Origin of the sequence: Cryobacterium sp. Hh7, from assembly GCF_004403155.1 — a bacterium.
Taxonomy (GTDB): domain Bacteria; phylum Actinomycetota; class Actinomycetes; order Actinomycetales; family Microbacteriaceae; genus Cryobacterium; species Cryobacterium levicorallinum.
The window spans coordinates 1-57,671 of record NZ_SOHG01000004.1 but is presented as its reverse complement, the minus strand read 5'-3'; the positions used below and the strand labels follow the sequence as shown (position 1 = coordinate 57,671).

Annotated in this window: 46 protein-coding genes, 3 tRNA genes, 1 rRNA gene and 1 riboswitch (1 of these 51 running past the window's edge); of the genes, 19 read left to right on the top strand and 31 right to left on the bottom strand. The window is 65.1% G+C overall.

The features are described 5' to 3' along the window. The 3 genes from ftsH to tilS all read right to left on the bottom strand — a co-directional run. Positions 1-1,740 carry the 5' portion of an ATP-dependent zinc metalloprotease FtsH gene (gene ftsH, locus E3T43_RS00435; RefSeq protein WP_134470893.1) on the bottom strand. 270 nt of this gene lie to the left of the window's left edge, so the window shows 1,740 of its 2,010 coding nt (coding positions 1-1,740); it begins with the start codon at positions 1,738-1,740; its stop codon lies beyond the left edge, outside the window. Between the two features lie 82 nt (positions 1,741-1,822). Beyond that, positions 1,823-2,395 carry a hypoxanthine phosphoribosyltransferase gene (hpt, locus tag E3T43_RS00430; RefSeq protein ID WP_092451772.1) on the bottom strand — a complete coding sequence of 191 codons (573 nt, stop codon included), beginning with the start codon at positions 2,393-2,395 and terminating at the stop codon, positions 1,823-1,825. A 28-nt stretch (positions 2,396-2,423) separates the two neighbouring features. After that, on the bottom strand, positions 2,424-3,398 hold the full coding sequence (gene tilS / locus E3T43_RS00425) for a tRNA lysidine(34) synthetase TilS (protein WP_134470892.1): 975 nt from the start codon (positions 3,396-3,398) through the stop codon (positions 2,424-2,426). A gap of 45 nt (positions 3,399-3,443) precedes the next feature. Between tilS and ppa the strand changes: the two genes are divergently transcribed. Continuing rightward, complete coding sequence (gene ppa, locus E3T43_RS00420; protein WP_092106945.1) at positions 3,444-3,935, top strand: inorganic diphosphatase; 492 nt, start codon at positions 3,444-3,446, stop codon at positions 3,933-3,935. A 339-nt stretch (positions 3,936-4,274) separates the two neighbouring features. Here the strand turns inward: ppa and E3T43_RS00415 are convergent, their stop codons facing one another. Next, positions 4,275-5,726 (bottom strand): NlpC/P60 family protein, encoded by a 1,452-nt coding sequence (locus tag E3T43_RS00415; protein ID WP_134470891.1) that lies wholly within the window; start codon positions 5,724-5,726, stop codon positions 4,275-4,277. Continuing rightward, positions 5,719-7,068 carry a M23 family metallopeptidase gene (locus E3T43_RS00410; RefSeq protein ID WP_241978739.1) on the bottom strand — a complete coding sequence of 450 codons (1,350 nt, stop codon included), beginning with the start codon at positions 7,066-7,068 and terminating at the stop codon, positions 5,719-5,721. The genes E3T43_RS00415 and E3T43_RS00410 overlap by 8 nt, the downstream gene beginning before the upstream one ends. A gap of 255 nt (positions 7,069-7,323) precedes the next feature. Between E3T43_RS00410 and E3T43_RS00405 the strand changes: the two genes are divergently transcribed. From E3T43_RS00405 to E3T43_RS00370, 7 genes are all read left to right on the top strand, one after another. Beyond that, positions 7,324-7,396: transfer RNA gene (locus tag E3T43_RS00405), tRNA-Glu, on the top strand. Between the two features lie 99 nt (positions 7,397-7,495). After that, positions 7,496-7,569, top strand: a tRNA-Asp gene (locus E3T43_RS00400). A gap of 70 nt (positions 7,570-7,639) precedes the next feature. Beyond that, positions 7,640-7,715 (top strand) — tRNA-Phe (locus E3T43_RS00395). 344 nt (positions 7,716-8,059) lie between these two features. Beyond that, entirely contained in the window at positions 8,060-8,437 is a 378-nt protein-coding gene (locus tag E3T43_RS00390; protein ID WP_134470890.1) for a redoxin family protein, read from the top strand. 152 nt (positions 8,438-8,589) lie between these two features. Further along, the gene (locus E3T43_RS00385) at positions 8,590-9,096 is read left to right on the top strand and encodes an HAD domain-containing protein (RefSeq protein ID WP_134470889.1); all 507 of its coding nucleotides are present in this window, start codon (positions 8,590-8,592) and stop codon (positions 9,094-9,096) included. Continuing rightward, positions 9,093-9,764, top strand: a complete 672-nt coding sequence (locus E3T43_RS00380; protein WP_134470888.1) for a haloacid dehalogenase type II — start codon at positions 9,093-9,095, stop codon at positions 9,762-9,764. Before E3T43_RS00385 ends, E3T43_RS00380 begins: the two co-directional genes overlap by 4 nt. Before the next feature lie 372 nt (positions 9,765-10,136). Then, the gene (locus E3T43_RS00370; protein WP_134470887.1) at positions 10,137-12,035 is read left to right on the top strand and encodes a Na+/H+ antiporter; all 1,899 of its coding nucleotides are present in this window, start codon (positions 10,137-10,139) and stop codon (positions 12,033-12,035) included. Here the strand turns inward: E3T43_RS00370 and E3T43_RS00365 are convergent. Further along, entirely contained in the window at positions 12,032-12,406 is a 375-nt protein-coding gene (locus tag E3T43_RS00365; RefSeq protein ID WP_134443678.1) for a multidrug efflux SMR transporter, read from the bottom strand. The genes E3T43_RS00370 and E3T43_RS00365 overlap by 4 nt on opposite strands. An 11-nt stretch (positions 12,407-12,417) precedes the next feature. Next, a riboswitch (guanidine-III (ykkC-III) riboswitch) is annotated at positions 12,418-12,481 on the bottom strand. A gap of 90 nt (positions 12,482-12,571) precedes the next feature. Further along, positions 12,572-13,621: a dipeptidase gene (locus E3T43_RS00360; protein WP_134470886.1), complete on the bottom strand. Its 1,050-nt coding sequence runs from the start codon at positions 13,619-13,621 to the stop codon at positions 12,572-12,574. 471 nt (positions 13,622-14,092) lie between these two features. Here E3T43_RS00360 and E3T43_RS00355 point away from each other — a divergent pair, with 471 nt between their 5' ends. From E3T43_RS00355 to E3T43_RS00335, 5 genes are all read left to right on the top strand, one after another. Beyond that, positions 14,093-15,640, top strand: a complete 1,548-nt coding sequence (locus E3T43_RS00355; protein WP_134443680.1) for a sugar transferase — start codon at positions 14,093-14,095, stop codon at positions 15,638-15,640. A 1-nt stretch (position 15,641) separates the two neighbouring features. Further along, positions 15,642-16,895 carry a DUF1972 domain-containing protein gene (locus E3T43_RS00350; protein WP_134470885.1) on the top strand — a complete coding sequence of 418 codons (1,254 nt, stop codon included), beginning with the start codon at positions 15,642-15,644 and terminating at the stop codon, positions 16,893-16,895. Further along, on the top strand, positions 16,892-17,665 hold the full coding sequence (locus tag E3T43_RS00345; protein WP_134470884.1) for a CDP-alcohol phosphatidyltransferase family protein: 774 nt from the start codon (positions 16,892-16,894) through the stop codon (positions 17,663-17,665). Before E3T43_RS00350 ends, E3T43_RS00345 begins: the two co-directional genes overlap by 4 nt. A 149-nt stretch (positions 17,666-17,814) precedes the next feature. Then, positions 17,815-19,272, top strand: a complete 1,458-nt coding sequence (locus E3T43_RS00340; protein ID WP_134470883.1) for a polysaccharide biosynthesis tyrosine autokinase — start codon at positions 17,815-17,817, stop codon at positions 19,270-19,272. Continuing rightward, positions 19,272-20,276 carry a glycosyltransferase gene (locus E3T43_RS00335; RefSeq protein ID WP_134470882.1) on the top strand — a complete coding sequence of 335 codons (1,005 nt, stop codon included), beginning with the start codon at positions 19,272-19,274 and terminating at the stop codon, positions 20,274-20,276. Before E3T43_RS00340 ends, E3T43_RS00335 begins: the two co-directional genes overlap by 1 nt. A 25-nt stretch (positions 20,277-20,301) precedes the next feature. Here the strand turns inward: E3T43_RS00335 and E3T43_RS00330 are convergent, their stop codons facing one another. From E3T43_RS00330 to E3T43_RS00310, 5 genes are all read right to left on the bottom strand, one after another. Continuing rightward, the gene (locus E3T43_RS00330; RefSeq protein ID WP_134470881.1) at positions 20,302-21,378 is read right to left on the bottom strand and encodes a glycosyltransferase family 4 protein; all 1,077 of its coding nucleotides are present in this window, start codon (positions 21,376-21,378) and stop codon (positions 20,302-20,304) included. A 60-nt stretch (positions 21,379-21,438) separates the two neighbouring features. Next, positions 21,439-25,719, bottom strand: coding sequence for a LamG-like jellyroll fold domain-containing protein (locus E3T43_RS00325; RefSeq protein WP_241978738.1), 4,281 nt, complete (start codon positions 25,717-25,719; stop codon positions 21,439-21,441). A 116-nt stretch (positions 25,720-25,835) separates the two neighbouring features. Then, positions 25,836-26,783 carry a glycosyltransferase family 2 protein gene (locus tag E3T43_RS00320; protein WP_241978737.1) on the bottom strand — a complete coding sequence of 316 codons (948 nt, stop codon included), beginning with the start codon at positions 26,781-26,783 and terminating at the stop codon, positions 25,836-25,838. A gap of 99 nt (positions 26,784-26,882) precedes the next feature. Then, positions 26,883-30,179 (bottom strand): LamG-like jellyroll fold domain-containing protein, encoded by a 3,297-nt coding sequence (locus E3T43_RS00315; RefSeq protein WP_241978736.1) that lies wholly within the window; start codon positions 30,177-30,179, stop codon positions 26,883-26,885. 121 nt (positions 30,180-30,300) lie between these two features. After that, positions 30,301-31,014, bottom strand: coding sequence for a hypothetical protein (locus E3T43_RS00310; RefSeq protein ID WP_134470879.1), 714 nt, complete (start codon positions 31,012-31,014; stop codon positions 30,301-30,303). Positions 31,015-31,187: 173 nt separating this feature from the next. Between E3T43_RS00310 and E3T43_RS00305 the strand changes: the two genes are divergently transcribed. Then, positions 31,188-32,315: a glycosyltransferase family 4 protein gene (locus E3T43_RS00305; protein ID WP_134470878.1), complete on the top strand. Its 1,128-nt coding sequence runs from the start codon at positions 31,188-31,190 to the stop codon at positions 32,313-32,315. A gap of 16 nt (positions 32,316-32,331) precedes the next feature. Here the strand turns inward: E3T43_RS00305 and E3T43_RS00300 are convergent, their stop codons facing one another. After that, positions 32,332-34,197: a hypothetical protein gene (locus E3T43_RS00300; RefSeq protein WP_134470877.1), complete on the bottom strand. Its 1,866-nt coding sequence runs from the start codon at positions 34,195-34,197 to the stop codon at positions 32,332-32,334. 435 nt (positions 34,198-34,632) lie between these two features. On the opposite strand from E3T43_RS00300, the gene E3T43_RS00295 reads away from it, so the two are divergent. Continuing rightward, positions 34,633-35,091, top strand: a complete 459-nt coding sequence (locus E3T43_RS00295) for an adenylyltransferase/cytidyltransferase family protein (protein ID WP_092451823.1) — start codon at positions 34,633-34,635, stop codon at positions 35,089-35,091. A 99-nt stretch (positions 35,092-35,190) separates the two neighbouring features. Here the strand turns inward: E3T43_RS00295 and E3T43_RS00290 are convergent, their stop codons facing one another. Both E3T43_RS00290 and E3T43_RS00285 read right to left on the bottom strand, forming a co-directional pair. Further along, positions 35,191-36,252: an acyltransferase family protein gene (locus E3T43_RS00290; RefSeq protein WP_166791193.1), complete on the bottom strand. Its 1,062-nt coding sequence runs from the start codon at positions 36,250-36,252 to the stop codon at positions 35,191-35,193. Further along, positions 36,245-37,621 (bottom strand): hypothetical protein, encoded by a 1,377-nt coding sequence (locus E3T43_RS00285; protein ID WP_134470875.1) that lies wholly within the window; start codon positions 37,619-37,621, stop codon positions 36,245-36,247. Before E3T43_RS00285 ends, E3T43_RS00290 begins: the two co-directional genes overlap by 8 nt. Before the next feature lie 338 nt (positions 37,622-37,959). On the opposite strand from E3T43_RS00285, the gene E3T43_RS00280 reads away from it, so the two are divergent. Then, positions 37,960-39,237 (top strand): oligosaccharide flippase family protein, encoded by a 1,278-nt coding sequence (locus E3T43_RS00280; protein WP_166791192.1) that lies wholly within the window; start codon positions 37,960-37,962, stop codon positions 39,235-39,237. Positions 39,238-39,250: 13 nt separating this feature from the next. Here the strand turns inward: E3T43_RS00280 and pip are convergent, their stop codons facing one another. The 15 genes from pip to paaA all read right to left on the bottom strand — a co-directional run bounded on the left by pip (position 39,251) and on the right by paaA (position 54,707). Then, entirely contained in the window at positions 39,251-40,207 is a 957-nt protein-coding gene (gene pip / locus E3T43_RS00275; protein WP_134470873.1) for a prolyl aminopeptidase, read from the bottom strand. Between the two features lie 37 nt (positions 40,208-40,244). Then, entirely contained in the window at positions 40,245-40,925 is a 681-nt protein-coding gene (locus tag E3T43_RS00270; protein ID WP_134470872.1) for a response regulator transcription factor, read from the bottom strand. Further along, entirely contained in the window at positions 40,922-42,163 is a 1,242-nt protein-coding gene (locus E3T43_RS00265; protein WP_134470871.1) for a sensor histidine kinase, read from the bottom strand. Before E3T43_RS00265 ends, E3T43_RS00270 begins: the two co-directional genes overlap by 4 nt. A gap of 26 nt (positions 42,164-42,189) precedes the next feature. Then, positions 42,190-43,044 (bottom strand): ABC transporter permease subunit, encoded by an 855-nt coding sequence (locus tag E3T43_RS00260; protein ID WP_134470870.1) that lies wholly within the window; start codon positions 43,042-43,044, stop codon positions 42,190-42,192. Then, complete coding sequence (locus tag E3T43_RS00255) at positions 43,041-43,979, bottom strand: ABC transporter ATP-binding protein (protein WP_134470869.1); 939 nt, start codon at positions 43,977-43,979, stop codon at positions 43,041-43,043. Before E3T43_RS00255 ends, E3T43_RS00260 begins: the two co-directional genes overlap by 4 nt. Before the next feature lie 148 nt (positions 43,980-44,127). Then, the gene (locus E3T43_RS00250; RefSeq protein WP_134470912.1) at positions 44,128-46,236 is read right to left on the bottom strand and encodes an acyl-CoA dehydrogenase; all 2,109 of its coding nucleotides are present in this window, start codon (positions 46,234-46,236) and stop codon (positions 44,128-44,130) included. A 174-nt stretch (positions 46,237-46,410) separates the two neighbouring features. Continuing rightward, positions 46,411-48,495 carry a DNA helicase RecQ gene (recQ, locus tag E3T43_RS00245; protein ID WP_370449849.1) on the bottom strand — a complete coding sequence of 695 codons (2,085 nt, stop codon included), beginning with the start codon at positions 48,493-48,495 and terminating at the stop codon, positions 46,411-46,413. An 89-nt stretch (positions 48,496-48,584) separates the two neighbouring features. After that, entirely contained in the window at positions 48,585-49,220 is a 636-nt protein-coding gene (locus E3T43_RS00240) for a copper resistance CopC family protein (protein ID WP_166791191.1), read from the bottom strand. Positions 49,221-49,319: 99 nt separating this feature from the next. Further along, entirely contained in the window at positions 49,320-49,946 is a 627-nt protein-coding gene (locus E3T43_RS00235) for a hypothetical protein (RefSeq protein WP_134470867.1), read from the bottom strand. A 130-nt stretch (positions 49,947-50,076) separates the two neighbouring features. Beyond that, positions 50,077-50,850 carry an enoyl-CoA hydratase/isomerase family protein gene (locus E3T43_RS00230; protein ID WP_134470910.1) on the bottom strand — a complete coding sequence of 258 codons (774 nt, stop codon included), beginning with the start codon at positions 50,848-50,850 and terminating at the stop codon, positions 50,077-50,079. A 24-nt stretch (positions 50,851-50,874) separates the two neighbouring features. Continuing rightward, positions 50,875-52,020, bottom strand: coding sequence for a 1,2-phenylacetyl-CoA epoxidase subunit PaaE (gene paaE, locus E3T43_RS00225; RefSeq protein ID WP_134470866.1), 1,146 nt, complete (start codon positions 52,018-52,020; stop codon positions 50,875-50,877). Next, positions 52,020-52,565: a 1,2-phenylacetyl-CoA epoxidase subunit PaaD gene (gene paaD, locus E3T43_RS00220; protein ID WP_134470909.1), complete on the bottom strand. Its 546-nt coding sequence runs from the start codon at positions 52,563-52,565 to the stop codon at positions 52,020-52,022. Before paaD ends, paaE begins: the two co-directional genes overlap by 1 nt. Positions 52,566-52,573: 8 nt before the next feature. After that, the gene (gene paaC, locus E3T43_RS00215) at positions 52,574-53,422 is read right to left on the bottom strand and encodes a 1,2-phenylacetyl-CoA epoxidase subunit PaaC (protein WP_134470865.1); all 849 of its coding nucleotides are present in this window, start codon (positions 53,420-53,422) and stop codon (positions 52,574-52,576) included. Beyond that, a complete protein-coding gene (gene paaB, locus E3T43_RS00210; RefSeq protein ID WP_092106867.1) occupies positions 53,419-53,724 on the bottom strand; it encodes a 1,2-phenylacetyl-CoA epoxidase subunit PaaB in 306 nt (101 codons plus the stop codon). Before paaB ends, paaC begins: the two co-directional genes overlap by 4 nt. Further along, on the bottom strand, positions 53,721-54,707 hold the full coding sequence (paaA, locus tag E3T43_RS00205; RefSeq protein ID WP_370449851.1) for a 1,2-phenylacetyl-CoA epoxidase subunit PaaA: 987 nt from the start codon (positions 54,705-54,707) through the stop codon (positions 53,721-53,723). The genes paaB and paaA overlap by 4 nt, the downstream gene beginning before the upstream one ends. A 195-nt stretch (positions 54,708-54,902) precedes the next feature. Between paaA and paaI the strand changes: the two genes are divergently transcribed. The 3 genes from paaI to E3T43_RS00190 are packed head-to-tail and all read left to right on the top strand — an operon-like array spanning position 54,903 to position 57,309. Continuing rightward, on the top strand, positions 54,903-55,331 hold the full coding sequence (gene paaI / locus E3T43_RS00200; RefSeq protein WP_134470864.1) for a hydroxyphenylacetyl-CoA thioesterase PaaI: 429 nt from the start codon (positions 54,903-54,905) through the stop codon (positions 55,329-55,331). A 26-nt stretch (positions 55,332-55,357) separates the two neighbouring features. Then, positions 55,358-56,668 (top strand): phenylacetate--CoA ligase PaaK, encoded by a 1,311-nt coding sequence (gene paaK, locus E3T43_RS00195; RefSeq protein WP_370449850.1) that lies wholly within the window; start codon positions 55,358-55,360, stop codon positions 56,666-56,668. Positions 56,669-56,709: 41 nt separating this feature from the next. Further along, positions 56,710-57,309 (top strand): TetR/AcrR family transcriptional regulator, encoded by a 600-nt coding sequence (locus E3T43_RS00190; protein ID WP_134470862.1) that lies wholly within the window; start codon positions 56,710-56,712, stop codon positions 57,307-57,309. Between the two features lie 114 nt (positions 57,310-57,423). Here E3T43_RS00190 and rrf read toward each other — a convergent pair. Next, positions 57,424-57,540, bottom strand: a 5S ribosomal RNA gene (gene rrf, locus E3T43_RS00185). Positions 57,541-57,671: the final 131 nt, after the last annotated feature.

Below are 57,671 nucleotides of genomic sequence, written 5' to 3'. Positions count from 1 at the left end.
CAGGATCACGCGGTTCTTGATCAAAACCTCGTAGGCCTCGTCGTGGGCGTCCTCGAGCAGCTGGCGCACCTCGCGGTCGACGCTCTCGGCCACACGCTCCGAGTAGTCGCGCTGGTGGCCCATGTCGCGGCCGAGAAACACCTCACCGGAACCCTGGCCGAGCTTGAGCGGACCGACGACCGCGCTCATGCCGAACTCGGTGACCATCTTGCGGGCCGTCGCGGTGGCCTTCTCGATGTCGTTGGACGCGCCGCTGGTCGGGTCGTGAAAGATGATCTCCTCGGCGACACGGCCACCCATGGCGTAGGCCAGCTGGTCGAGCAGTTCGTTGCGGGTGACCGAGTAGCGGTCTTCAAGCGGCATGACCATCGTGTAGCCGAGGGCCCGTCCGCGCGGCAGAATTGTGATCTTGGTGACCGGGTCGGTGAAGTTCATGGCGGTCGCGACGAGGGCGTGGCCACCCTCGTGGTACGCCGTGATGAGCTTTTCCTTGTCGCGCATTACGCGGGTGCGGCGCTGGGGTCCGGCCATGACCCGGTCGACGGCCTCGTCCAGGGCCCGGTTGTCGATGAGCTGGGCGTTCGAGCGAGCGGTCAGCAGAGCGGCCTCGTTGAGCACATTTGCCAGGTCGGCGCCGGTGAAGCCGGGCGTTTTACGGGCGAGGACCTCGAGGTCAACACCCTCGGCCATCGGCTTGCCCTTGGAGTGCACCTCGAGGATGCGCTTGCGACCGAGCATGTCGGGCGCATCAACGCCGATCTGCCGGTCAAACCGGCCAGGACGAAGCAGGGCGGGGTCGAGAATGTCTGGTCGGTTGGTGGCGGCGATCAGAATGACGTTCGCCTTCACGTCGAAGCCGTCCATCTCGACCAGCAGCTGGTTCAGGGTCTGCTCGCGTTCGTCGTGGCCGCCGCCCATTCCGGCACCACGGTGACGACCAACGGCGTCGATCTCGTCGATGAAGATAATGGCCGGGGCGTTTTCCTTGGCCTGGCTGAACAGGTCACGCACGCGGCTGGCTCCGACGCCGACGAACATTTCCACGAAGTCAGAGCCGCTGATCGCGTAAAACGGCACGTTGGCCTCGCCGGCCACGGCCCGGGCCAGCAGCGTCTTTCCGGTCCCGGGAGGGCCATACAGCAGAACGCCCTTGGGGATGCGGGCTCCGACCGCCTGGAACTTGGCCGGCTCCTTGAGGAAGTCTTTGATCTCTTCGAGCTCTTCGATGGCTTCATCGGCGCCGGCGACGTCGGCGAAGGTGACCTGTGGGCTTTCCTTGGAGACGAGCTTGGCCTTGGACTTGCCAAACTTCATGACCTTGCTGCCACCGCCCTGCATCGAGATCATGAGCCAGAAGAAGGCACCGATCAGCAGCACGGGCAGCAGGAAGCTCAGCACGGAGAGCACCCAGTTGGGCTGCGGCACCTCGTCGGTGAAGCCGTCCTTCGGGTTTGCTGCGGTCACCGCGGTGATGATCTCTTCACCACGCGGAGCAACGTAATAGAACTGAACCTGGGTGCCGAGGTCGCCGCTGGCCTTGGTCAGCGTGAGGTCGACGCGTTGTTCGCCATCGACGATGGTCGCCTCGGCGACGTTGCCCGATTCAAGAAAGCTCAGGCCCTCTTGTGTGCTGACCTCACGAAATCCGGACATGGTGATGAGGCTTGACCCCACCCAGACGGCGATGACGGCGAGCACAATGTACAAAATGGGGCCGCGGAGTAGCTTCTTGACGTTCATGGTGACCTCAGGCTAGCGCGCGTTTACAAGGGAATGCCGTGTGTTCGCCCAAAGGAAAACTCGGGCGCAGAGCCGAACGCTGTTAGAGCGCGGCGGCCGCGACGGTGGAATACACGTGCGGGGCGAGAATTCCGACCGAGCGCAGGTTGCGGTACTTCTCGTCATAGTCGAGGCCATAACCGACCACGAACTTGTTCGGAATGTTGAATCCGACGTATTTCACGTCGATGTCGACGCGCGCGGCATCCGGTTTGCGCAGCAGGGCGCAGATTTCAATGGATGCCGGACCGCGCGTTTTCAGGTTCGCCAGCAGCCACGAGAGGGTCAGGCCGGAGTCGATGATGTCCTCGACGATGAGCACGTTGCGGCCGGACAGGTCGGTGTCGAGGTCCTTGAGAATGCGCACGACGCCGCTGGACTGCGTGCCGGAGCCGTAGGAGCTGACCGCCATCCAGTCCATCGTGATCGGGTGGCGCAGTTCGCGGGCCAGATCGGCCATGACCATGACGGCGCCCTTGAGCACGCCGACCAGCAGCAGATCGGTGCCGGCGTAGTCGGCTTCGATCTCGCGGCTCATCTCGGCCAGGCGATCGCGGATCTGCTCCTCGCTGATCAGGATCTCGGTGAGGTCGCCGTCAATGTCGCGAGGTTCCATATGAAAGGTGCAGTCCATTTCTTCAGATTTATGCTGGCACGGAAAAAATCAACACTCCGCCCTGCCGTACAACTCTAATACCCGGCAGGCTGAGTGCCCCCTGTCCATGCCAATCGGTCACGAGGGCCGCCACCGCGAGGGTCTGCCGTCGGTCGAGCCACACCCCACACACCTGCTCCACTCCCAATCGGATCACGCGCTGCCGCACCGCAGCCGGCTGGGCGGCGAGAGCGGCCGCGTCGATCGTGCCATGAGCCCAGTGCCTGCGCGCGACCGCGTCGGCAAGCTCATCGAGCGCGTCGGAATCCTCGCGCAGTGCCTGAGCGGTGCGGGCGAGCGCCACGGCGACGCCGGGACCGAGCTCGCTTTCCAGCAGCGGCAGCACGGTTTCGCGCGCCCGCACCCGGGCATAGCGCGGGTCGAAATTCTGCGGGTCGGTCCACGGCACGAGACCGGTATCCGCACAGAATTGCCGGGTCGCGGCGCGACGGATGCCCAGCAACGGTCGCAAAATCGGCCCGGTTTGCGCCGCCATTCCGCGCAGGCTGGTCGGCCCGGAGCCCCGGGCCAGCCCGAGCAGCACGGTTTCGGCCTGGTCGTCGAGGGTATGACCGAGCAGCACGCCGCTCGCCCCGGTCTGCTCGAGCGCCGTAGCGAACGCCGCATAGCGTGCGGTGCGGGCGGCCGCCTCCGGGCCGGTTCCGTCGCCGTCGACCGTCACGCTCCAGACGAGCACGGGGTCGAGGCCAAGCTGGCGGGCGGTCTCGGCGGCGGCGACTGCGACATCCGCTGAACCGGTTTGCAGATTGTGATCGACGATGACCGCGCCGGCACGGATACCCGCGCGCCCGGCCTCGAAGGCGGTCGCCGCGGCCAGCGCGAGCGAATCGGCGCCGCCGCTGAGGCCAACAAGCACGAGCCCCTCGGTCGGCAGCAACGCGCGCACGGCCCGGCGAATATCGGCGATGGCCGGGGTCAGACGCGGGCGGCGGGTGGATTCCATCCAGTAACGTTATCCGCAGACTTAGATCAAGGGAGAAACAACGCCATGGCCGAATACGACGCAGTTATCGAAATCCCCCGCGGGAGCCGCAATAAATACGAGGTGGACCACGAGACCGGCCGGGTCTATCTCGACCGCGTGCTGTACACGAGCTTTATGTACCCCACCGACTACGGCTACTTCGAGAACACCCTCGGCCTCGACGGTGACCCGGTCGACGTTCTCGTGCTGCTCGACTACCCGTTGTTCCCGGGCGTTGGCGTCTCCGTGCGTCCGGTCGGCGTGTTCAACATGACCGATGACGGCGGCTCAGACGCCAAGGTCATTGCCGTTCCGGCTGGCGACCCGCGCTGGGACCACATTCAGGATGTCCTCGACATTCCGGAGTACACCCGCAAGGAAATCGAGCACTTCTTCGAGCATTACAAGGACCTCGAGCCGAACAAGTGGGTCAAGACCGAGGGCTGGGGTGACGCCGCCGAAGCCAACCAGATCGTGGTTGACGGCATCGCGAAGCTGGCCGAAGAGGGCCACTAACCCGCAGGAGTTTCCTGAGGGGGCGCAAATCGACCTAAAATCGGTTTCGGTGGACGGTTTGCGCCCCCTCAGCGCGAAACAGCAGGCGGGCGCTACGAACAGGGGCTCCGGTCACCGGTTATCCGGCGGCAGGAGCCCCCTTTTTGGTGTCTGGCTCGGGGCACCCACCCGCAGCGGGCCCTCGTACTGCCAGTAACCCCCACTCGCGGGGGCTACATCAGAAAATCCGCCAAGTGCTGGTGCGGTCGTCGCGCTGGTCCGCTGGCCATCGCGCGATCCCGCGAAGATCTCCAGAATTAGCTACACGTCCGGCCTCATGCGGGGCCTGAGAGCTCCGCGCTACGCTGCGGGGCGCCCGACGTAGGGCGCAACAGCCCAGGACGACCAGATGCTGTGCACCCGCACGCGCGCCGAGGGGTTCGGAGCTTCGAGAATCTGCCCGCCGCCGACGTAAATCGCCACGTGGTAGTAATTGCCGGGGCTGCCCCAGAACAACAGGTCGCCCACCTGCACCTGCGCGAAGGAGACGAGCTTGCCCTGCCGTGCCATGGTGTTGTACTGGTCCGTGGCCGAGTGGGTGCCGATGTAGATGCCCACCGCGGCGTAGGCCGCCTTGGTCAGACCCGAGCAGTCCCAGGCGTCGGGGCCGGAACCGCCGAAAACGTACCGGTCGCCGAGCTGGTCGCTGGCGAAGGCGAGAGCGGTGTCGACGGCACTCGCATTCGGCGCCGGAACGGTCGTACCGCCGCCAGCCGGAGCGCTCGGAGCGCTCGGCACGCTCGGCACCACCGGAGTGACCACGCCAGACCCCGAACCGTTGCCGGAACCGGAACCGGACCCAGAATCCGAGCCGGAACCCCCAGCGGCCGCGGCGTCCTGCACCGCTGCGGCAGCGGCAGCGGCAGCGGCAGCGGCAGCATCCGCTATTGCAGCAGCGGACGCCTGAGCCTGCGCGAACGCTTTCGCTGCAGCGGCCGCTTCTTCGCCGACGTGAAAGCTGCGCTCAGCCTCGGCCGTGGTGTCCTTAAGCAGGGCGAGCTGCTCGAACAGCTCGCTCGACCGGCGTTGCTGAGTGTCGTAGGCTGCCTCGGCCGCCGCTGAGCTCGCAGCCGCCGCCTCAAAGGTGGTCTTGGACTCTGCGGTGAGGCGTTCGCGTTCGTCTGTGGCCGACGCCGCCTGGTCGCCGAGCGACTCGGCCGCGTTCTGGTCCTGGCGCGCTTCGGTGTAAATCTGCTCGGACTGCTCGCTGAGCTTGCTGGCTGTACCGAGCTGGCTGAGCAGGTCATCGGCGCTGTTGCCGCTCAGGAACAGGTTGAGTGAGAGACCGTTGCCGCCGGACTTGGCGAGGTGGGCCGCGATCAGGCCGGCCCGCATCTTCGACGTCGCAGCGGCAGCCTCTGCCGTTTTCGCCTGCGCGTTCAGGCTGGCTTCCCGCTCGGTGGCGGCAGCCAGGGAGTCCTGGGTGATGCGATATTCCTCGGCCGCCATCTGTGCGGTCGTCACGGCGGTCGCCGACTGGGCTGCCAAACCGTCCAGCAGCTCACCCAGCGTGGCAATTTCGGCCTGCTTGGTCGACTCGTTCTGCTTGGCCTTTTCGACGTCGTTCCAGCTCGGGTAGTCCGGCGCGGCAAACGCCGCACCGCCGGCCGCGGCAACGGATGCCGTCACGGCCGAGACCGCGCCGATCGCGACGGCCGAGAACAGGCGCTTCGATCGTGCGTGAACTCGTGCACGTGCAGTGGTGCTCGGTAACGCTGCGGTATTCCGTGCAGGTGTGCTGCTGTTAGCCAAGTGCTGCTCCCCGGTCGGCCATGAATGGAACGGGATTGATGCGGTTTCCACCAATCCAAACTTCGAAGTGCAGGTGGCAGCCGTTGGCGGCCCCGGTCTGTCCGGAGCTGGCGATGAGCTGCCCCGCCGATACCGACTGGCCGACACCCACGTTGTACCCGCCGTCGCGAATGTGGGCATAGCCCGTCGAGACGTTGTCGCCGTGGCTGATCTTCACGAAGTTACCGTAGGTGCCGAGGCGCCCGGCCCAGGTGACGATGCCGGCGTGGGCGGCGTAGATGGGCGCGCCGCAGCCGGTGCCGAGGTCTGTCGCGTAGTGAAAGCTTCCGCTGCACTGTCCGCCGTCGCCGCAAATGGTCGAGCGGGGGCCGTAGCCGCCGGTGATGCGTCCGCTGGCCGGAACGCCCCAGCCGGACATGCTCACGGTTCCGCCGGAGCCGCCGCTGGCGCGCGCTGCAGCCGCTGCAACCCGGGCAGCCTCGGCCTCGGCCGCCACCCGGATCGCTTCGAGGCGGGCGCGCTCGGCCACGCCAGCCTCGTAGCCGGCCGTCGTCGTGGCCTGGGCGTCGCGCATGAACTGCAGCTGCTGCTCGAGCTCGATGCCCTTGGCTTCGGATTCGGCGAGGGCATTGGCCGCCGCCTCGGCCGCGGTCTGGGCCGCAACGAGGGCGGCCTCGGCGGCGACGCGCAACACTTCGCGTTCCGTCTGGGCGACCTTGGCCTGGTCGCCGAGTGACTGGGCGTTATTCATGGCGGACTGCGCCTCGTCGTACACATCCGAACTGCGCTCCACCAGCTTGCTCATACTGCCGAGTTTTGCCAGCAGCAGGTCGGCGTCGGCGCCGTCCCCTCCGCCTTCCAGGAACAGGTTGACGCTCAGGTCCGTGCCGCCGGTGCGGTAGAGCTGGGCGGCGAGCTGGCCGGCCTGCTTGGTGGCGGCATCCGCTGTGGCCTTGCTGTCGTCTGCCTGCTTCTGGATGTCCTCGGCCCGACGGGTGGCATCGTCAAATTCTCGCTGCGCGTCTTCGAGTTCGGTGGCGCTCTTCTCGGCGGCGGCCTGGGTCTCCTGCACCTGCACCTGCAGGCCGGCGATGAGATTCTCGATCGCGGTCACCTGCGCGGCGGCGGCACTGGTGTTCGCCTTGGCGTTCTGCAGATCCTGCCACGAGGGGTAATCGACCGCCCGCGCCGGGGCGGCCGGGGCAACCAGCGTGACCAGAAGGGTCATGGCTGCGACGACGCTGGTCAGCGCCAGGCCGTGCCGCGGCCACCGACTGCCCGCTCGAAAACGGCTGGCCGGAGCGTTTCCGGAGCGGCGGATCACGGCTGTAGAACGAATCATTGTTTCCCAACGGGCTTTCCAGCTGCAGCTTGCGCCGCAGGAGACTCTTCAGAGTAACAAATTGAGCAGGTTTGGCCCAGTTTCAACGCCGAATCTAACTCGCGAAAAGGGCTGTGGCCCGCACATTTGTGGGCGCGGTGCGAATTGGCGTCACAAAATGGGCAGCTTTCAAGCGGATGCTGCGCGCGTCGATTTGGCCTTCGCCCCACAAGACCGTATGCTTACTCTTCGGCAGCCATGAACTTTATGGCTCACGGCCCCATCGTTTAGCGGCCTAGGACGGCGCCCTTTCACGGCGTTAACACGGGTTCGAATCCCGTTGGGGCTACGCAAACTGCACGTGCACACAGAGTAAGTGAAAAAGTAGTAAAGAAATAGAATAGTCTTACCAAGTGCCTCGCACACAGATTCACAATTTTCACCTCGAGGCCCTGTAGCGCAGTTGGTTAGCGCGCCGCCCTGTCACGGCGGAGGTCGCCGGTTCAAGTCCGGTCAGGGTCGCAAAGGAAATATAGCCCTTTCGAAAGGAAGGGCTTTTTTTCTTAGAAGACGCGTTTTGACGTATCTTTGGGGCCCTGTAGCTCAGTTGGTAGAGCGTTCGACTGAAAATCGAAAGGTCACCGGATCGACGCCGGTCGGGGCCACCACCGCCACTCCCTAGGAAACTCACTCGTGAGGGACTCGGGGAGTGGCCTTTTTTATGCCCGGTCCGAGTCCCGGGCAGCGCGCCCTCGACCTTGCGTCCGCGACAGTGCGTCCTCGACAGGGCGGGTGCGAGCTGCAGCTCACTCGAATCGTTGTCGTCGGGTGCCTGCGGCCCGGTGACCTTGGCGCCGGTTCGCGACGGCGAGATGGCCCTGAGCCAGAAACTGGTTCTGACTGCAGAAACGCTGTGCCGGCCCAGGCATGAGCTCACGGTCGACGGCGCCCCACTCGGGAAATTCCTCGGGCTGACTCCTTGACGGTGAGCACATCACGAAAAGTGAACCATATGACGGATGCCCTCCCGACGCCCACCGACGACGGTGGCGCCGATCACCTGATCGGATTGCACCTGCCTGACATCGCCCTTGCATCGACATCGGGCGGTGCGCGAAACGTGACCGGGCTCTCCGCGCAGAGCAGCGCTTACCAACGCGAGGCCGTCGAGCGGTTGCACCTGCCCTACCCGCTCCTCTCCGACGAGAATGGGCGATTGGCCGGGGCACTCAAACTCCCAACCTTCACGGTCGCAGGCTTGACACTTCTCAAGCGGATGACCCTCGTCGTCGACGGGCAGACCATCAGGCACGTGTTTTATCCCGTCTTCCCGGCGGACGCTCATGCAGAACAAGTCCGTGCCTGGCTGCGAGCAAATCCCGCGGACTAACGTCCCGAGACCAATCGCTGCCGGTCACCGTTTCAGGAAGCGCCCGCACTCGGAATCGAGCGGGACGGACCGTCCATTCACGAGGCAGCGCGCATCAGTTGCCGAAGCTGGCAGCACCGACATCATCCGAAAGGAACACCTAGGCTCAAATAATGACCATGCGCACCGTTCTTATCCTGCTCGACGTCGATGGGGTACTGAACCCGCGGGTCGTCGGCCAGCGGCTAGTGCTCGATGTGCCGCGCCAGGATCTCGTGCGGCGGCTCGCCGAGCTCGGATCCATCGTCTGGGCGACCACTTGGTCACCCACGCACACGTTTCACCTGACCCGGGACCTCGGCCTGGCAGCAGACACCGAGGGCATCGCCTTTCCGCGCAACCTGCACGCCGATCCGTCAGCTCCCGCACCGACGGCGAAGCTGCACTGGGTCGCCCGCTGGCTGGCCCGGCAGGAGCCGCAGCCCGACGCGGTGATCTGGATCGATGACATCCTGCGCCAGGATGCCGTCAGCTGGGCGGCCGCCGAGGCGCGACCCACGCTTCTGGTGCAGCCCGACATGAACATCGGACTCACCGCCGCGCACATCGACGACGTGCAGCGCTTCATCGCGTGCCTGGTGCCGACCGACACACCCACCAACCCACGGAGCGAGCCATGACCAGCACACCATCAGTGATCGTATTCGATGTCAACGAGACTCTCTCCGACATGTCCCCGCTGAGCGCCCGATTCGTGGAGATCGGAGCCCCGGCCGAACTGGCCCGAATCTGGTTCGCCGCGCTGCTGCGGGATGGCTTCGCCCTCGCCGCCGCGGGTGGAACTGCAAAATTCGCGACGATCGGTTCGGAGATTCTGCGCGGACTGCTCCGCGATGTGGCGCTCACCCGCAGTCTCGACGATGCCGTGACCCACATCATGAACGGCTTCGAATCGTTGAGCCTGCACCCGGACATCGCTGACGGAATCCGGACCCTGAAAAGCGCGGGCATGCGCCTCGTGACATTGTCCAACGGATCGGATCAGGTAGCCGAGTCCCTGCTGACCCGGGCCGGGCTGCGGAGCGACTTCGAGGCCGTACTCACGGTAGAAGACGCCCCAGCGTGGAAGCCGGTTCAGGCCGCCTACGACTATGCCGCGGCTGCGTGCGGGGTTACAACGGGCGACCTGGTGCTGGTGGCCGTGCACCCCTGGGACATCCACGGGGCGGTCAGGGCAGGCCTGGGCACCGCGTGGTTGAACCGCCCGGGCGAGGCCTACCCGAGCTACTTTGCGACACCGGACCACACGATCACCGCTTTGAGCGACCTCGCCCGTCAACTCAAATAGGGTGCGAATGTGGCCGCTGAACGTCGGTTTGCGTCCGTCTGCGTCCAAAATGGGCACGTGAGGACGATGACATTACCGAATACACATTTCCCGGTCGCCGACATCGTTCTCGGGCTGATGCGGGGAAAGTACTCAATTTCGGCGTCTCCAATCACAGTCCCGGGCAGGTTGAGTTGCTGAAGCATTCGGTGGCGCAACCGCTCATCGTCGATCAGGTGCAATTGAGCATTAGGCATGCGCCGCTAATCACCGCCGGCGTTTCGGCCGCGGAGTCTCATATCACCCTCACCAGGGGAGAATGGTACCGACTCTTCACTGCCACCGGACATATCTTGCCGCAGTCAGTCCCCTGCAACTCTTGGCGGTAAAAAAATGAATGTCGCACTCGGTCTTCTCACTCTCGTCGCCGTCGTCTGCGCGGCCAGTGCTCTCGCGAAGCGCCTGAACCTGTCCGTTCCACTGCTGCTGGTGGTCGTTGGAGTGATCGGCTCGTACCTGCCGTTCATTCCAGCGATCAAGCTGGATCCGGAACTGGTATTGGTGGGCATCCTTCCTCCATTGCTCTACGCGGCCGCCATTCGTACCTCCCTGGTCGAGTTCCGCACAAACCTGCGTTCTATCGCACTACTGTCGGTCGGCTACGTCGTTTTCGGAACCGTAGCCATCGGCCTCATCGTCTGGTGGCTGATCCCGGAGATTCCACTGGCTGCGGCGTTCGCCCTGGGCGCGGTGGTGGCTCCGCCGGACGCGGTAGCGGCGACCACGATTGCCCGTCGCGTTGGGCTTCCGCGCCGGGTGGTGAGTCTTTTGGAGGGCGAGTCGCTGGTCAACGATGCGACCGCACTGGTGCTCCTGCGCACGGCGATCGTTGCTATTGGCGGCAGCGTCACCGTCTGGCAGGTGGCGTCTGGCATCGCTTTGGCCGCCGGCGGAGGTGTCGTGATCGGACTGATCGCGGCGTTGCTCCTGTTGCAGATCCGAAAACGGGTGCGTAACGTCGCCATAAACACGTCCATGTCTCTCGCTGCCCCGTTCGTGGCGTATATCCCGGCGGAGGCGATCCATGCATCGGGCGTGTTGGCTGTCGTCGTGGCCGGCCTCGTGATCGGCACCAAGTCGCCAGCGATGCCCGGCGGCGCCTCCCGATTGAGCCAGCGCAGCAACTGGGCCACCGTCCAGTTTTTGCTCGAGAACTCCGTCTTTCTGCTGATCGGGTTACAGGTGCGCTCAATCATCGAGGCGACCTCCGGCGATTCGCTTGGCGCCGCGCGCATCTGGGGCACCTGTGCTGTCGTATTCATCGCGGTTCTCCTGTTGCGCCCGGTGTGGGTGTTCCCGGCAATTTATCTGCCTCGGCTAATACCCAAAATTTGCGCGGCTGACCCCGCACCACCCTGGCAGTTGCCCACCATCGTGTCTTGGGCGGGTATGCGCGGTGTGGTCACCCTGGCTGCCGTGTTCGCCCTGCCAGAAGACGTCGCACACCGCCCCGTCCTCGTTCTCGCGGCCCTGGGAGTCGTGGCGGGAACGCTGGTTGTGCAAGGCCTCACCTTGCCGTGGCTGGTACGGGCCCTGGGCGTGCACGGCCCAGATACCCATGCGGATGCGCTCAGCCAGGCCGCGCTGATGGACCAGGCCACCGCCGCGGGAATCGAAAACCTGCGCCAGCACACCCGGCCCGGCGATTCTCCGGAGGTGCTGGCCATGCTCGAACGCCGCACGCAGGAACGCAACAGGGCAGCATGGGAGCGCCTCGGGCGTTCGGAGCTCGCAGACCGCACTCCCAGCAAGCGCTACGTGCAGCTGAGGCTGGCCATGCTCGATGCGGAGCGCGCCAGGGTTCTCAAACTGCGCCGCACCGGCGATTACGCCCACGAGGTGATCAGTGAAGTGCTGGAGATGCTCGACGTGGAGGAATCCATGTTGGATTCCTCCACCGAGGGTGCGGATATCGACGCGCGTACCCCGGCCCGACCCGCCAATCGGCGCGACAACGGCGAAGCGCGCCTGGGCGCGGGCGGCTGCGAGCACCTACGGGCCGTGGGCGAGCAGTCAGTGCCGCAGGACCCGGAGTGTCAGGACTGTGTGCGCGAAGGCACCACCCCGGTACACCTTCGAATGTGCCTGGCCTGCGGAAACGTGGGGTGCTGCGATTCATCCGCGGGTCAGCACGCGACCAAGCATTTCCAACAGTCCGGCCACGCCATCATGTGCAGCGCCGAGCCGCGGGAATCATGGCGCTGGTGTTACGTTGACGAACTCCTCGGCTAGCGCGTGCTCGTCGACTCGTTGTAAGAACCGTCCCCGAGAGCTGCAGCGTTGGGCGGGGTGTCGACGAGTTTGAGGCCGACGATGCAGCCGATCAGGCCGAGCAGCAGCGCGATCTTCAGCCACGACACGCTCGCATCGCCGCTGATCATGGCCCAGACCACGGTGAGGGCCGCTCCGATGCCGACCCAGACGGCGTAGGCCGTTCCGATCGGAATCTCTCGCATCGCCCAGGCCAGACCGCCCATGCTGAGTGCGAGCGCACCGCCGAAGATAATCGTCGGCCACAACTTGCTGAAGCCCTCGGACTTGCCGAGCGCCGTCGCCCAGACAGCTTCCAGCACTCCGGACGCAATGAGTACGATCCATGACATGACTGCTACTCCTCGGCCAGTCTTGTCTTGTGCCGGGTACTGATCCGTCGTCCGGGGCCGCGTTTCGCGACCTCCCTCGACCATAGGCAGACCCACTGGGCAACGCCTGTGCACAGCCGCACGAAACTAGCGGATGCTGCAGCATCCGCTCACCGGCAGCAGCCGCTACGCGATAAACGCGCGATAGGCGGGGTCGTTCGCGCGCAGCACGCGCAGCACGTTCTGGTAGCCGAGTTTGGCCAGGTCAGCGTTGCTCCAACCGCGACGCGACAGCTCGGCGAACAGGTTCGGGTACTCCGAGACGTCGGCCAGACCAACCGGCATGTCGGGGCAGCCGTCGAAGTCGCCGCCGAGGCCGATGTGGTCGACGCCGGCCACCCGCCGGGCATGCTCAACATGGTCGGCAACGTGCGCGACCGTCACGAGCGGCTTGTCCCCCGCCGAGCCCTCGTCTTCCCAGCATCGGTAGTCGGCCGAGATAAACGCGGGCACGAAGGTGATCATCTGCACACCATTGTTGGCCTTGAGCTGGGTGAGAATCTGATCCGGCACGTTCCGCGGGTGGGGGTTGAGGGCAAAGCACGACGAGTGGCTGAAGAGGAGCGGCAGCTCGGTCGCGTCGAGCGCGTCCTGCATGGTCGCGGCCGAGACGTGCGAGAGGTCGATCATCATGCCGATGCGGTTCATCTCCGCGATGACTGCTCTACCTCGATCATTTATTCCGTCGTGGGTCACATCGCCCACTGCTGCGTCAGCCCACTCGGTCGAGGAATTCCAGGTCAGCGTCATATACCGCACACCCAGGCGGGCGTATTCGCGCAGCACGGCGAGTGAGTTGTTGATCTGATTGCCGCCTTCAACGCCCAGCAGCGACGCGATTCTTCCATTCAGCTGGGCGCGCTCGACGTCGTCGGCCGTGACGGCCCACTCGAAGTCGTCGGGATACGCCGCAATCAGGCGGTGAATGAAGTCGATCTGCTCGAGGGTTGCCTGGACCGAATCCGTCCCCTCCAGATCGGTGTGCACCCAAACCGACCAGAACTGGCCGTGTACGCCCCCGCGACGCAACTTGGGGACATCCGTTTGAAGCGCGCTGCGCCCGGAATCCTGCTCGGAATCGAGTCCGCTGACGGAATAGTCACGATGCGCGCGGCAGGCCCAGGCCAGATCGTTGTGCCCGTCAATGACAGGAAATCTCGTAAATCTTTCGGTCATATGAATTCTCCCCGGCAATGCGTTGGCTCCGATCAGCCTACGACCCGCGCCGTGCGGGTGCGCGGCCGCCGATAACGCCCAAGCGTGCCGCAATACCGCACGTTAATGAGACGCCAAGCCGTTCGTGGCGACACAAACATGGCCCGTGACGGACTTCCCCACCCGGCACGGGGAATCTGCCCCCAGTTAAGGTTACAGCGCGGCCGACTTGAATCGGGGTAGTCTCTGCCAGTAAGTTGCTGAGAAAGAATCAGCTTCACTGCCGCGCTCCACCGAGAGACAAGTGCCAGCATCGTCACCTTGTCGCTAAGACCACCTGTTCCTGTAAACCCGACTGCAGGGAATGCAACGTGACACACACCCCGACCCGTCGCTCCACCGTCAGCGCAACCTGCGCCAGTCCGGTACCGAGCGCACCCGATTGCCCCTATCTGGCCGCGCCCTGGCGTTCGATCACACCGGGAAGCACGCATGAGTGAACCCGACTCCCCCGCGCCACTCCCGGTAGGCGATTCCCTTCCTCGCGCGCCGAAGCTCCGTCTCGTCGACCAGGCCGCGTCAGCCACCCGCGACATCGCGCTCGACACCCCGTCGTCGGGACTCATCTGGGCGCGCCGCTACCGCACGAAGCTGCGACTGACCGATGCCACCGTCATCGTGCTGGCCGTGGCTGTTGCCCTGGTCTTTCGCTTCGGTGTGCGCGGTATTCCGGCCGTTCCCGGATCGTTCAGCGCCAATTACTGGCTGGTGTCCCTGCTGATCGTGGTGACCTGGCTCGTCGCTCTCGAGCTGTTCCATACCCGCGATTCGCGCGTGGTGGGTGTGGGAGCGCACGAGTACAAACAGGTGGTGAATGCGAGCGCCGTGACCTTCGGCATGCTCGCCATCGCCTTTCTCATCTTGCAGGTTGACATCGCACGCCTCTTTTTCATTCTCGCGCTGCCCCTCGGCGTCATCGCCCTGGTATTCGAACGGTGGTTGTGGCGCAAATGGCTGCTGCACCAGCGCACGTTCGGCCACTATCTCGCCCGGGTCATCGTGGTGGGAAACCGGGAGGACGTTGAGTATGTCGTCAGCCAGATCGACACCAAGTCCGGCGCCGCGTACTACATCGTCGGGGCCGCACTCGAAGAGAGCGACAGCGCTGAGATAGCCGCTGGCGACCGCCTGGTGCCGATCGTGTCCGATCTCGAACATGTCGCCGCGGCCGCATCGGCCATGGGCGTCGACACGGTCATCGTGGCCGGACAGCCCAGCGGTGGCAGCTCCTACATCCGCAACCTCGGCTGGGACCTCGAGGGCACGTCGGCCGAGCTCGTTCTCTCCAGCCGGCTAACGGATGTCGCTGGTCCCCGCATCCACTTTCGTCCCGTTGACGGCCTCCCGCTGATCCACGTCGAAATCCCCCGGTTCGAAGGGGGCCGTCATGCCCTCAAACGCACCCTGGACATCGTGACGACCGGACTCGCCATCGTGTTTCTGCTGCCCGTCCTGGCCGTGATCGCTGTGCTGATCAAGATCGACAGCCCCGGCCCTGTGCTGTTTCGCCAGGAGCGTTGCGGCCGCAATGGCCAGACCTTCCGCATGATCAAGTTCCGTTCCATGGTGGAGACGGCCGAAGACGACCTGGCTGGCCTCCTCGACCAGAACGAGGCCGCCGGGGTGCTGTTCAAGATTCGCAATGACCCCCGCATCACCAAGATCGGCCGGGTGCTGCGCAAGTACTCGCTCGACGAGCTGCCCCAGCTCTGGAACATCTTTGTGGGTGAAATGAGTCTGGTCGGCCCCCGTCCGCCGCTTCCGGAGGAAGTCCAGGGCTACGAGACCCACGTGCACCGACGCCTCTACATTAAGCCCGGCCTGACCGGCATGTGGCAGGTCAACGGACGGTCCAACCTTAGTTGGGAAGACAGCGTACGGCTCGACCTGTACTACGTCGAGAACTGGTCGCTGGCCGGTGATCTGATGATCATCTGGCGCACCTTCAAGACCGTCATTCAACCAGTAGGGGCTTATTGACATGACCGCGGGGACCGAACTCACTGCGCCCGACAGCCAACGACGCCTGCACATCGCAATGATCGGCACCCGCGGAGTACCCGCCACCTACGGTGGTTTTGAAACGGCCGTCGAGGAGATCGGCCGGCGGATGGTCGACCGCGGCCACGACGTAACCGTCTACTGCCGCCACACGATGGAGCCGGCACCGAAAGAATATCTCGGCATGACGCTGGTTGACCTGCCGGCCCTGCGGCACAAGATTCTCGAAACCCTCAGCCACACCGGGCTCTCGGTGCTGCACGCGACCACCCATCGCCGCCCCGATGTCGCGTTCGTCTTCAACGCCGCCAATGCACCGTTCGTCCCTCTGTTGCGCCTGCGCGGAATTCCCAGCGTTGTGCACGTGGACGGACTCGAGTGGAAGCGCGACAAGTGGGGCCCAACCGGCCGCCGCTATTATCGGTGGGCCGAAGAGGTAGCGGTTCGTGAAGCGGATGCCCTGATCGCCGACGCGCAGGGAATCGTCGACTACTACCAGGATGAGTTCGAGGTGCCCACCGAGCTGATCTCCTACGGCACCAAGATTCTTTCGGACACCCCGTGCGACCGGCTCGCCGAACTCGGCCTCCGCCCCGGCGGCTACCACCTCGTCGTCGCTCGGTTCGAGCCGGAGAACCATGTCGATGTAATCGTCGAAGGCTACCGGGCCAGCGGCGCCCTGCTTCCGCTCGTGGTGGTCGGCTCTGCACCGTACGCGGTCGATCACATCAATCGCATTGCCGACCTGGCCGCCTCCGATTCGCGTATCCGCATGATCGGAAGCGTCTGGGACCAGGGCCAGCTCGACCAGCTGTACGCGCACGCGCGCACCTACCTACACGGCCATTCCGTCGGCGGAACCAACCCCTCGCTGCTGCGGGCGATGGGCGCCGGCACCAAGGTCATCGCCTGGGATGTCGTCTTCAACCGGGAGGTGCTCGGCACCCACGGTGCCTACTTCAGCCGGGCGGACTCGCTCGGCGCACTGATCGAAGACTCCGAGCTCAGCCCCGATCGCACCGCCGAGGTCGGAACCGCGCTGCAGGAGCGGGCGGCGAAGTTATACAACTGGGACAGTGTCACGGCGAGCTACGAGGGCCTTGCCCGCCGTGTGGCCGCCGGCTACAGCACGCACCATCAGAGCAGCGGCCGTGCCGAGGAGTCAACCTGGAGCCTGCCCGAGACCATGAGCCGGCAACCGTCAACCGCACCGTCCAGGGGAATCACACTATGACCAGCACGCCAGCCCCGACCGCGCAGCCAACGGAAGGCTATTTCGACACCGTGCGCCGGTTGTCCTCCGCCCAGAAATCCGCCACCCGCGGTGCGCCGGCCTACTCGGTCTACGTGAACCGACGAGTCGGCCGTTACATCGCGGCCGGCGCCTATCGGATGGGGCTCAGCCCCAATAATGTGACGGCGATCAGCGCCGGCTTCACGTTCTGCGCCATCGGACTGCTCGCGATCGGCGAGCCGAGCTGGCTGCTCGGCATCACCGTGTGGCTGCTGCTGGCCGTCGGCTACGCCTTCGACTCGGCCGACGGCCAGGTCGCACGATTGCGTGGTGGTGGCTCAGCCTCCGGCGAATGGCTTGACCATGTCATCGACGCCATCAAGATCTCCACGCTCCACCTGGCCGTGCTGATCACCGCGTTCACGCATTTTGCCCTCACTGATCCGGCCTTGCTGCTGGTTCCGATCGGGTTCACCGCGGTGGCGGCCGTATCGTTCTTCGCGATGATCCTGAACGACCTGCTCAAGGCCAAGCATGCTCCCCTGGCTCCGCCATCGACCGCTCGCCGCACGGTGTTGCGCTCGCTCCTGGGGTTGCCGACCGATTACGGTGTGCTCTGCCTCGCGTTTGTGCTGCTCGGCGCTCCCCCGCTGTTCTTCGGGGTGTACGCCGTGCTCTTTGTCGCTAACGCACTGTATCTGGCGCTCGCTTTGGCCAAGTGGTTTCGGGACATGACCGCGCTGGGCGGCGTCGGAGCGACCCGGCCGTAGCTGGGCATCCGCTTGTATCTGGACCGAGTATTCCAGCGCCCCTGAACTATTCGGCGACGTACCTCCTACTGGGGGATGTGCTGCGGCCTGACGAATGTGAGTTTTGATCAGCTTGATTGTAGTGTGGGCGCAACTGAACGGAGAATGCTGTGGAACCGATCGACTATTTGAGAACCATCACGAGGCGATGGCTGATCATCCTTATTGTCGGGCTGCTGGGCGGTGCGGCAGCGTGGGGGTATGCGGCGAGCCTGCCCCCGCAGTTCCAAGCCACCAACAGTGTTTTCGTCACGAGCGATCGCGGTGAGACCACCAGCGAACTCCTGCAGACCTCCACCTTCACGCAGAATCTCGTACAGTCCTATGCGCAGCTCGCGACGACGCCGACCGTTCTCGGCCCGGTGATCACCCGATTGGGGCTGGATACGACCACCCAGAGCCTCGCCGCCCAGGTGTCCGCCGTCACGCCGCTCAATACCGTATTCATCAATATCACCTCCACCAGCACGTCAGCGGAGCAGGCCGTCGAGCTGGCCGACGCCGTTTCGCTGTCGCTCGCCACGACGGTGGAGAGCCTGGCACCCAAGGGCCCCGACAATTTGCCGTCGATCTCGGTGAAGACCGTGTCGCCCGCGCAACTCCCCGGTGCACCGTTTTCGCCCAATACCAGGCTCATCGTGCTCACCGGTCTGCTGCTCGGCCTCATGGTCGGCGTGCTCTATGCCCTGGCCCGGGAGGTTCTCGATACCCGGGTGAGCACGCAGAAGGACCTCGACCGGGTCTCATCGGACCCGCTGCTCGGCATGGTCGGGCGTAAGCGGCGCTCCGACCCCGCGGGCCTGGCCATGCGGGTCATGCCCCACAGCGCGCTGGCCGAGGCCTACCGCCGGGTACGCGCCAATCTCGAATTCATCGACGTTGACAGCCCGCCGCGCAGTACAGTCGTCACCTCCGCCGTCGCTCGCGACGGAAAATCCACGACCGCCATCAACCTTGCGCTGGCCATGGCCGAGCGCTCCGCGAAGGTGCTGCTGATCGACGCCGACCTGCGACGCCCGTCTATCGCCGAGCTGTGTGACCTCGAGGGCGACGTCGGCCTCACCACAATTTTGCTCGGCGACGTCGGACCCGAAGATGCCATCGTGCGCTGGTCCGATGGGCTCGATGTACTGCCGTCCGGCGCCGTCCCGCCTAACCCCGGGCGACTGCTCGGTTCGGCCGCGATGAAAACGCTGATGAAGCGCCTGCTCGAAGACTATGACTTCATCGTCGTCGACTCCCCTCCGCTGCTTCCGGCGACCGACGCCCTCGGGCTATCTCACCTCACCGACGGCGCCATCGTTGTGGCTCGCTACAAAACGACCACCCGTCAGCAGCTCACGACCACCCTCGAGTCCCTCGAAGCGGTCAACGCCCGCATTCTCGGCATCGTACTGAACCAGGTGCGCGAACATCGCGCCGAGGTCTACTATGGACCGCTCGCACCCGTGAAGGGGGTGTCCGCACCAATGACCGGACCGGTCAACCGAGTCACGGCCACCCGAGCGCCCAAAGCCGCGTTCGATGACTCCGGCCGCCGAGACTCGGAATCGGCGCGGACCAAGTAGTGCGCGTCCTCCAGTCGTTTCCGGAGGGCCGCGCCACGACCAACCCCTACCTCGTTCAACTCGACCGGGGGCTGCGGGAGCACGTGCAGGTTGACGGATTCTCCTGGTGGCGTGCGTTGACGGCACCATACGACGTGTTCCATGTGCACTGGCCGGAGATTCTGCTGCAGGGGCGCACCCCGGCGCGCGCTCTGGCTCGGCGCCTGCTGTTCGCACTTCTGCTGACGCGACTGCGTCTGCGCCACACGGCCGTGGTTCGTACGCTGCACAACCTGCGCAGCCACGAAGAGAAGTCACCGACCGAGCGGCGCCTGCTGCAAGCGTTCGACCGCCAAACCACCCTGTGGATCCGGCTCAACGCGTTCACTCCGCTTCCGGCGGGCGCGCTCGAACGCACGCTTGCCCACGGCGATTACCGCGAGTGGTATGCCGGTCACACCTGCCCCGCGACAGTTCCCGGTCGCCTGCTCTATTTCGGCCTGATTCGCCCCTATAAGGGCATCGACACACTGATCGAGTGCTTCACGGCGATAACGGATGCTGCGGAATCGTCCGCAACGCTGCGGATCGTCGGTCAGCCCCACACGCCAGAGCTGGCCCGAGCGCTGGTGGCTCTTGCGGCTGGAGACCCACGCATCGAATTCAGCCCGGGCTACGCGAGCGACGAGACGCTCGCCCACGAGATCGGCGCGGCCGAGCTGGTCGTCCTCCCCTACCAGGAGATGCACAATTCTGGCGCCGCGCTGTTGGCCTTGTCTCTCGGCCGCCCCGTTTTGGTGCCGCGGAACGCTGTCACCGAGGCGCTGGCGAACGAGGTGGGCGGCGACTGGGTGTTGGTCTACCCCGACACACTCTCGCCCGGGGACCTCACCGACGCGCTCGCCGCCGCTCGGTTCTCGCGCCACACGGCCCGTCCTGATCTTTCGGCCCGCACCTGGGAGACCGGCGTGGCCGGGCACTTGGAGGCGTACGAGTGCGCGGTGCGCGCCGTTCGAGCGCGCTGAGCGTCCATCCACCGAGCTGGCTTTTCTAGCGCGCCCCGACGAACATCCAGGCGTCGGCGGCCAGGCGCCCGTCGACCGCCGGCAGGTCGGCCGTGCCAGTTCCTACCCGCTTCTGCAGGGCGTGCAGGACCGCGTTCGCCAGCGCCGGAACCCCCGCCCCGGGGGCGACGACGTCGTGGCCGTGCTCGGTGAGCCAGTCCGCGAGGCCAGTCTCCGACGTTGTGACGATATTGCACCCGTGGGCCAGTCCCTCAACTATGGGCAGGCCAATTTGCTCGCGCCACGTTGCCGTTGGCTGAGACGGCAGGGCGAGCACTCGCGCGCGCCGCAGGTGAGCATGAATTTCACTGCGCGGCGGGTCGATGATGACCTCAATCGTCGGGTCTTGCTCGGCCGCTTGACGGGCCCGGTCTTCGAGGGCCCCCTTGCCGATGATGGTCAGCCGCGCTGCGGGAATGAGAGCGGTGACGCTCGGCCAGGCCGCAAGCAGTTCAGGAAAGCCCTTCCGGGCCACGAGGGCTCCGAGAAAAACAACGCGCGGCTCGCCACGGCCGGAATCGACCGGGCAGGCACACGGGGCGGGCAAAGCCGGGATGACGATGCTCGTGGTTCCGGCCGACGGCCGACGCAGGGCGCTGCCGTAGGTAATTCTCGCGGCATCCGTACCGAAGGCGATGCGATCGGTGTGCCGCCAGACAAACCGCGACAGGCGGCTGTTGGCGAAACGCCGCAGTCGACCCTCCTCGCCGACCGGGCGGACCAGAGGATTTGAGTTTTCCATGGCGTAGCTGACGATCGTCGCGCGCGGGCCACCGAGCAGCGACCGCGCTCGCAGGCCGCTGATGGCCAGCGCACTGCCCCACACGCTTGAGAGCATAAGCGGTTCGTTGATTTCGAGGGTGGTCACCTTCGACCGGGCCAGTAGCCAGGCGGCGCGCACCGGACCGGCCTGCACGACGGTGAGCCCCTCCACCAGGGATTCGTGAAAGTCGTATCGTTTCGCCCGATAGAGAATGGCCGCCTCCGGCAACACATGGGCACGCTCAAGATAAGCGCTGCGCAGGGTTCGGTACAACCTCGCCCGTGTGGTTACGATCCGCATCCGGCGCGGTCCCTTTCCTGCTCAGTTCCTGTCATCGAAATAGCGCCTTGCCTGGACAAATTACTGGGGCGTCACAGCGATCAGGTCATCGAAGGTCGCCGTCATCGGGCTCACGGTGGCCGAGCCACTGACGTAGAACGCCACCCCGATCGAACCGGCCTGCTGCAGGGCGGCCGTTGAATCCGTCGCACTGACCTGCCAGGTATCAGGGGCAGGCTCACCGAGCTTCCACGCCATCGCCTTGAGCGTGGTCGGTACGGTGCCGGTGACTTGCACCCGCAGCTGCAGCTGATCGCCCGCCGCGTAGCTGAGGCCGGGGATGGTCAAGGACTTGAGGCTCGTCGCATAGTGCAGGATCTGCACCTGCACCGCCCCGGAGGCCAACAGCTTAACGCGGGCCCGATAGTCGTCCGTACCAACCCGACGCCCGATCGCCGTGAGGTAGACGCCGCCGCCGGTCACTGCCTGCTGCACGCCCGTTGTCACGGTCAGATCGGTTTCAGTGGATGACACCGTGCTCAAATAGCCGTTGAGCATCCTGCCTGGCACGGCACGGAGTGTGGCCACGCCGTCACCGACCGAGTAGTTTGCTGCTGATCCGGTCGTAGTCCATGACCCGCCGAGGTCCGCTGCGCCGAAGCCGGTGCTCATGGCTCGGCTGAAGGCATCCGCTGCGAACGCTGTCGCCGGCGCTGGCGCCGGGTCGGTGACCACAACGCTGCGGGAAGCGCTCGCCGTTGCACCGGCATCGTCGGTGACGGTGAGCACGATTTCATAGGTGCCGGCTCCCGCGTAGCCGTGGGTTGCCGTTGCCACGGCGGCAGATTCGGTCGCGCCGTCTCCCCAGGCCCAGGTGTAGCCCGCGATCGTGCCGTCCGCGTCAGTCGAACCGACGCCGTCGACAGCGACCGCAAGATCGGTGGCCGTCGCCGTGAAGGCCGCAACCGGAGGCGCATTCTCCGGGGCTGGCGGCGGGGCGGCGGTGACCGTGACCGACTCGGTGACGGCCGAGGTGGCCCCGGCATCGTCGGTCACGGTCAAGGTGACCTCGTATATTCCCGACTCGGCATACGTGTGGCTCGCCTGGACGGCGGTGCCGGTGGCGCCATCGCCGAACGTCCACGCATAGCTCGCAATCTGTCCGTCGGAATCCGACGCCGACGCCGCGTCAACCTGCAGGGCCAGGTCGTCGACCGAGGAGACGAAGGCTGCTGTCGGTGGCAGGTTGGCCGTGCTTCCTCCCGATCCGAGCGTGAAGTGCTGGCCGATGACCCCTGGCGCCAGGGCGGTGGAATAAACCGCCACCTCGTCGAGGGTACCGGCGAGCGCCGGGCTGCTCGAGCCCCAGGTGGGGTCGCTGCCAATGCGCCAGTATCCCGAGTAGGCCTGCGCCGCCGGTTGCGGATTCGTACCCACCAGTGCGCCGTCGACGTAGAGCTCCATGCCGGCGGGAGACTGCACGGCGACCACGTGGTGACTCACGCCATCGTTGTAGGAGGCGGCTGAGGTGACCGTGTTTGCTTTGCCGGTCCAGGTTCCGAAGACGAGACGCCCGTCATCCTGCAGGTAGACGTGACGGTCATAGTTGGTCGACAGCCCGGTCTGGCGGTTGCCGAAGCCGATGATTTTTCCACCCTGCGTCGTGGTCGTGTTGAACCAGGCCTCGAGCGAGTACGTCGTCGGATTCACGAATTGCGTGTCGCTGCTGACCGTTCCGCCGTTGAAGGTGGCGGCGGTATTGCTCGCCCCGGCGATCAGTGCGTCCGCACCCTTCGTGACGGCTCCGGAGTACGTTCCGGAATTGCCCAACAGGCCGGCATCGAGGGCGCTCGTTCCGGCAGCTTCGCCGAGCCGCCAGTACAGGTCGGGTTCAGCACCGTACACGGCGGCACCGTAGGCGTCGGCGGGGGCGGCCGGTACCGGTGAGGTGCGGCCGGATGCGACGTAGTGGTCGAGCACCTGCTGCCGGCTCAGCGGGCCGCTGTACAGCGCGACCTCGTCGATATCGGCCGCAATGTACCCGCTCGTCGGCTGGCTGGTCCAGCTGCTGAGGGTATCTCCGCCGATTCGCCAGAATCCCTGGTAGACCTGCCCGGTCGTCACGTCGGAGCGATGGGCCGCGCGCGTGCCGTCGACGTACAGCGTCATGCCCGCCGGGCTGAGGCTGGCCACAATGTGATGCCATTGCCCATCGTTATAGCTGTCACTCGTATTAATGGTGCGAAGCGCGCTGGGGTAGGCGCCGAACCAGATCTTGCCGCCGTTGTCCATATAGACGTGGCGGTCGTACCCGGCCGAGCTGCCGGTGGCCTTGTCACCAAATCCGACGATTTTACCGCCTCGGGTGGTTGTGGTTTTCACCCACGCCTCGACACTGAAGTTGTTCGACGATTCTTCCGCCGTTGCGGTCGAGGCCAGCCCGTTTGCCGTTCCGTCGAAGCGAGAGGCGGCCTGCTCAGCAATGGCGCCTGAGACATCTCTGGTCACGCCCGACCGCACTGCCAGGTCGGCTCCGCCGGTCCAGTCGAAGGCCGTTGCGCCCTCCGGCTCACCCAGTGGCCAGTAAGACCGCGGTGAGTCACCCAAAACGGATGCCGCGTAGTCACTCAGCCCCGCTCCCTCGGCAACCGTGACCGAGGCCACGGCACCGGTGCGACTGTTGCCGAATGGGTCGGTCACGCGGATGCGATAATCGTAGCTTTGTCCCGGTGTCAGCCCGGTGTCGCTCCAGCTGAGCATCGGCCGGTCCCAATCGGTGGAGTCGGCCAGGATGGTCGCGACGCTCACACCGTCCCGGAGCACTTCGTAGCTGAGGTTTTCGTTGTCACGGTCGTAGGCGCTCATCCAGCTCAGCCGGGTGCCTCCCGGCACGAAGGACGCGACGGACGGCACGAAGTCTGCGGCAACGAAGGAGGTATTTGTGACCCGCGGGCCTTCTTTATTCGGGGCGATGGTCCGAGCAGCGAACCGCGCGAGCCCCTGCTGCCCTTTATTGTTGACGATCGTGAACTCGCCGCCATAGAGCAGGTAGTCCTCATTCGCGGTGATGTTCCATGGTCCCTGCCCTTGACCGGTGTACGTGCCCGAATTGATATCCGGGTAGAAGGTCAGCAGGTCGGGCCGGGGCGTTCCCTCAAAGTTGTAATACGAGCCGCCTGTCCGGTTTCTGGTGATGATTCCCTTCGCCTCCGATGTGAACGTCAGGGTGCGGTGGAAGGTCCACGGGTCGGTCTGCGGCGGGCCGGCGATGTTGCCACAAAAGTGAGCGTGCGAGGTGGTGTAGACGACGTCGCCCACTGGCACGGCAGAGTAGGTATCGCCGTGGCAGTCCTCGACCCAGATCAGCGCGCCCTCGTCCCAGCTGGCGCGAAACGCACCCTCGAGAGTTCCGCCGGTTCCGAAGACATAACCGGTTCCGATCACGCCCTGATCCGACGAGGTCAGGCTCAAGATAGCGGCGTCCTTGCCGCCGTTACGAATGATCGAGTTGATCTTCCATGGAAGGGACGCGCCGGTGGCGGCATCCGTTGCTGCCATGCCATAGCCGGGGTTGGAGCTGCCGTTGTACGAGGTGAACGCGCCGCCGATGACGACTCGGCCCCCGTCAGGCGAGATGGTCAGTGCGTTGACCCCGCCGCCGGCCGGCGAACCGGTCCAGGTGCCGAGTGCACCGTTGGACGCAGCGAATGAGGCCGTCATGGTGCGAGCCTGTCCCCCGGCGGTGGAAAAGGTTCCTCCGGCATAGACCGTGTCGCCGAAGAATCCCAGCGCCTTCACGGAGGCGTTCACGACCGGCTTCCAGGTGGAGACCAGGGCGCCCGTACCGGTGTCAAAGGCCGCCAGGCGGTACCGAGTGTCCGAACCGACCGTGGTGAAGGACCCGCCGGCGTAGACCCGGGTACCGTCGGCCGAGGCGACCAGAGCACGAACGGCTCCGTTGACGTTGGGGTTGAACGAGGAAAGGAGTTGTCCGGTGGTGAGGTTGTAGGCGAGCAGGTTGTTGCGCACCACCTCGTTGGTTCCTCGGGCCGAGCCGGCCGGGCGAGCCCTGGTGAATTCCCCTCCCACGTACACCGTGTTCCCCACGATCAGCTGAGTCCAAACGACACCGTTGATCTGTGTCGTCGGCAGCGAATCCGCGGCGACCGTGGCCGGAGTGCCGACATCGACCGGTGCGGAATCCGCCAGCGCCACCGCTGGGACGCTCAGAACTCCGGCGATTACGGCGACCGTCGTCGCCAGAGCGAGCCAGCCTGCCCGTGCCAGGTGGGCCAGGCGCGGGGTCCCGCTGGGCGCTGGAGCGACAAGACGGCGCGAAGGGATGAGCAGAGGAGCAGCCACCAGAAGGCCTCACTTAGGGTTTGGACTGTAGCCTTCGAATAGCCACCGCACTAGTTCGCAGTATATTGAGTCTTTGTCAGTTACCAATGCCCCCCATACAGGGCATTGGTGCGGGGCTAGCGCTTGTACTCGTGATAAATCGACCCGACGGAGCCGCTCAGCATGCCGGCACCGCGGGCGGCGGTGCGCAGCCCCCGGGCCCGATGGGGCAATTGCCCGATGATCAATCCGGTCAGGTAGCGGGCAAGGCCGCCCAGTACCCGCGCGGTGCCGCGGGCGACCATGGTGGCTCGCACGAGCATCCGCTCGCCGTGCGCGGTGTCGTCGAGATTGATTCGACTCCAGGTATTGCCCATGCGGAAAGCGCGCTGCAGCACCCATTCTCGGGTGAGCCGGCTGGCTGGGACCACGTCGATGACAATGGCCTCATCGCACCAGATCATTTGCCCGCCGAGGCGATGCAGCTGCCGGGTGAACAACGAATCCGAACCGCCGGAGATGCCGAACCGTTCGTCGAACTGCAGGCCGAGGCGGCGCACCTGAACGAGGTCAAGGAGCAGATTGTTGGTGGCGGCGAGCGAAACCGGCGTCCCCGTGGCGAATCGGCGGCGCTCAAAGAAGCCGCCGGCCCGAATCCACGGTTCAGGCTCCGTGTCGTATCGCGAGAGCACCGGACCGACCACGGCGGCCGGGCGAAAAGTAGCGTAGGTGTCGAGAAGCTGCATGAGCCACTGGGCAGTGGGCCGCTCATCATCATCGATAAAGATCAGCACTTGGGCATGATCTGCTTCCGTCAAGGCCCGATTGCGACCGGCCGCGATCCCAGGAATCGGTTCATGCACGTACCGCACCGGCACGGAGCCACTCGAAGCGGCGACCGCAGCCACCTGGTCACGTGCACCGCCGTGCGGATCGTTGTCCACGACGAGAATCTCGATCGACCGAGAAACCGTGGCGGCCTGGTCAAGGAGCTCTGGCAGCAACTCCACCAGGTCATGGGCTCGACAATAGGTGAGGACTGCGATCACGACGCTGGCCTTATCACCCGGATATTCTTTGGTCACGATTCCCCCTCTTTGGCATTTTCCCATCACAAATCCTGCACAAGCAGCGGTGCTGCTCACCTCCGATCAGTCACGCTGATCGGCCTCTACCGGCATCGGTCAATTGACGCGCAGGGCGACGAAATCGTCGAAGGCCGTGGTGACCGGAGTCACGGTAGCCGTTGACCCGAGGTAGAGGGCCAGTCCGACCGAGCCCGACGCCTGCATGGCGGGCGTGGCATCCGTCGTACTGAGCTGCCAGGCCGACGGCTCGGTGCCGCCGACGCTCCAGACTTTAGCCCGAATGGTCGTCGGCCCGGTGCCGAAAACCTGCAGCCGGACCCGAAGCTGGGTTCCTGTCGTGTAGGTCAGTCCGGCGATGTTTTGCACCGTTAAGGTCGTTGCACCGTGCATGAGCTGCAGCTGCACAACACCCGTAGCCAGGAACTTGACCCTGGCCCGGTAATCATCGGTGCCAACTCGTCGGCCGATAACCGACGAGTACGCTCCCGAGCCGGTGGCCGCCTGCTGAAGTGCCATCGTCACACTCACGTCACTGTCAGCCACGGACACGCCCGACAGATATCCGTTGACCGTGGCCCCGGCCGCGGCCTTAAACCGCCCGACACCTTCACTGACCGAGTAGTTCCCCGACGATCCGGTCGTGGTCCACGCACCTCCGCTATCGGCTGTGCCGAGCCCGCTGCTCAAGACGCGGGAAAACGCGTCGGTTGCCACGGGAAGATTGGGATCGACAGCCGGCACGAGCACGTTCTGCGTCGTCACGGCCGTTGCGCCAGAGTCATCGGTAACCGTGAGGGAGACCGGATAACTGCCGTCGACGGTGTAGCTGTGCGTGGCTGTTTTGCCAGTCGAATTCGTCCCGTCGCCCCACGACCAGGCGTATCCTGCAACGGTGCCATCAGCATCCGTCGAAGCGGATGCGTCCACCGAAACGGCAAGCGGCGACGTCTGGTAGCTAAATGCCGCAGTCGGCGGCACGTTGGCCTGAGGGCCGGAGCTGCCCACGGCGTAATGGTTCGCGATGGATGCCGCCCCGAGTGCGGTCGGATACACGGCAACTTCATCGATGTCAGCGGCGATGTAGTCGCTCAGGGGCCGGCTGGTCCAGCCGCTCAGATTGTCGCCGCCAATGCGCCAGTAGCCTTGAATCGGGGCGGCGGACGTCGTGTCGGTGCGTTGGGCGGCGAGTGCTCCGTCGATGTACAGTGACATACCGTTTGCGCCGACGGTGGCGACGATGTGGTGCCACTGTCCGTCATTGTAGGACCCCGTCGTTTTGAGCGTGCGGAGAACACCCGGCTTGACTCCGAACCAGATTCGGCCGGTATTGTCCATATAAACGTGGCGGTCGTAGGCGGCGGAGTTGGCGGTGGCGCTATTGCCGAGGCCGATTATTTTACCGCCACGCGTGGTCGTGGTCTTGACCCAGGACTCTACGCTGAAGTCGCCGCGCGGCGTTTCAAACGCGCTGGACGCGGCGAACCCGGTCGTAGTGCCGCTGAACCGCGAAGCAGAGCCGCTGTCACCGCTGAGGGCACCCGCGACGCCCCTGGTCACGCCAGAGTTGGTTTGCGCATTGGCGGCGGCGGCCCAGTCGAAGGCCGTCGTTCCGCTGGCTTCGCCGAGCGGCCAGTAGGACGTCGGCGAGTCCGCACGAACCGCGGATGCGTACGCGCTGTAGCTCCCGGCACTTGCGACGGTAACGGATGCCGGACTTCCGGTCTTCACGTTGCCAAACGGGTCGCTCACCCTGATCTGATAGGAATATGCCTGCCCGGGGGACAGCCCACTGTCCGTCCAGCCCATGCTGGGTCGGGACCAGTCGACGGATAGGCCCAATACGGTGCCGACCGATACTCCATCACGCAGGACTTCGTACTTGAGTCGCTCATTGTCACGGTCGTAGGCCGACTTCCACCCAATGCGCACCGTGCCGGTCGAGAGCGATTGCAGGTCTGGAACGAAAGCCGACGCGACGAAGGCCGCGTTGGCCAAGCGGGGCCCTTCTTTATTGGTCGCGGTCGTGGAGCTGGCGAATCGCGCCAGACCCTGCTGCCCCTTGTTGTTGACATTGGTGAACTCGCCGGCGTACAAGAGGTATTGACCATTGGTCACGACGTTCCAGGGACCCTGCCCTTGCCCGGTGTAGACGCCGGTGTTGATGTCCGGGTAAAAGCTCAATAGGCTCGGTCGAGGTTTGCCGACGAAGTTGTCGTAGCTGCCCACGGCGTTCGGCGTAATGAGTCCGGTGGTGGCCATCGTGAACGACAGGGTGCGGTGGTAGGAGCGCGGCGCCGTCTCGACCGGTCCGCCAATATTGCCGCAGTAGTGCGCGTGACCGGTGGTATAGACGACATTCTGCGTCGGGGCCGCGGAGTAGGTGTCACCGTGGCAGTCTTCCATCCAGATGATCGAACCGTCCGACCAGCTGGCGCGGAAGGTGCCCTCGAAGTTGGCGCCAGCGCCATAGTCGTATCCAGTGCCGAAGACACCATCGGGCGAGGAGGTCAGGCTCGTGATCCCGCCGTTGATCCCTCCGTTACGGAGTAGCGAGTTGACCGCCCAGGGCAGGGAGGCGCCGGTGACGGCGTCGAGGGCCGCCATCCCGTAGCCGGGGGTGCTGGCGCCGTTGTACGAGGTGAAGGCGCCGCCGATAATGACCTTGGCACCATCGGGCGAGACGGTGAGGGCGTTGACGGCGCCGCCGCTCGGGGTTCCTGACCAGGCCTTCAACGCACCGTTGGAGGCGTCAAAGGACGCAATCTGAGGGCGCGGCTGACCACCGGCAGTGCTAAAGACCCCGCCAGCGAACAACGTGCCACCCGAAAATCCGAGCGCTTTGACCTGAGCGTTCAGGACTGGGGCAAACGAGGCGACGAGCGCGCCCGTGCCGGTGTCAAAGGCCGCCAGACGGTACCGATTAGCTCCGCTCACGGAGGTGAACGAGCCGCCGGCATAGATTCTGCTGCCGTCTGCGGAGGCGACGAGTGCTCGAACCGCACCGTTGGGGTTTGGGCTGAACGTCGGGATCAGCACACCGGTCGTCAGGTTGTAGGCGAGCAGATTGGTGCGCACCACCTCATTCACCCCAACGCCGGAGCCGGCCGGGCGGGCTCTGGTGAATTCACCCCCCACATAGACTGTGTTGCCAACGATCAGCTGGGTCCACACCACACCGTTGATCTGCGCGGTGGGCAGGGAATCCGCGGCCATCGTCACCGGCGTCGCCGGATCGGTAGGAGCGGTGTCGGCTACGGCCTGAAGTGGAACCGTGAGAACGGCGGCGACGACCGCAACAGCGGTCAGCAATCCGAAAACACCGGCGCGTGCTGGCCGATTACGAACCGAAATCAGACCTGCGAGGTTCAGTCGAGACGCGTAGAGAGATCCCACGATGTTTCCTTACTCGGAGGAGGAGCGGGGCCGTCGGGTGGCCGTCGCATTCAACGGAGTCTAGTGAGATTTTCTCAGTACGGAATACCCTCTATGGGGGGGAGCCATTTGCACGGCCTGGTCAGTGCGGTGCCGCGCCCTCAAAGAGCACGATCGGCACGCCAGCCGAGTAGTCGACGGCGATCTGCACTTCGTCTCGCGCATCAGCGGGGACAGTGAAAACGAACACGCCCTGCGCGGCCTGGCCCGCGGCGACCGAGTCAGGAAATGGGACTCCGCCTGGCGCGGCAAGTTCGGTGGCCGGCGACTGGGCAGCCCCAAAGAAGAAGTTGACGACGGTTGACGTCAACGACACGGTCGCAGTCGTGTCGTTGCGAACAGAGACGGCGAACCGGAGCGACGGCCCGGCAATCTCGCCCGGTCCCCGGGCCACACCCTCGACCGCCTCGAGCTCGCTGATACTGAACACGACCCCGGGCACGGCCACGGCGGGGTCCGTCAGTGGGACCGGTTCCTGAACCCGTGGCGGAGCGACCTCGCTCGATGGAACGCCGACTCCGGCGTTCGGGTCGGGGACGCTCGGGGCGGGCGGCGTCGTTTCGGCCGGCACGGGGCTGGGCGAAGGGCCGGGCGACCGGGAGGGAGCGGGGGATGGGGTCGTCACGGACCGCGTCGCGGTGACATCGGCCGAATCGGCACGTTGGGATGCCCAACCGTTAGCCACCAGCATGATGACCACGAGCAGGGCCAGCAGTCCGGCCACGGCGATCCACCACAGCCGACGCCGTCGGCCCGCGGAGTTTGGGCCGGTATCGGCGGGGTCATGCACGGCCATGATCGAACTCCAAGCTGAGGACCCGCTCAAAAAATAGATCGGGTGAAGACGTCGTTGAGTTATTAATACACGCGAGAGGTTTTCTTTCCAAGGGGGCACCTGAGCCCACTTTGGGGGTACCCGCCCACCCTGTACAGTGTGTGAAAGCTGCCGACCACTGATGAGGCCCACACATGCGCATCGCAATCCTGCACGGGAACAATGACGCCTACGGGGCCTCTCGCGTGCTCATTCAGGAGATCTCCTGCCTCCTCAGCCTCGGCCACACAGTGGCCGTCATCGTGCCAAATGCCGGACCACTGGCAGAAGAGCTGGCTCAGTCCGGACTCTCTGCGACCGTCATCGTTGACCCGGGGCTGTCGGTCCTGAGGCTCAGCAAGATCTCAGACCTCCTGCATCCGATTCGTCTTCGACCAGAAATTACCCACGCCGACGTCGTGGTCTTGTGGACGCTCGCCCTCGCCGCGTACATTCCACTCCTGCGCCTGAAACGCAAGAGTTTTTATCTGTCGGTGCACGAGCTTCTCCCCAGCCGCTTGGGAAATCTCCTGGTTAGGATACTCCTGGCCCCCGGCCGCTTTCCGATCTGCGCCTGCAGCGAAGCCACGGCAGCGTGGCTGGAGCACAACGGGGTCGCCCGCACGCGGCTGACCGTGACGTCGCCCGTGTTCGACCCGGTCATTGCCGTCGGAGCACCGACGCTCCACGACCCGTTCACCCTCGCCGTCATCGGCCGCGTCAATGGTCGCCGGGGACACCTCGAGGTGGCTCAGGCGCTCCAGTCCCTGTGGCCGGCGGCGAGCCCCCAACGTCCGACAACCGGTCCTTCCTGGCGACTTCTTCTGTTCGGTGCGCCATTTCCCGGTCAGGAGTCCGCTCTCGACGCGGTGTTGCACCTGATCGACGGCGACCCACGTATCGAATACCGCGGTGAGGCAAAATCCGTGGAAGCCATCGCGAGCGAGATTGACGCTGTTGCCTGCTTTCCCTCCATGCCCGAGTCGTTTGGCCTCGTTCCCGTTGAAGCATGGCGAGCGGGGGTTCGGGCTGCGGGATTCGCCGACGGTGGGCCCGGCGAGGTGTTGCCCATTGTCGGCGGCATCGGCGTGGCACGCACCGGTACACCCCTGGCTGATATTTCGTCGGCGATCCTCACTCTGGAGCGGTCCGTCCGAGCTCGGGAAGCATTGCCCGAACCGTCGACGGTCAACCTGCACTTTACGAAGGAACGCCGTCTGATATCGCTGACCCAGGTTCTCAGCCGGGCCGTTGCCCGGCCAGCCCGCCGCACGGTCCGCTAACGCCATTCCTGATCGGCTAACCCTGTCCCTTCGGCGTAGGCAGCACGTTCAGGTCGGGAACCTCTGCGGACTCAGGCACAACGTCCGGGGCGGGAACCGCTTCGGGCTCAGGCACGACGTCCGGGTCGGGAACCGCTTCAGGCTCAGGCACCACCTTCGGCTCCGGCACCACCTGTGAGTCGGGAGCGACCTCAGGTGCCGGCAACAGATTCACGTCGGGAGCGACTTTCGGTTCAGTGGACGCAGTCGGGTCCGGTGTCTGCGTGAGGGTAGCGGCGCTGGCAACTCTCACACTGACGGCATCACCGGTGACGGTATTGCCGAACGGGTCACTCACCCGAATTTGGTACGAGTACGTCGTTCCGGGCGTACGGCCGGTGTCTGTCCAGCTAATCGTGGGACGGCTCCAGTCTACGGAGAGACCCGTTTGCGTGCGCACGACAGCGCCGTTTCGCAAGACCTGATAGGTAAGCAATTCGTTGTCGCGGTCGTAGTTCGACTTCCAGGTGACCTTGACCGTTCCGGCGGTTGGTGTGGTGAGCATTGGCGTGAAACTGGCACCGGTCACCCGCGGCCCTTCTTTGTCTGGCGCGATAGACGACACCGCAAAGCGCACAAGTCCCTGCTGCCTCTTATTGTTGACGAGCGTGAACTCGCCGCCGTAGAGCACGTATTGGGAGTTGGCGGCTACGTTCCACGGCCCCTGACTTTGACCGGTAAAGTTGCCGGCATTGATGTCGGGGTAGAAGGTCAGCAGTGACGGGCGGGGGCGCCCCTCAAAGTTGAAGTAGCTCCCACCCGTGCTGTTTCGGGTGATAATGCCCGTTGCATTTTTCGTAAAGGCCAGAGTCCGATGAAAGGTTCGCGGACTGGTTTCCGAGAACCCACCGATGTTTCCACAAAAATGGGCGTGCGCGGTCGTGTACACGACGTCGCCGACCGGAACGGCCGAGTAGGTGTCACCATGACAGTCCTCGATCCAGACGGTGTTGCCGCTGCTCCAGCTGGCCCGGAACGTTCCCTCGAACATGGCGCCGGGGCCATAGTCGTAGCCAGTGCCGTAGACGCCGCCGGAATCCGAGGTGAGCGACAGAATAGAACCGTTAGGGCCAGCATTCTTGATGAGCTTGCCGATGTTCCAGGTCATTCCGGCGCCCGAGCTGGAATTCGTCGCCGCCATTCCATAGCCGGGAGTCGTCGCGCCGTTGTAGGAGGTGAACGATCCGCCGATGACGACCCGGTCTCCGGTCGGGGAAACTGTCAGTGCGTTCACGGCCCCGTCGGGCACCGTGCCCTTCCAGGTACCGAGCGATCCGGTGGAACCGGTGAACGACGCGATCCGCTGTCGCCCCTGAGAGTTGGCCGAGGTGAAGCTCCCCCCCGCGAAGACGGTGCTCCCAAACGCGCCAAGCGCTCTGACGGTGTTGTTCGCCGTGGGTTTCCAGCTGGAATCGAGCGCCCCGGTGGCCGTGCTGAAGGACGCCAATCGAGTTCGCGTCACGGACCCGACGGTCGTGAAGGCTCCACCCACGTAGATGCGAGATCCGTCTGGCGAGGCGGTAATCGCCCGCACCGCGCCATTGAGGTTGGGGTTGAATGACGTCATGACACCAGTCGACAGGTTGTACGCCATGAGATTGTTGCGCGTCACCTCGCTCGTTCCGGCCGAAGCTCCAGCGGGGCGTGCGCGAGTGAACTGGCCACCGACGTAAACGGTGTTTCCGACGATCGTCTGGGTCCACACCACCCCGTTGATTTGGGCGGTCGGCAACGCATCGGCCGCGACAGTTTTGGGGGTGGAAGAATTTGGCGGTGCCGTGTCCGCTTGCGCGCTGCCGGTACCAAAAAAAATCGTCGCCACCAAAGCTGCTGTCGCGATCATTGCCACTATCGGCGACCGAACGCTCCGCGCCATAAGAAAACCTCAATTTCAACTCGGACGGTGGCCTTCGGACGGCCCCGTGGTGCCGGAATTATACTTGACTTCACGAATTTCGGGCTTATGCCGCGAAAAACTGCAGGCCCGACCGTCGTTGGTCCGTCGGGGCGTGCGCCGGCGGACCGGCATCCGTTCATTTCTCACCCCTAGTCAGGCTGAAGGATAAAGGTTAGGATTCCTCACTGCCTCTCTTACCCGAATCCTGTTGGAGCTCGCGCTGCAGCCTGAGAGAAATCTGAGCCTTCTGTGACCCCCAAGCACCCGACCACCCCGCACCCGACCACAGCGATTCCTCCAGAAACGAAACCTCACCGCGCGAACCCGCTGAAGCCCGCTGGTGACGGGTCCCCCGGGCTCCTTGCTGCCCGGCAGAGCGGGCTGCACATCGGCTACGCGGCTGGCGGGTTTGACCTTTTCCACGTTGGACATCTCAATATTCTCAAGCACGCCAAGAGCCAGTGTGACTTCCTGATCGCCGGCGTTGTGTCCGACGAGATGCTCCAACTCACCAAGGGCATCACCCCCGTCGTGCCGCTGGTCGAACGTCTGGAGATTGTTCGACACATCTCCTTCGTGGACGAGGCCGTCGCCGAAGTCGTCGAGGACAAGCTCGACACGTGGCGCGACCTCCGCTTTGACGTGTTCTTCAAGGGCGACGACTGGCGAGGCACCCCCCGCGGGGTACACCTCGAGAACGAGTTCGCTGCTGTCGGCGTTGAGGTCGTGTACTTCCCCTACACGGTCAATACCTCCAGCACGATCTTGCGTCGGGCGCTCGACGCTCTCACGCGCCCCGATGCGGCCGGTCTTCGGCAACCACGCACGAGCACCCCCTAACCGTAGGCGAGCAGCCAATGCACCAAAGAACGGGTTTCTCGGCCGAGAAACCCGTTCTTTTCGTGTTGTTCCCGTAACTGCCGCAAACATCGGGCACAATCAAGCGGATGCTTCGGTTTGCTCCCGCACGGCCTTGCGCGGCTGCGCTGCCCAAGAGGCAATGGGCACGGTAAACACTCCCGGCACGGCCGCAAATCGGCGGTAGACGGCCAGAGCCAGCACGATTGCCGCGCCGCACAGCAGCAGCGGAACCGCCGTTGCGGCATCCGTCGGTAACGTCACGCCGCCGGCCATGACGATCGCTGCGAGCGCCGCCATGGGAAAGGTATGCACCAGATAGATGGGCAACGTGCGGCTACCCAGCACCCGCATGAAATCAAACATCGGTGCGCGCGACAGAACGACGGCCACGCTGATGCCCACCAGCACTGCCAGCACGCTCACGGCGAGGAGCACGAACGGTACCCGCGTCAATGACAGTTTCACCATGAGGAGCACAACGCCGGCATACAAGCCACAGAGCACGGCCATGTGCCACCACCGCACCCGCGGAATCAGGCGTCGCACGCGCGGGCCCAGCCAGATCGCCGCCAGGAAGAAGACGAGGTAACGGCCCATCTTGTCCCACGGCGTACCCGTGTGCAGAACCTGCGAGCCGAACAGCACGGCGAGCGCTCCCGTTACGGACACGGAAATGAGCGGATGCCAGCGCCGAGTCAGCCAGGCCACGGTGAGAAAGATGGGCAGGGCGTAGATGAACCAGAGATTTATATTCGGCCGAATGAAGAGGGTAACCAGGTCGGACCACCTGGCAAAGGGCCCCTCGGGGCCGATCGGCGGCAGGGCCAGCAGGAACAGCGTCTGGGCGGCGACCCAGGCCGTGTAGAGATACAGCAGCAGGGACATCCGCTTACGAAACAGCTGCCAGAAGGGCAGCCGAATGGCCTGGGCCGCGAGGAGTCCGGATATGAAGAAGAACAGGGGCATACGGAAGGTGTCGAGCAGTGGGTTGAGCGGCGCCAGGTCGCCGGCCAGACCGACCCGGTCGAGGTACATGACCGAGTGATAGAGCACAACGAGGGTGATCGCGATGCCCTTTGCCACGTCGATCCAGTCTTCGCGTAGCGTGCCGCGAATGACGAACGAGGCGGCGTCAGTCACGGGGCGTGGTCTTGAGAGACTTGCCAAAGGGGAACAGTGCTGCCACCCGGCGACGGACGGGGTTCGGCAGATCGGGACCCTTGGGAATCAAAGTCAGCGCGAGCACCAGGATGAGCAGTCGCGCCGCGGTGTACAGCGGGCCGAAGAAGAAGACCCACACGGTGTTCACGACCAGAAACAGCAGAATTCCACTGGCCCGGTTCGCGGCAACCGCGGCTCCGACCCCGCGCAAAACCAGAAAAAGAATGACGACGGCCAGCAGGACACCGGGAATGCCGAACCGTGCCCAGAGGTCGCCGAGCACCGAATGCAGTTCGATATTGCCGCCGAACATGTAGTTTTCGACGTACCCATTGTCGGGGTCGTAGCTGATCGATGCCATTCCCGTCTTCGCCGCGAGCAGATCGGTCGGATTCAGCAGCGTGCCGGCCCCGAACCCGTATGGCCGGTGTGCCATCAGGGACGCCGTCGCGGCCAGTTCCGGTCGCCCGCCCAGAATGAGCGACCCGGCAGTGTTGAGCTGGTCGATGGTGCGGGCCCGCGTCGCCTCGCCGAACAGCCCCGCGACGATGGCCGCCTGCCCCAGGTTGTACACGACGACGGCGAGCACACCGAGGGCGACGACAACCCCGGCGCCCGATCTGATGCGCAGGTAACGAAACCGGCTGGTCGGGCGCATCTGCCAAGCCACGAGAATGAGGGTCAGAAGCAGGATCGCGAAGGACGAGCGCGCATCGGTGACCATTGACAAGACTGTCAGCCCGAGCACAGCGAGCAGGTCGAACCAGCGACGATCAAGAATGTGCGCGATGGCGAGGATCACCACTGTCAGGGCAAAGGAGAATCCGAAGCGCCAGGGATTGTCGAAGAACCGGGCGTTGTCGGTGGTTACGCTCCCGAGCAGGCCGAGCCCAAACCACAGGGCCACCCACGAGTCGGGCAGTACGCTGCGAGTCCAAAGCACAAAGCCGAAGGAGCACAACAGGCCAACCAGCCCGATGGAGTTGCCGGCCAGTTCGCTCATCGCGATGACGTGGGTGGGTTCGGCGAGTACGGACAGCCAGATGCCGGAGCCGACGGCGACGAAGCCGATCACCACGAGGGTGAGCGCGCCCCGATAGCGGCCCAGCGTGGGCAGCCAGAGCGGAATCAGCGCTGCGGCCGCCAGGTAGCCGACGGTGATGCCGAGCGGAAGGTCGAGTCGCAGACCGATCAGGACCAGCACGATGACAGCAAGGATTTTGGTCGAACGCGGCACCACCGCCTCGGTCGAGGGCACCCGATCACGGCCGGAATTCACGGCGAGCGGCACGGGCTGCTCGCGCGTCTGGCGTGCGCTCGCGCGTGCGCTCGCGCGCTGTTTTGTCACGGTCTGTTGTGTCGACTTGCGCATGTAGGTCGTTCGGCCCCGCACCGGGCCGCGCCCGAAACAATTCGGGTATTGTTCCTGCCGCGCGACCGCATCGGCACAACAGTAGGACCATGAGGGCACGGGATCAAGGCCGAGTCGGGTGAATTCCCAGTGCGATTCCCCCCGATCGGGGGTCGCACCCTGCTGACATGCTGCGTGTACAGTGGCGTTTTCAGCTTGATCCACGCCCTGAGCCAATGGGAGCTACCGCCTTGCCCGAGGACGCCTCACCCGCAGCTCCAACGAAACGCAAGCCCGATCTACTGCCCAATCGGACCGGCACAGTTTCGCGTAATATGACGGTCGCATTGCTGGGCAACGCGTTTCCCCCGCTCGTCGCACTGTTCTCCGGCCCCATCTTGGCGCAGGCACTGGGGGTTGACGGGCGTGGTGCGGTGGCAGCGGCGACGGCACCATTGGCACTGGTCGTCACGATAGCCACGTTTGGAATTCCCGAAGCCGTCACGTGGATAATCGCGAAAAAGCCAGCGTTGGCGCGAAACGCAGCGGGTCGGGGGATGCTTATTCTGGGCATCGCCGGACTATTCGCGACCGCCGCCATCGTCTTTTCACCACCTTTGTTGAGTGGTGGCGACCCGAGCGTTCAGCTACTGATCGTGTTCGCCAGTCTGGCCATTGTGCCGAACCTTCTCGTGGGGATACTCCGCGGCGTTGCCTCGGCCACGAGCAGCTGGCGGCTCGTATCCATGGAACGCATTATCTCGTCGGTTCTGCGCCTCGCGGTCCTCATCCCGTTCTGGCTGACAGGAACGCTCACCCCGCTCGTGGCCACCATCACGGTCGCTGCCATGCCCGTGGTCGGCGCCTTTGTCTACATCGGGCGCATGCGCAGCCTCGACCCGCGCGCGCACGAGGTTCCGCCCGAAGCACGCATGCGCGGGCTCCTCAGCTACGGCAGCCGAATGTGGGTCGGTTCGCTGTCGGGCGTGCTCCTGACGCGTCTCGATCAGGTGCTGCTGACGCCGCTCGCCGGTACCTACCAGCTCGGACTCTACGTCGTGGCGGTGAGCATCAGCGAGTTGCCGTTGATCATTCACCACGCGGTGCGTGATGTCTCGTTCGTCAACGAAGCGGCCAAGCCTGAGGACGAACGTCTCAGTTCGTCTGCCCGCATCTCGACGGCGCTCTCGGCACTGGCAGCACTGGCACTCGGCGTGTCCATGCTGTGGTGGCTGCCGTTTCTGTTCGGGGAGGGCTTTCGCGAATCGATTCCGATTGCCGCGGTACTCCTCGTTGCCGTTGTGCTGCTCACGCCGGGTTCCATTGCTGGCGCCGGGCTGAGCGCGCGCGGCCGCCCCGGGCTGCGCAGCATCGCACTGACCATTTCGTGCGTCATCAACATTGTGATGCTCATCATCCTCGCGCCGCTGCTGGGGGCGATGGGAGCGGCGCTCACGACGCTCGCGGGCAACATCATCACGAGCAACCTCAACCTGCTGTTCCTGTCGCGGGTGTTTGGAATCGGAATGCTGCAGTTCTACGGTCTGCGTCGTTCAGACATCGCCACCATCGGCCGCTACGGTAAGCGGATACTGCGGCGCAAGACGCGCTGACCGGGTACGTACGTTAGCTGGCGAAGCGGTCGGTAGCCTCGATAATGGCGTCCAGGATTCCGGGTTGGTCGAAGGCATGGCCGGCGTCGGGGATCAGCTTGAATTCCGCCTCGGGCCAGTTCTTGTGCAGGTCCCAGGCGGTGAAGGCCGGCGTGCACATGTCGTAGCGGCCCTGCACGATGACACCGGGGATTTCGGCGAGCCGGGAGGCGTTGTCGATCAGCTGGTTCGGCGTGAACCAGCCCCTATTGGCGAAGAAGTGGTTCTCGATGCGGGCAAAGGCCACAGCGAAGGCTGGGTCGGAGAAGTGCGCGATCTTGTCTGGCTCCTGCAGCAGGGTGATCGTGGAGGATTCCCAGGTGGCCCAGGCCACGCCGGCGCGTTCGCGCACGAACTGGTCCGGGTCGTGCAGCAGCCGACCGTAGGCCTCGATCAGGTGGCCGCGTTCGTTTTCGGGGACCGGAGCGAGAAAGGATTCCCACAGGTCGGGGTAGATTGCCGCGGCGCCGCCCTCGTAGAACCAGTCGAGTTCGACCGGGCGAAGGGTGAAGATACCGCGCACGACGAGTTCGGTGACCTGGGCGGGGTGGGTCTCGGCGTAGGCGAGCGCGAAGGTGCTGCCCCAGGATCCGCCGCAGACCAGCCAGCGGTCGATGCCGAGGTGCTCGCGCAGTTTTTCCAAGTCGGCGACGAGAGTCCAGGTGGTGTTCACGCTCAGGTCAACGTCGGGCTCGCTCGCGTGCGGCGTGCTGAGACCGCAGCCACGCTGGTCGAACAGAATGATGCGGTACTTCGCCGGATCGAATACCCGACGCTGGTCCGGGCCGGACGCGCCACCCGGGCCGCCGTGCAGATACACCGCGGGCTTGCCGTCGGGGTTGCCCGAGGCTTCCCAGTAAATGGTCTGGTTGTCACCGACATCGAGCATGCCGGTTTCGTAGGGTTCAAGCTCGGGGTAGAAGGTTCGCATGCTTCGAGCCTATGCCCCTCGTGTGCGCGGCCCCGGATCAGCTGCCGACGAGTCCCACCTCGTAGGCCAGAATGACCGCCTGCACCCGGTCGCGCAGCCCGAGCTTGTGGAGGATTCGCCCGACGTGGGTTTTCACCGTCGATTCGGAGAGAAAGAAGCGTTCGGCCAATTCGGTGTTGGAGAGCCCCTCGGCGATGGCCAGAAAAACCTCGGTTTCACGGTCGGTGAGCGCCGCGAGCGCCATGGCATTGGAGGCCCCTCCCGTCTCGGGCTGCGGCAATTTGGTGCCGAACAGGTCGAGCAGGCGCCGGGTCACCCGCGGTGAAACGGATGCCTCACCCGAGACCACCGTGCGGATCGCGGCGATCAGCTCCCCGGGTTCGGCGTTTTTCAGCAGGAAGCCGCTAGCACCGGCGCGCAGACCACCGAAGGCGTACTCGTCGAGGTCGAAGGTGGTGAGGATGATGATGCGGGTCTCCGGCTGGGCGGCCATGATCTGCCGGGTCGCCTCGATGCCGTCGATGCCGGACATGCGCACGTCCATCAGGACCACGTCGGGTTTCAGCCTGGCTGCGAGGTCGATCGCCTGCGCGCCGTCGCTCGCTTCGCCGACGACGGTGAAGTCGTCTTCGGCTTCCAGCACCATGCGAAAACCCACGCGCAACAGGGCCTGGTCATCTACCAGCAGGATACGGATCGGTGCGGAACGGGGAGTCATTGTTCGTCCTCAAAGTTCAGGGTCGCGTGTACGCGCCAGCCGTCGCGGAGTTCCGGCGCTGCCTCAAAGGTTCCACCATAGATCGCCACGCGTTCCTGCATTCCGATCAAGCCGCGCCCGAAACCGCGAACGCTTGCCACTGCCGCATGCCGCCCATTGTCGCTGATCGTGACCTGGGCGGCACCGGGCGACGATTGCAGGCGCACGACCACCCGGGTCGGAGTGTCCGCATAGCGCAGCACGTTGGTCAGCGACTCCTGGATGATCCGAAAAATCGTTAGCTGCACGCTCGCATTGCTCGGCTCACGCCCGCTGCGTTCCAGAACAACGGGAAGCCCGGTCGACCGAAACGATTCCACGAGGTCGGTCAGCTCGTCGATGCCCGGCTGCGGAGCGCGCGGGGCCGGGTCGGTGTCCACCTCGAGCACCCCGAGCAGCCGGCGCATCTCGGACATGGACCGGCGCCCAGTGGCCGCGACGTCGAGCATCGCCGCGCGGGATCGCTCCACGTCTTTGGGGGCGATGGCGTGGGCACCGTCGGCGAGCGCCACCATGACCGAGAGGCTGTGGGCGACCACATCGTGCATTTCGCCGGCGATTCGGGCGCGCTCGGAGATGCGGGAGAGCTGCGCCTGCTGGTCGCGTTCGCGGGTCAGCTGCGCGGCAAGGTCCAGAAGCGACGAGACGTAGCGCTTGCTGTTGCCCATATTGACGCCGACCAGGGTCGCGGCGAGCAGCATGATCGCCACCTGGACCGCGACCGGAATCCAGGGGACCTCGTCGGGATTATCGGTGAGCCAGGCGGCCAGTCCGGCCAGCAGAACGGATGCGCTGAAACCGGTCCACGCGCTGCGCACGTCCGAATACACCGCGACCGCGTAGAGCGCCAGGAGCTGGGCGATGAGGTGCACTTCGCCGTAGTCGGCGAAGGTGAGCAGGCCGATCCAGGTCAGGGCCAGGACGAGCCGCGGCATCCGTCGGCGAAAGAACAGTGCGACGGCCAGCAGCAGCATGAGGCCGGCATTGAGCAACGCGTCCGGGAGCGGAGCCGGGTCATCGTCGAGCAGGTTGAGCACCAGGGTGAGCACCATCGGAACGACGTAGATCGCCGCAACGAGGCCGTCGGCCAGGTGGGGATGCCTGGTCCAGAACCGCCGCACGATTCCGGGCGGGGTGGGCAGGCGCAGGTCTCCCCCCGGCGCCAGAGTGCGCCCGGGGGGAGAGGTGGTGGTGCTCATCTATCGACTCTACGGGTCGTGGCGCCTCAGGCGTCCCGGCGCTTGAGCAGCAGCGCGGCCACGCCGAGGCTCACGACCACCCAGGCGAGCACGATCAGGAAGCCCTGCCAGGATTCCATGGCGTTCGGGGTGATCATCGTCGCACCGGCCACGGTGAAGAGGTAGGGCACGATGTCGGCGATCCACTCAACGAACATCGACAGCACGGCCAACACCGTCGGCAGGAGCAGGGTGATTCCGAGCACCGTGGCAATGCCGCCGGCGCTGCTGCGCAGAATCGTGCCGATGCCGAGGGCGAACACGGCGATGATCGCGAGGAACAGCGCGTTACCGAGCAGCGGCAAAAACACCTCGGTGTCGAACAGGCTCGCACTCAGGTCCTTGGCGCCCAGGATGGGCATGGCCACGAGAAACGATCCGACCACGCTGATCAGGCCGACCAGGAAGGTGAAACCGAACAGCACGACGACCTTGGCCCAGAGTGCGGGCAGACGATTGGGCACCGCGGTCAGCGTCGACTTGATCATGCCGCTGGAGTACTCGCCACTGATCGAGAGCACGCCGAGGACGGCGACAATCAGCTGGCCAAGTCCGAGACCGGTCGTGGAGACGAGCACGAACATTTGCGCACTCTCCACGGCCATGGGGGCACCGGTGGCCGGATCGAATCCGGCCGTTGACGCCGACATGGCCAACGACATCAGCACGGCGATGCCGAGCGAGACCACGACAACGAGCGAGAGCGTCCAGTAGGTGGAGCGCAGGCTCCACAGCTTGATCGATTCGGAGCGGAGCAGGCCGGTGATGCTGAGCCCGGATCCGGTCGGCACGAAGGAGGTGCGGGCTGCGGACGGCTGGACGGGGTTGGTCAGGGTGCTCATCGGGCAACCTCCGCTTCGGTGTGAGAGGACGCATCACCGGTGCGATACTCCACCTCGTTCTGGGTGAGTTTCATGTATGCGTCCTCGAGCGAGGCGCTCACCGCCGAGAGTTCGTGCAGGGAGATCTGGGCGGCGGCGGCGCGGTCGCCGATGTCGTTCACAGAAAGTCCCGTGATCTCGAGCACGTCCTGCTCAACGTTGGTGATGGTCACATCCGGCTGGGCGAGCAGAGTGGCCAGAGCTGCGGTGTGCGGAGTGCGCACGCGAACCGTGTTCTGCGCGGCCGAGGCGATAATGTCGGCGACCGAGGCATCCGCTATCACCCGGCCTCGACCGAGCACGATGATGTGGTCGGCGGTGAGGGCCATCTCACTCATGAGGTGGGAAGAGAGCAGCACGGTGCGGCCCTCGGCGGCGAGCTGCTTGGTGAGCTTGCGCACCCACTGCACGCCCTCGGGGTCGAGACCGTTGACCGGCTCGTCGAGAATAAGGGTGGCCGGGTCGCCGAGCAGCGCGGCGGCGATGCCGAGGCGCTGGCCCATGCCGAGGGAGAAGCCGCCGACGCGTTTGCGGGCGACGGATTCGAGGCCGGTGAGGTTAATCACCTCGTGTACTCGGCTGGTGGGGATGTTGTGGGTGGCGGCCATGGCGCGCAGGTGGTTGTAGGCGCTGCGTCCGGTGTGCACAGCCTTGGCGTCGAGCAGCACACCCACTTCGCGCAGCGGCGCCTTGTGTTCGTGGTACGGCTTGCCGTTAACGATGACGGAGCCTGCGCTCGGCTTGTCCAGACCGACGATCATGCGCATGGTGGTGGACTTGCCGGCGCCGTTCGGCCCGAGAAAGCCGGTGACCTTGCCCGGCTGCACCGTGAAGTCGACCGCGTCGACCGCGGTCTTGCTTCCGTAGCGCTTGGTCAGGGACTGTGCCTGGATCATGCCTGCCTCATTCCGTTGATGGGTGAGGCCCCGTTTTCGTGCGCTGAAGCCCCCATACCAAACGGTATGGTTTGTGACCTCTGTGGCGCATCAACCATGGGGATGGTTGTGCACCATCCCCGTCGTACCTGGGTACGACGGGGCCCGGCTATTTCTTGACCGGCTTTTCGGGGGTTGGCGCGGTTCCGGAGGCACGCTGGGCGGCGTAGTAGTCGCGGGCTTCATTCTGGCGCTCACGTTCGGCACCGCTCGCGATCGTGGCTCTGAGGTGGTCCTGCGAGTAGCCGAACGCGTCGACGAGGTCCTGGGCGTGCGGGCGAATGCGGGCGATCAGCCGATCGATGTAGGCGGTGACGGCCTGGGCGCGCTGGGCGGAGAGCCGGCCGTGGATGAGGTACCAGGCCAGGTTCTTCTCGATCAGGCCGAGGCCGAACAGGTCGCGCAGCCAGGTGAGTACCTGATTGGTGCCGGCGTCGTCGGTGTGCTCGAGGGCACGGGTGAACGATTCCCACTGCAGCAGTTCGCCGTGGGCACGGGCAGCTTCGATGAGCTCGTTCTGGTGCGCGTTGAACAGGTCGGCCGCCTGCTTCTTGGGCAGCTTGGTGGCGCCGCGCAGCTTTCCGGCCACCTCGGCGATCATGCTCTCGACCCGGTCGGTGAGCAGCTCGCGCTGCACGTCGGCGTCCCGGAGGGCACCGACGGAACGAGCCGTCGAACCCCGGTCGGCTACGGCCTGCGCGAGGGTGCGTAGTCCGGTGCCGTGGTAGGCGCGACCGGCGGCATGCTGCACGACGTAGCGGGCGAGGGCGCCGGCATCCGCTGTGGCGAATTTGCGACTGTAATCGGTGAGCAGGCGCTTGGCGACGAGCTGCAGGAGCACGTTGTTGTCGCCCTCGAAGGTTGCGAAGATGTCCAGGTCGGCGCGCAGGCCGACCAGACGATTCTCGGCCAGGAAGCCGGCACCGCCGCAGGCCTCGCGAGCTTCCTGCAGCGTGTCGAGCGCATGCCAGGTGGAGAGTGGCTTGAGCGCGGCGGCGAGGGTTTCGAGGTCCTGCCGGTCGTCATCGGTGTCGGCCTTGCCGCTGAACACCTCGTCGAACTTCACCAGGAACTCGTCGTGGGCGAAGGTCTGCGCGTAGGTCGTGGCGAGGCGCGGCAGTAACCGGCGCTGGTGCCGCTGGTAGTCGAGGATGACTTCTTCATCGGTGTCGCTGCCCGCGGTGAACTGACGACGCTGGCTTCCATAAGTGATCGCGATGGTCAGCGCCAAAGCGGATGCCGCGGTGGCGGCGCCATCGAGCGACACGCGACCCTGCACCAGCGTTCCCAGCATGGTGAAGAATCGGCGGCCGGGGCTTCCAATCGGGCTGGAGTAGGCGCCGTCTTCTGCAACGTCGCCGTACCGGTTGAGCAGATTTTCGCGCGGGATACGCACGTTGTCGAAGTGCAGTCGACCGTTGTCGATGCCGTTGAGTCCGCCCTTGAGGCCGTCGTCTTCGCCGCCGACGCCGGGCAGAAAGTCACCGTGCTCGTCGCGAATGGGCAGATAGAAGGCGTGCACGCCGTGATTGACGCCCTGGGTGATGAGCTGGGCGAACAGCACGGCCGCGATGCCGTCCTTCGCGGCGTTGCCGAGGTAGTCCTTCCAGGCGGCGCGAAACGGGGTGTTGATGACGAACTCGCCGGTGGCCGCGTCGAAGGTTGCGGTGGTGCCGATGCTCGCGACGTCGGAGCCGTGCCCGATCTCCGTCATGGCGAACGCACCGGGAACGCTGAGGTCCATGATGCCGGGGAGGTACTTGTCGTGGTGCGGCTTGGTGCCGAGGTGCAGCACGGCAGCGCCGAACAGCCCCCACTGCACTCCGCCCTTGATCTGCAGGCTCGGGTCGGCGATGACGAGTTCTTCGAAGCCGGCGATGTTTCCACCGTGGTCGTCCTGCCCGCCAAGGTGCTTGGGGAAGGCGCGCAGCACGTGGCCGTTGGCGGCGAGCACCTTGAGCTGGTCGAGCACGCGCAGGCGGTGGTCGGCCATCGAGAGGCCTTCAATGCGCTGCATGTCGGGGCGGGCGGTCACCTCGCGTGCCTTCAGCCGCACGTCGGCCCAGGTGCCGAGCAGTTGTCGTCCGAGTTGTTCGACGTTGACCACGGGGGCGGCCTCGTCGCCGATGGATTTGATGGGGCCGGTATCGACGCCGACCTCGAGGCTGGGGTCGATCGTCGCCGATCGAATGTTGGAGCGCTGCGCCGTGTCTACCATCATTGGTCCTAACTGATCGCACGAAAGTCGTGATCGCCACGTTAGAACCACATGGTGCGGTCGCGAAATGCGCGGTGCGGGGGCCACAACGATATATGCCGTCTACGGCATCCGTTTTGTAGGATCAGTACAACTGCAAGCTGCGTGGACTGTGATCCCCCACAAGCAAGGTGGTCAGGCGGAGGCGGCGACGACCTCGAGCAGGGCCTCGCCGTAGGCTTCGAGCTTCTTGGCACCGATGCCTGTGATGCCGTCGAGCCCGGCGAGGGTGGTGGGGCCGGCGGCGGCGACGGCGATCAGGGTGGCGTCGCCGAACACGATGTAGGCGGGTACGCCCTGCTCCTTCGACTCCGCCGAGCGCCAAACCCGCAGCGCTTCGAACAGGGTCTCCTGCATGCGGCTGAGGTCGGCGGCAGCGACCTTGGCGGCGCTCGGGCGGCGGGCCGCGCTTGAGCGCGCGGGACGGTCGGGTTCGCGCCGCAACTGCACGTCGCGACGGCCGCCGAGAACGTCGGCGGCGGCATCCGTCAGAATGAGGGTGCCGTACTCGCCGGACGTGGCGAGCAGACCCTGGGCGAGCATCTGGCGCACGACGCCGCGCCAGGCCTGGTCGCTGAGGTCGGCGCCCAGGCCCCAGGTACTCAGTTCGGTGTGCCGATACTGGGCCGCTCGAGGGGTTTCCTTGCCACGGAGGATGTCGATGAGGTGGCCGGCGCCGAACTTCTGGTTGCGTTCGCGGTGCAGGCGCACGATAGTGGAGAGCAGTTTCTGGGCGGGGATGGTGCCGTCCCAGGCCTCCGGTGGCTCGAGGCACGTGTCGCAGTTGCCACAGGGTTCACTGGTCTGGCCGAAGTAGCGCAGCAGATTGACGCGGCGGCAGTGCACGGTTTCGCACAGGGCAAGCATGGCGTCGAGATGGGCGGACAGTTTGCGCCGATGGCTGAGATCGCCGGGCGACTCGTCGATCATACGGCGCTGCTGCACCACGTCTTGCAGGCCGTAGGCGAGCCAGGCCGTGGCCGGTGCGCCGTCGCGACCGGCGCGACCGGTCTCCTGGTAGTAGCCCTCGACCGATTTGGGCAGGTCGATGTGGGCGACGAAGCGCACGTCCGGCTTATCGATTCCCATGCCGAACGCGATCGTGGCGACGATGACGACGCCCTCCTCGCGGAGGAACCGGGACTGAGTGCGGGCGCGCAGGCCGGCATCGAGCCCGGCGTGATAGGGCAGGGCGTTCACACCGTTCTGACGCAAAAACTCTGCCGTCTGGTCGACGGTTTTGCGGCTGAGCGCGTAGACGATTCCGGCGTCACCGGGGTGCTCGGTCTTCAGGAAGGACAGCAGTTGCTTGCGCACCTCGGACTTGCCGACGATGCGGTACTGAATATTGGGCCGGTCGAAGCTTGCCACGAAGTGCTTCGCATCGCCCATCTGCAGGCGGGTGGTGATCTCCTGATGGGTGGCATCCGTCGCGGTGGCGGTGAGGGCGATGCGCGGAACGTCGGGCCAGCGGTCGGCGAGTTCGCTGAGCGCCAGGTAGTCCGGCCGAAAATCGTGGCCCCACTGCGACACGCAGTGGGCTTCGTCGATGGCGAACAGGGCGATGGTTCCACGGTCGAGCAGACGCTTGGTGGCCTCGTTGGAGAGGCGCTCGGGGGCGACGTAGAGCAGGTCGAGGTCGCCGTTGAGGTAGTCGCGTTCGACCTGGCTGCGGGTGGCGGAATCCTGGCTGGAGTTGAGGAATTCAGCGCGCACACCGACAGCGGTAAGGGCATCGACCTGGTCTTGCATCAGGGCGATCAGCGGCGAGACGACGATGCCGGTGCCAGCCCGCACGAGCGCGGGAATTTGATAGCACAGGCTCTTGCCGCCACCGGTGGGCATGAGCACGACGGCGTCCTTGCCGTCGACGACCTGCGCGATAATTTCGGCCTGGTCGCCGCGGAACGTGTCGTAGCCAAACACGGTGTGCAGGGCTTCGGCCGCGGTCTTGAATTTGCGGGTCGCGGCGCGCACAGGTACAGCGGGCCGACTGGCCGCGGGCCCGCTGGCTTGGTTCGAAGCGGATGCTGCCCCCGCGTAGGCCGGCTGCCGCTGGAACTGCTGGTCGCCGAACTGCCGGTCCGCCTCGGGCGGCGGTGCGTCGTAGTCGTCGGGCGCGTCGAAATCACTCGGGCCGTCGAATTCACTCGGTACAGCAACGTCGCGGGGTGCTTCGACGTCGTCGGGGTTCCCGGGCAGCTCAGCGTTCCAACTCACCTGCCTACTGTACCCGGGGCCCCTGACACGTTGCCCCGCGCGCCAACACCCCCCGCGAGAGATTGAAGTGCGGGGAGGGCGGGCGAAAGCTAGCGGCTGCGCTTGCGGCGGCGGAGGAGAAGCAGGGCTGCTGCGCCGGCCAGTACCACAGCGCCGAGGATCCCCCCGATCCAGGCAGGGGTGCTGTCGCCAGCAGCATCAGTCGAGCCGAGGTCTGCGGGGGGCGAGGTCGCGGCATCCGTCGTGACGGCATCCGCTGTCGTGCCGCAGGTTGGAGCCGTGGCGGCCCCGTCGGCGAGCACCTGGTCGGCGGTCGGCTGCCAGTCGAAGGTGTACTCGTCGGAGATAGGGTGGCCGTCGACGGAAACCGTCTGCCAGATCACCGTGTACTGCCCGGCAGCGCCGAGCTGCGCTGTCGTTTCGACTGTGGCACCGGAGACAGTACCGCACCCGTCGCCATAGAAAAGCGGTGCGTCGGCCGGGCCGGTCACGACCATGGCGCTTCCCTCGCCGGTTCCGCCGAGATCGAGGAGCAGATCGCTCGTGGTGACCGAGAATTCACCGGGCTGCTCGGTTACGACCGAGTCGCCCTCTGGTGAGGAACCAATCTCATCGTTGTGGGCCGACGCCGGGGCCGTGCCCCAGCCGAGAGCCAGGGCGATAACGGCGGCCGCGAACAGAGCGCGAGCGGTCGTGGCAGCAGATTTAGAGGTCGTGACCTTCATGATTGTCCTTAAACGTGGGGTGCCCGCGCTACTCGAACAGTGCAGGGCAATGCCTCTGCTACTCATTCGGTGCGGTGGGCTAAATGGTCTGGTTGCGGTTTAGGCGGCGAGAGCGAAAACCGGCGGGCCACGATGGCGCATCGCCGACAGCACCAGAACCAGATCGCGCGGGGTGAGCACCGGCGCGACGTTCCCAATGCGCTGCGGGGCCGCCATCGGCACGGCCAGTTGGGCGGGCACGAACAGCGTGCGGATGCCGAGGCGAACGTTTTCGACGAGACTCCAGAACGCGCGTTCGGCGAAACGCAGCGCCAGAATCGTGACGATCGCGGCCCCAAAGTGGGCGAGCCACATGGCCGCGCTGTCGTGTGGGACGTGGGCGGTCGCGCCCATGACCATCGGGTCGATCAGACCGGGCAGTGCAGCGTGCTGATGGGTGGCCGCGGCGGCGATGGCGTCAGCTCCGAGCATGCCTCCGGTTGCCCCAAGCGAAAACAGTCCGTGAAAGATGATCTGGCTGACCAGCACCGACACGGCACCGCGCCAGAACGACAGAGTGCGACCGGCGAGCACAACGCAGACCATTCCGGCGAAGGCGAGCGATACGACGACGGCCAGGAAGCTCGGCGCCGAACCGCCACCCAGGGTGTGCGACAGGGCCGCGACAAAGGTTGAGAACGCGGCGACGATCCAGCCGCGCGCGAAGCGGGCCCAGCGTGTGTGCATTTGGTCCCTCTCCGGTCTCCTCCACAGTAGCCGACCGTCCTTGGAGAGAGGCGATGCACTCGAGTCCCTGGACCACGATCCAAGCGAAGAGATCCCGCTCGGATTGGCCGCAATCCCAGCTGGGGACAGGTCAGGCGCGGCCGGTGAATGCGGGCTTGCGCTTCTCCTGAAACGCGGCGAAGCCCTCGCGGTAGTCGCCGGTGGCGCACAGCGCGGCCTGGGCGGCGGTTTCGTCGCTCATGCTCTGCCAGAGTCCGAGGCGTTCGTCTCGCAGTGACTGCACGAGCGCTTTGCTCGCGAGAAAGGCCTGCGTTGCACCGGATGCCGCGCGAGCGGCCGCCTGCATCGTCACCTCGGTCAGCTCCGCGGCCGGAAAGACCTGGCTGAACAGGCCGCCCGCGACGGCCTCAGCCCCCGACATGAGCCGGCCGCTGTAGATCAGGTCGAGGGTGCGGTGAGCGCCGAGGCGTTCCACGAACAGGGCGTGCCCGCCGGAGTCGAGGGTGGCGCCGAGGTTCGCGAACGGCGAGCCGATCTTGGCGGTGTCGGCGACGTAGACAACGTCGGTCGCGATGAGCAGACCGAGTCCGACGCCAAGGCAGGCGCCGTGGGCGGCCGCGAAGGTCGGTGCCGGAAACCGGCTCATGCGCTCCAGCAGCGGAGTGACGAGATCACCGAGGTAGCCGAGCACATCGTCGGTGCGCGGATCGACCGCAGAAATATCCCGGCCGGCGCAGAAGGCCCGTCCCTCGCCGCTCAGCACCAAGGCGCGCACGCCGGCCCGCTCGGCCGTTTGGTAAGCCGCGTCGAGTTCGACGATCGCGGCCGCATCGAGGGCGTTGAGCTTGTCGGGCGCGCTCAGCACCACGTGGGCGACGTTGTTGTCTATTGAGAGCTCGATCACGTACATCCGCTTTCTTGGTATCGGTTAGACGTCGTAGTCGACAACGACGGTGTCGGTGGTCGGGTGCGACTGACAGGTCAGCACGTAGCCGCGGGCGAGCTCTTCGGGCTCGAGCGCGTAGTTCTCGGTCATGGTGACGTCGCCGCTGACCAGTTTGGCGCGGCAGGTGCCGCAGACTCCGCCGGCGCAGGCGAACGGCACGTCGGGCCGCACCCGCAGAGCTGCGTTCAGGATGCTCTCGTTCGCATTGACCGGCGTCGTCACCGTGTTGCTCTGGCCGTCGAGGGTGAACTCGATCTGGAACGTCTTGTCACCGGTGCCGATGATGACCGGCCGGCCACGATCACCGTTGGCCGCCGAGGGCTCCCCTTTGGTGAACAGTTCGAAGCGCACGTGGGAGCGTTCGACGCCCGTGCTCTCCAGCGTGTCGCGGCAGAGCTGCACGAGTTCGAAGGGGCCGCACAGAAACCACTCATCGACCGTGGCCGGGCGCAGAATGGTGTCGAGCATGCGCCGAAATTTCTCTTCGTCGATGCGGCCGGACAGCAACGTGGACGAACGCTGCTCGCGGGAGAGCACGTGGTAGAGCGCGAGGCGGGCCGGGTAGCGGTCCTTGAGCTCGGCCAGTTCGTCGAGGAACATCACGTCGAGCGCGGTGCGGTTGGTGTAGACGAGGGTGAACATCGAGGTGTCTGAGGCGGCAAGCACGGTGTGCGCGAGCGCCATGAGCGGGGTGATTCCCGAGCCGGCGGCCACGCCCACGACGTGCTTGTGGTCGAGGTCCTTCAGCGTCAAGGTGAAGCTGCCCTGTGGGCTCATCACGTCGATTTCGTCGCCGGGGTGCAGTTCGCTGTTGGCCCACGTGGAGAAGGCGCCACCGAGGTCGCGCTTGATCGCAACGCTGATTTCACCGGCGGTTTCGGGCCGGCAGATCGAATAGCTGCGGCGCAGCTCCTGGCCGTCGATCGTGGCCCGTAGGGCGAGGTGCTGGCCGGGCAGGTAGTCGAACGCGCCCTGCAGTTTGGGCGGAACGGTGAAGGTGACCTCGACGCTGTCGGCGGTGAGTGGGACCACTTCGGCCACGGTCAGGGTGTGGAAACGCGCGCGGTGCTTGACCGGCGCCAGGGTGGTGGCGCCCTCGTTCGTGGATTCGAGACGTGTTGCAGCCATTAGAGCACCTTGAAGTAGTCGAACGGCTCGAGGCAGTCTCGGCATTCGTAGAGGGACTTACAGGAGGTGGAGCCGAAGTGCGCGAGCTCGCGGGTGTTGAGCGAGGAACAGCGCGGGCATTTCACGGCCATTTTCAGGCGGATCGGGCCGGCCGGACCTGAGGCGCGCACGGTCGCATGCCCGGTCGGAGCCGCGATGCCATACTCGCGGAGTTTGGCTTTGCCGATCTCGCTCATCCAGTCGGTGGTCCACGCCGGGCTGAGCACCAGCCGAACCGAGACGTTCTCGTACCCGGCGCTCGTGAGCACCGCGAGAACGTCATCGCGCATGGCGTCCATCGCGGGGCATCCGCTATAGGTCGGGGTCAGAGTGACCGCGACTGCCTGGGTACCGTCGGCGTCGCTGGTGACGTTGACCCCGCGCAGCACGCCGAGGTCTTCAATGGTAAGCACCGGAATCTCGGGGTCGACGACCTGGGCGGCGATGGTCCAGGCGGCGAGCGAGGCCGCGTCGGTGGGACGCGGGCGGGCGACAGCTTCGTGCATCTGGGTGGTCACCAGGACGCTCCAGGGTGAGCGCGGGTGAGCACCTGCATTTCGGCGAGAAGAAAGGCGAGGTGTTCGGAGTGCTTGCCGGTGCGGCCACCGCCGGAGGCGACGAATCCCACCGGAATGTCGAGTTCGGCTTCCGCGAGCACCGGCGCGATGGCGGAGTCGAACGCGGGGCGCAGGCTCGACGGGCGAACCGCGATTCCCTCGAGGCGGTCGATGAGCGGGTCGTCGCGGAAGATCTCTTCGACGTAGGGCCACAGGTCACTCATCGCGGTGATCATGCGGCGGCGCGATTCGTCGGTGCCCTGCGCGAGGCGCAGCACCCACTGGGTGGAGTGGTCGCGGTGATAGTCGACCTCTTTCACCGCCTTGGCGGCGATCGCTGCGAGGGTTGGGTCAGCGGATGCCCGCAGCCGGCTGTACAGCTCGAACAGGTAGTGGGACACGATGAACTGGCGCGCGATCGTGTGCGCGAAGTCACCGTTGGGCTGCTCGACAATGTGCAGCGAACGAAAATCGGGCTCGGTGCGCCAGTAGGCGAGGTCGTCTTCGCTGCGGTCCGTGGCGGTGCCGGCGTAGTGCAGCAGGGACCGGGCGTGCCCGATCAGGTCGAGGGCGACGTTGCCGAGGGCGACATCTTCTTCGAGTTCGGGAGCGCGGGAGATCCAGGCGCCGAGTTGCTGGGCCAGGACGAGTGAGTCGTCACCGAGCCACAGTGCGTATTCCGCGATGTCGGCTGTGGCGACGGACGGGCCCTCGATCAGCTCGGCGTCGAGGGTGGTGACTTCGACGGCGACGTGGCCGTGAACATCCGCTTCAGCGCTGTCATTGTTCGCAGTGTCGTCACTCACAGGTGTTTCACTCCCTCGCTCTTGGAGTAGTAGCTCGCGTGGCGGTAGTTCTTGCCGGCGGGCGATTCGAAGAAGGCGCCCTTGGCGTCAGGGTCACTCGTGGTGATGGCGGCCGCGGGTACGACCCAGACCGAGACGCCCTCACTACGCCGGGTGTACAGGTCTCGGGCGTTGCGCACGGCGAGGGTCTCGTCGGGGGCGTGCAGCGAGCCGACGTGCACATGGCTGAGGCCACGGTTGGAGCGCACGAAGACCTCCCAGAGGGGCCAGATTTCTGCGGCTGAGTCGCCGGGAGTGGTCATGAGGCTGCCATTTCTTCAGTTCGTGTGGACTGTTTACGTGCATAAGCCGCGGCAGCTTCGCGCACCCATTGGCCCTCGTCGTGGGCGTCGCGGCGACGCTGCAGACGCTGGGCATTGTTCGGGCCGCGGCCGGCAAGCACCTCGTGGAACTCGGTCCAGTCGATCACGCCGAGATCCCACTGCTGGGTCTCTTCGTTGAAGCGCAGGTCGGGGTCCGGCAGGGTTACGCCGAGCACGGCGGCCTGCGGAACGAGCATATTCACGAAGCGCTGACGCAGCTCGTCGTTGGAGTGACGCTTGATCTTCCATGCCATCGACTGCGCTGAGTTGGGCGAGTCGTCATCGGGCGGGCCGAACATCATCAGCGCGGGCCAGTACCAGCGATTGACCGAATCCTGGGCCATCTGACGCTGCTCGTCGGTGCCCTGCATGAGCTCGAGCAGAATCTCGAAACCCTGACGCTGGTGGAAAGACTCTTCCTTGCAGATGCGCACCATCGCGCGTCCGTAGGGACCGTAGGAGGCTCGGCAGAGCGGCACCTGGTTGCAAATGGCGGCGCCGTCGACGAGCCAGCCGATCGAGCCCATGTCGGCCCAGCTCGGGGTGGGGTAGTTGAAGATCGAGGAGTAGCGCGCCTTGCCGGCGATGAGGGCATCCGTCATGTCATCGCGGGTCGCGCCGAGGGTCTGCGCGGCGGAATAGAGGTAGAGGCCGTGGCCGGCTTCGTCTTGCACCTTGGCCATCAGGATGGCCTTGCGCTTGAGGCTCGGGGCGCGGGTGATCCAGTTGGACTCGGGCTGCATGCCGATGATTTCGGAGTGCGCGTGCTGCGAGATCTGGCGCACGAGCGACTTGCGGTAGCCCTCGGGCATCCAGTCGCGCGGCTCAATGCGCGAATCGGCTTCAATCAGATCGTTGAACTGCTGTTCTTCGACACTGATTGCGGCGGGGACGCTCATATCGGGCGTGATGGTGCTTGTCATCATCGGCTCCTGGTCTGCGTTGACTGCGGTGGTCGGATCTTTATCGTGTACAAGCTGGTGGCGCTAAGGTAAGGCACGTCGAGAATTTTGCACACTGAACGGCATTCTATTACCAACCGATCGTTCAGTTAGTATATAGTCTCATTATTGGGCGGGCAACCCCCGCTTGAACGGCAACTCAACGAGGAGATCCGAATGACCCAAGCCGCATCCGCCGGCAGCCAGGCCATGATGCAGCGCGACCGGGCATCCGCTTCTCTCGGAATGATCGTGCACCGTAACGAGCCGGGCCACTCGGTGGTCTCGATGGTGGTGCGCGACGACATGCTCAATGGTTTCGATGTCACCCACGGCGGTTTCATCTTCGCTCTCGCCGACACGGCCTTCGCCATCGCCTGCAACGACTCGCATCACGTGACGCTCGCCGCCGGCGCCGACATCATTTTTCTGAAGCCGACCACGAGCGGCCAGAACCTGACCGCAACCGCGCTGTTGCGGGTCAAGAGCGGCCGAAGCGGCATCTACGACGTGCGGGTGACCATCGACGACGACGTCACGGTCGCCGAATTTCGCGGCCGAAGCCGCACCACCAACTTGCCCGTTCCCGCTCGCACCCACCTCTAACCCTTCCGGAAGGCACCATGTCAACGCTGACCAAGACCCGTCTGCACGCACCGGCACTCGAGGAGCTCGACGCAGCAGAACGCCTGGACCGCGACGAGATTCGCGCGCTGCAACTGATTCGCCTCAAGCACACCGTGCGGCACGCCTATCAGAACGTACCTCTCTATACGCGCAAATTTGATGCGGTCGGTGTGCACCCGGACGACATTCGCACCCTCGAAGACGTCGCGTTGCTGCCATTCACGACCAAGGAAGACCTGCGGATGTCGTACCCGTTCGGCATGTTTGCGGTACCGATGCACCAGGTCGCACGCATTCACACCTCCTCGGGCACGACCGGCCTGCCGACCGTGGTCGGTTACACCAAGAATGACCTCGCAATGTGGGCGGGACTGGTCGCCCGCAGCCTGCGCGCCTCGGGTGTGCGCCCCGGCATGAAGGTGCACAACGCCTACGGCTACGGCCTGTTCACCGGGGGGCTGGGCGCCCACGCCGGCATCGAAGCACTCGGTGCCTGCGCCATTCCCATGTCGGGTGGACAGACCAATAAGCAGGTGCAGATGATCACCGACTTCGAGCCCGACATCATTCTGTCAACGCCGAGCTACCTCCTCACGATCACCGATGCCATGGTGGCCGCCGGCCTCGACCCGCGCCGTTCCAGTCTCAAAGCCGGCGTGCTCGGTGCCGAACCGTGGACCAACCAGATGCGCCTCGAGCTGGAAGACCGTCTCGACTTCGACGCACTCGACATCTACGGCCTCAGCGAAGTCATGGGCCCGGGAGTCGGCAATGAGTGCATCGAGTCCAAAGACGGCCCGCATCTCTGGGAAGATCACTTTCTGCCGGAAATCATCAATGGTGACACCGGACAGGGCCTGCCTGACGGTGAAACGGGTGAACTCGTGTTCACGTCGCTGACCAAGGAGGCGTTTCCGGTCATCCGCTATCGCACCAGAGACCTGACCCGATTGCTTCCCGGTACCGCTCGACCAGGTATGCGCCGGATGGAGAAGATCACCGGTCGCAACGACGACATGATCATTCTGCGCGGGGTCAACCTTTTTCCGACCCAGATCGAAGAGATCGTGCTCGGCATCGAGCACCTCTCCCCGCATTTCGTGCTGGAACTGACCCGACCCTCCCGCATGGACGAATTGACCGTGCGTATTGAACGGCACGAGCACTCCACCGATACGGAGTCAACGGTCGCCCGCGACCTCCTCATTGCCCTGATCAAGGACCGGATCGGCTCGAGCGTCCATGTACTCATCGTCGAACCCGGAACCCTGGAACGCAGCACCGGAAAGCACAAGCGCGTGTACGACCTTCGCTAGTTTGTCGTGTCCGGACCGCCTGCGTGAGAGACTCAAGACCTATGTCTGACGTACACACCCCCAAGCGCGGGCGCCCCGGCTACGACCAACGCGCCATCCTCGAGATCGCCGTCACCGCGTTCAATGAATTCGGTTATGACGCCACCTCGATGGGAGTGCTCGCGACACGCCTCGCCCTGTCGAAAGCGGCCATCTACCACCACTTCTCCTCCAAGGATGAAGTGCTTCAGCTCGCCCTCGACGAGGCACTGAATGGTCTCGAGGGCGTCCTGCTTGAGTCCGGAGCGCTGACCGGAAGCGCTATCGACCGCCTGGCCTACGTGCTGCGCGGTGCCGTTCAAGTTCTCACGTCGCGGCTTCCCTACGTCACATTATTGCTCCGCGTGCGCGGCAATACCGAGGTCGAGCGGCTGGCTCTCACACGCCGTCGGGCCTTCGACCGCGCCGTCTCGTCCCTGGTCATCGAGGCCAGCGATGCGGGTTCACTCCGCAGCGACATCGATCCCCGCATCGTCACGCGCCTACTCTTCGGCATGGTCAACTCCATCGTCGAATGGTACCGCCCCGAAGGTCCAGAGGATGCCGCCCAGCTCGCCGACGACGTCCTGGCCGTAGCCCTGGACGGGCTCCGCCGCCGCTAGCGATTAGATAGCAAAGGCCACGCACTTCTGTGCGTGGCCTTCTCTCTCTCGTTGTCGTGGGTTAACGCAAAAAGGCCACCCTTTCGGGTGGCCTCTTTGTTTTTTCTAAGTTAAGTCCGGCGGTGTCTTACTCTCCCACAGGGTCCCCCCTGCAGTACCATCAGCGCTGAGAGTCTTAGCTTCCGGGTTCGGAATGTGACCGGGCGTTTCCCTCTCGCTATAGCCGCCGAAACATCTTGTGATGAACCACACCAAAGTGTGACCGTCAAGTCGTTTCGAACAATTATCGCTTCGCCACCCAAACACTCTGAGTGAACTATTCAATTATGTTACGTATTCCAATACTCTACAGTACTGGTGCT

Bases quoted from the DNA above. Each gene is read 5' to 3' on its own strand.
- hpt (WP_092451772.1), bottom strand. From the start codon at position 2,395: ATGGAACCTCGCGACATTGACGGCGACCTCACCGAGATCCTGATCAGC.
- tilS (WP_134470892.1), bottom strand. From the start codon at position 3,398: ATGGAATCCACCCGCCGCCCGCGTCTGACCCCGGCCATCGCCGATATT.
- ppa (WP_092106945.1), top strand. From the start codon at position 3,444: ATGGCCGAATACGACGCAGTTATCGAAATCCCCCGCGGGAGCCGCAAT.
- E3T43_RS00410 (WP_241978739.1), bottom strand. From the start codon at position 7,068: ATGATTCGTTCTACAGCCGTGATCCGCCGCTCCGGAAACGCTCCGGCC.
- E3T43_RS00390 (WP_134470890.1), top strand. From the start codon at position 8,060: ATGACGGATGCCCTCCCGACGCCCACCGACGACGGTGGCGCCGATCAC.
- E3T43_RS00385 (WP_134470889.1), top strand. From the start codon at position 8,590: ATGACCATGCGCACCGTTCTTATCCTGCTCGACGTCGATGGGGTACTG.
- E3T43_RS00380 (WP_134470888.1), top strand. From the start codon at position 9,093: ATGACCAGCACACCATCAGTGATCGTATTCGATGTCAACGAGACTCTC.
- E3T43_RS00370 (WP_134470887.1), top strand. From the start codon at position 10,137: ATGAATGTCGCACTCGGTCTTCTCACTCTCGTCGCCGTCGTCTGCGCG.
- E3T43_RS00365 (WP_134443678.1), bottom strand. From the start codon at position 12,406: ATGTCATGGATCGTACTCATTGCGTCCGGAGTGCTGGAAGCTGTCTGG.
- E3T43_RS00360 (WP_134470886.1), bottom strand. From the start codon at position 13,621: ATGACCGAAAGATTTACGAGATTTCCTGTCATTGACGGGCACAACGAT.
- E3T43_RS00355 (WP_134443680.1), top strand. From the start codon at position 14,093: ATGAGTGAACCCGACTCCCCCGCGCCACTCCCGGTAGGCGATTCCCTT.
- E3T43_RS00350 (WP_134470885.1), top strand. From the start codon at position 15,642: ATGACCGCGGGGACCGAACTCACTGCGCCCGACAGCCAACGACGCCTG.
- E3T43_RS00345 (WP_134470884.1), top strand. From the start codon at position 16,892: ATGACCAGCACGCCAGCCCCGACCGCGCAGCCAACGGAAGGCTATTTC.
- E3T43_RS00330 (WP_134470881.1), bottom strand. From the start codon at position 21,378: ATGCGGATCGTAACCACACGGGCGAGGTTGTACCGAACCCTGCGCAGC.
- E3T43_RS00310 (WP_134470879.1), bottom strand. From the start codon at position 31,014: ATGGCCGTGCATGACCCCGCCGATACCGGCCCAAACTCCGCGGGCCGA.
- E3T43_RS00305 (WP_134470878.1), top strand. From the start codon at position 31,188: ATGCGCATCGCAATCCTGCACGGGAACAATGACGCCTACGGGGCCTCT.
- E3T43_RS00300 (WP_134470877.1), bottom strand. From the start codon at position 34,197: ATGATCGCGACAGCAGCTTTGGTGGCGACGATTTTTTTTGGTACCGGC.
- E3T43_RS00280 (WP_166791192.1), top strand. From the start codon at position 37,960: ATGACGGTCGCATTGCTGGGCAACGCGTTTCCCCCGCTCGTCGCACTG.
- pip (WP_134470873.1), bottom strand. From the start codon at position 40,207: ATGCGAACCTTCTACCCCGAGCTTGAACCCTACGAAACCGGCATGCTC.
- E3T43_RS00270 (WP_134470872.1), bottom strand. From the start codon at position 40,925: ATGACTCCCCGTTCCGCACCGATCCGTATCCTGCTGGTAGATGACCAG.
- E3T43_RS00265 (WP_134470871.1), bottom strand. From the start codon at position 42,163: ATGAGCACCACCACCTCTCCCCCCGGGCGCACTCTGGCGCCGGGGGGA.
- E3T43_RS00260 (WP_134470870.1), bottom strand. From the start codon at position 43,044: ATGAGCACCCTGACCAACCCCGTCCAGCCGTCCGCAGCCCGCACCTCC.
- E3T43_RS00255 (WP_134470869.1), bottom strand. From the start codon at position 43,979: ATGATCCAGGCACAGTCCCTGACCAAGCGCTACGGAAGCAAGACCGCG.
- E3T43_RS00250 (WP_134470912.1), bottom strand. From the start codon at position 46,236: ATGGTAGACACGGCGCAGCGCTCCAACATTCGATCGGCGACGATCGAC.
- E3T43_RS00240 (WP_166791191.1), bottom strand. From the start codon at position 49,220: ATGAAGGTCACGACCTCTAAATCTGCTGCCACGACCGCTCGCGCTCTG.
- E3T43_RS00235 (WP_134470867.1), bottom strand. From the start codon at position 49,946: ATGCACACACGCTGGGCCCGCTTCGCGCGCGGCTGGATCGTCGCCGCG.
- paaE (WP_134470866.1), bottom strand. From the start codon at position 52,020: ATGGCTGCAACACGTCTCGAATCCACGAACGAGGGCGCCACCACCCTG.
- paaD (WP_134470909.1), bottom strand. From the start codon at position 52,565: ATGCACGAAGCTGTCGCCCGCCCGCGTCCCACCGACGCGGCCTCGCTC.
- paaB (WP_092106867.1), bottom strand. From the start codon at position 53,724: ATGACCACTCCCGGCGACTCAGCCGCAGAAATCTGGCCCCTCTGGGAG.
- paaA (WP_370449851.1), bottom strand. From the start codon at position 54,707: ATGACAAGCACCATCACGCCCGATATGAGCGTCCCCGCCGCAATCAGT.
- paaI (WP_134470864.1), top strand. From the start codon at position 54,903: ATGACCCAAGCCGCATCCGCCGGCAGCCAGGCCATGATGCAGCGCGAC.
- E3T43_RS00190 (WP_134470862.1), top strand. From the start codon at position 56,710: ATGTCTGACGTACACACCCCCAAGCGCGGGCGCCCCGGCTACGACCAA.